Origin of the sequence: Microcoleus sp., assembly GCF_041354475.1 — a bacterium.
Classification (GTDB): Bacteria; Cyanobacteriota; Cyanobacteriia; order Cyanobacteriales; family Microcoleaceae; genus Microcoleus.
Genome location: NZ_JBGJZU010000058.1, coordinates 1 through 41,101, shown reverse-complemented (window position 1 = coordinate 41,101; position 41,101 = coordinate 1). Strand labels below are relative to the sequence as shown.

General features: G+C 44.1%; 51 protein-coding genes. 26 read left to right on the top strand and 25 right to left on the bottom strand.

Features of this window, described 5'->3' with window-relative positions:
• Positions 1–131 precede the first annotated feature (131 nt).
• Positions 132–221, bottom strand: coding sequence for a cytochrome b6-f complex subunit PetN (petN, locus tag ACBR23_RS20115; protein WP_071883976.1), 90 nt, complete (start codon positions 219–221; stop codon positions 132–134).
• A gap of 78 nt (positions 222–299) precedes the next feature.
• On the opposite strand from petN, the gene ACBR23_RS20110 reads away from it, so the two are divergent.
• On the top strand, positions 300–779 hold the full coding sequence (locus tag ACBR23_RS20110) for a hypothetical protein (protein ID WP_371120291.1): 480 nt from the start codon (positions 300–302) through the stop codon (positions 777–779).
• A gap of 105 nt (positions 780–884) precedes the next feature.
• On the opposite strand, the gene ACBR23_RS20105 is transcribed toward ACBR23_RS20110, so the two are convergent.
• From ACBR23_RS20105 to ACBR23_RS20095, 3 genes are all read right to left on the bottom strand, one after another.
• Positions 885–1,559, bottom strand: a complete 675-nt coding sequence (locus tag ACBR23_RS20105; protein ID WP_371120292.1) for an SDR family oxidoreductase — start codon at positions 1,557–1,559, stop codon at positions 885–887.
• Between the two features lie 89 nt (positions 1,560–1,648).
• Positions 1,649–1,798 carry a hypothetical protein gene (locus tag ACBR23_RS20100; protein ID WP_371115352.1) on the bottom strand — a complete coding sequence of 50 codons (150 nt, stop codon included), beginning with the start codon at positions 1,796–1,798 and terminating at the stop codon, positions 1,649–1,651.
• Between the two features lie 69 nt (positions 1,799–1,867).
• On the bottom strand, positions 1,868–3,472 hold the full coding sequence (locus tag ACBR23_RS20095) for a DUF3466 family protein (protein ID WP_371120293.1): 1,605 nt from the start codon (positions 3,470–3,472) through the stop codon (positions 1,868–1,870).
• A 234-nt stretch (positions 3,473–3,706) separates the two neighbouring features.
• Here ACBR23_RS20095 and ACBR23_RS20090 point away from each other — a divergent pair, with 234 nt between their 5' ends.
• Positions 3,707–3,874: a DUF559 domain-containing protein gene (locus tag ACBR23_RS20090; protein WP_371115351.1), complete on the top strand. Its 168-nt coding sequence runs from the start codon at positions 3,707–3,709 to the stop codon at positions 3,872–3,874.
• Positions 3,875–3,897: 23 nt separating this feature from the next.
• Here the strand turns inward: ACBR23_RS20090 and ACBR23_RS20085 are convergent, their stop codons facing one another.
• Complete coding sequence (locus tag ACBR23_RS20085) at positions 3,898–4,035, bottom strand: hypothetical protein (protein ID WP_371120294.1); 138 nt, start codon at positions 4,033–4,035, stop codon at positions 3,898–3,900.
• A gap of 354 nt (positions 4,036–4,389) precedes the next feature.
• Between ACBR23_RS20085 and ACBR23_RS20080 the strand changes: the two genes are divergently transcribed.
• A complete protein-coding gene (locus tag ACBR23_RS20080; RefSeq protein WP_371120295.1) occupies positions 4,390–4,770 on the top strand; it encodes an endonuclease domain-containing protein in 381 nt (126 codons plus the stop codon).
• 89 nt (positions 4,771–4,859) lie between these two features.
• Here ACBR23_RS20080 and ACBR23_RS20075 read toward each other — a convergent pair whose 3' ends face one another.
• A complete protein-coding gene (locus ACBR23_RS20075) occupies positions 4,860–4,994 on the bottom strand; it encodes a hypothetical protein (RefSeq protein WP_341738022.1) in 135 nt (44 codons plus the stop codon).
• A 37-nt stretch (positions 4,995–5,031) separates the two neighbouring features.
• On the opposite strand from ACBR23_RS20075, the gene ACBR23_RS20070 reads away from it, so the two are divergent.
• Positions 5,032–5,376, top strand: coding sequence for a hypothetical protein (locus tag ACBR23_RS20070; RefSeq protein WP_341738023.1), 345 nt, complete (start codon positions 5,032–5,034; stop codon positions 5,374–5,376).
• Positions 5,373–5,555 (top strand): hypothetical protein, encoded by a 183-nt coding sequence (locus ACBR23_RS20065; RefSeq protein WP_340526158.1) that lies wholly within the window; start codon positions 5,373–5,375, stop codon positions 5,553–5,555. Before ACBR23_RS20070 ends, ACBR23_RS20065 begins: the two co-directional genes overlap by 4 nt.
• Positions 5,556–5,698: 143 nt before the next feature.
• Here ACBR23_RS20065 and ACBR23_RS20060 read toward each other — a convergent pair whose 3' ends face one another.
• The gene (locus tag ACBR23_RS20060) at positions 5,699–6,076 is read right to left on the bottom strand and encodes a hypothetical protein (RefSeq protein WP_333103363.1); all 378 of its coding nucleotides are present in this window, start codon (positions 6,074–6,076) and stop codon (positions 5,699–5,701) included.
• A gap of 21 nt (positions 6,077–6,097) precedes the next feature.
• Positions 6,098–6,505: a hypothetical protein gene (locus ACBR23_RS20055; RefSeq protein WP_371115350.1), complete on the bottom strand. Its 408-nt coding sequence runs from the start codon at positions 6,503–6,505 to the stop codon at positions 6,098–6,100.
• Between the two features lie 396 nt (positions 6,506–6,901).
• Between ACBR23_RS20055 and ACBR23_RS20050 the strand changes: the two genes are divergently transcribed.
• From ACBR23_RS20050 to ACBR23_RS20015, 8 genes are all read left to right on the top strand, one after another.
• On the top strand, positions 6,902–7,096 hold the full coding sequence (locus ACBR23_RS20050; protein WP_194012388.1) for a DUF2281 domain-containing protein: 195 nt from the start codon (positions 6,902–6,904) through the stop codon (positions 7,094–7,096).
• On the top strand, positions 7,081–7,413 hold the full coding sequence (locus ACBR23_RS20045) for a type II toxin-antitoxin system PemK/MazF family toxin (RefSeq protein WP_371115349.1): 333 nt from the start codon (positions 7,081–7,083) through the stop codon (positions 7,411–7,413). Before ACBR23_RS20050 ends, ACBR23_RS20045 begins: the two co-directional genes overlap by 16 nt.
• A gap of 563 nt (positions 7,414–7,976) precedes the next feature.
• A complete protein-coding gene (locus ACBR23_RS20040) occupies positions 7,977–8,225 on the top strand; it encodes an endonuclease domain-containing protein (protein WP_371115348.1) in 249 nt (82 codons plus the stop codon).
• A gap of 216 nt (positions 8,226–8,441) precedes the next feature.
• Positions 8,442–8,858 (top strand): element excision factor XisH family protein, encoded by a 417-nt coding sequence (locus ACBR23_RS20035; protein WP_096829196.1) that lies wholly within the window; start codon positions 8,442–8,444, stop codon positions 8,856–8,858.
• A complete protein-coding gene (locus ACBR23_RS20030) occupies positions 8,846–9,181 on the top strand; it encodes a XisI protein (RefSeq protein ID WP_371115346.1) in 336 nt (111 codons plus the stop codon). Before ACBR23_RS20035 ends, ACBR23_RS20030 begins: the two co-directional genes overlap by 13 nt.
• Positions 9,182–9,323: 142 nt before the next feature.
• Positions 9,324–9,572, top strand: coding sequence for a DUF4160 domain-containing protein (locus ACBR23_RS20025; RefSeq protein ID WP_106332426.1), 249 nt, complete (start codon positions 9,324–9,326; stop codon positions 9,570–9,572).
• A 13-nt stretch (positions 9,573–9,585) separates the two neighbouring features.
• Complete coding sequence (locus ACBR23_RS20020) at positions 9,586–9,882, top strand: DUF2442 domain-containing protein (protein ID WP_190743693.1); 297 nt, start codon at positions 9,586–9,588, stop codon at positions 9,880–9,882.
• A gap of 36 nt (positions 9,883–9,918) precedes the next feature.
• A complete protein-coding gene (locus tag ACBR23_RS20015; protein WP_371120296.1) occupies positions 9,919–10,068 on the top strand; it encodes a hypothetical protein in 150 nt (49 codons plus the stop codon).
• Positions 10,069–10,329: 261 nt separating this feature from the next.
• Here the strand turns inward: ACBR23_RS20015 and ACBR23_RS20010 are convergent, their stop codons facing one another.
• On the bottom strand, positions 10,330–10,563 hold the full coding sequence (locus ACBR23_RS20010; RefSeq protein ID WP_371120297.1) for a hypothetical protein: 234 nt from the start codon (positions 10,561–10,563) through the stop codon (positions 10,330–10,332).
• Positions 10,564–10,633: 70 nt separating this feature from the next.
• On the opposite strand from ACBR23_RS20010, the gene ACBR23_RS20005 reads away from it, so the two are divergent.
• The 3 genes from ACBR23_RS20005 (at position 10,634) to ACBR23_RS19995 (ending at position 11,535) form a co-directional block, all read left to right on the top strand.
• On the top strand, positions 10,634–10,810 hold the full coding sequence (locus tag ACBR23_RS20005; RefSeq protein WP_371120298.1) for a hypothetical protein: 177 nt from the start codon (positions 10,634–10,636) through the stop codon (positions 10,808–10,810).
• 213 nt (positions 10,811–11,023) lie between these two features.
• Entirely contained in the window at positions 11,024–11,218 is a 195-nt protein-coding gene (locus tag ACBR23_RS20000) for a hypothetical protein (RefSeq protein ID WP_371120299.1), read from the top strand.
• Positions 11,203–11,535 carry a type II toxin-antitoxin system PemK/MazF family toxin gene (locus ACBR23_RS19995; RefSeq protein WP_341732430.1) on the top strand — a complete coding sequence of 111 codons (333 nt, stop codon included), beginning with the start codon at positions 11,203–11,205 and terminating at the stop codon, positions 11,533–11,535. The genes ACBR23_RS20000 and ACBR23_RS19995 overlap by 16 nt, the downstream gene beginning before the upstream one ends.
• 127 nt (positions 11,536–11,662) lie before the next feature.
• On the opposite strand, the gene tumE is transcribed toward ACBR23_RS19995, so the two are convergent.
• The 3 genes from tumE to ACBR23_RS19980 are packed head-to-tail and all read right to left on the bottom strand — an operon-like array spanning position 11,663 to position 12,642.
• Positions 11,663–12,046, bottom strand: a complete 384-nt coding sequence (gene tumE, locus ACBR23_RS19990; RefSeq protein WP_371120300.1) for a toxin TumE — start codon at positions 12,044–12,046, stop codon at positions 11,663–11,665.
• A complete protein-coding gene (tumA, locus tag ACBR23_RS19985; RefSeq protein WP_193976723.1) occupies positions 12,036–12,266 on the bottom strand; it encodes an antitoxin TumA in 231 nt (76 codons plus the stop codon). Before tumA ends, tumE begins: the two co-directional genes overlap by 11 nt.
• Positions 12,267–12,273: 7 nt before the next feature.
• Positions 12,274–12,642, bottom strand: coding sequence for a hypothetical protein (locus ACBR23_RS19980; protein ID WP_371120301.1), 369 nt, complete (start codon positions 12,640–12,642; stop codon positions 12,274–12,276).
• A 35-nt stretch (positions 12,643–12,677) separates the two neighbouring features.
• On the opposite strand from ACBR23_RS19980, the gene ACBR23_RS19975 reads away from it, so the two are divergent.
• Positions 12,678–12,932, top strand: coding sequence for a hypothetical protein (locus ACBR23_RS19975; protein ID WP_371120302.1), 255 nt, complete (start codon positions 12,678–12,680; stop codon positions 12,930–12,932).
• Here the strand turns inward: ACBR23_RS19975 and ACBR23_RS19970 are convergent.
• Positions 12,929–14,518 (bottom strand): transglycosylase SLT domain-containing protein, encoded by a 1,590-nt coding sequence (locus ACBR23_RS19970; protein WP_371120316.1) that lies wholly within the window; start codon positions 14,516–14,518, stop codon positions 12,929–12,931. The two genes, ACBR23_RS19975 and ACBR23_RS19970, sit on opposite strands and share 4 nt — an antisense overlap.
• Positions 14,519–15,003: 485 nt before the next feature.
• Between ACBR23_RS19970 and ACBR23_RS19965 the strand changes: the two genes are divergently transcribed.
• The 4 genes from ACBR23_RS19965 to ruvC all read left to right on the top strand — a co-directional run bounded on the left by ACBR23_RS19965 (position 15,004) and on the right by ruvC (position 19,044).
• Entirely contained in the window at positions 15,004–16,032 is a 1,029-nt protein-coding gene (locus ACBR23_RS19965) for a site-2 protease family protein (RefSeq protein ID WP_371120303.1), read from the top strand.
• Between the two features lie 51 nt (positions 16,033–16,083).
• Positions 16,084–16,776, top strand: coding sequence for a PEP-CTERM sorting domain-containing protein (locus tag ACBR23_RS19960; protein WP_371120304.1), 693 nt, complete (start codon positions 16,084–16,086; stop codon positions 16,774–16,776).
• Between the two features lie 334 nt (positions 16,777–17,110).
• Positions 17,111–18,241 carry a magnesium chelatase ATPase subunit I gene (bchI, locus tag ACBR23_RS19955; protein ID WP_371120305.1) on the top strand — a complete coding sequence of 377 codons (1,131 nt, stop codon included), beginning with the start codon at positions 17,111–17,113 and terminating at the stop codon, positions 18,239–18,241.
• Between the two features lie 269 nt (positions 18,242–18,510).
• The gene (ruvC, locus tag ACBR23_RS19950) at positions 18,511–19,044 is read left to right on the top strand and encodes a crossover junction endodeoxyribonuclease RuvC (protein WP_371115337.1); all 534 of its coding nucleotides are present in this window, start codon (positions 18,511–18,513) and stop codon (positions 19,042–19,044) included.
• A 70-nt stretch (positions 19,045–19,114) separates the two neighbouring features.
• On the opposite strand, the gene panB is transcribed toward ruvC, so the two are convergent.
• From panB to ACBR23_RS19925, 5 genes are all read right to left on the bottom strand, one after another.
• On the bottom strand, positions 19,115–19,891 hold the full coding sequence (panB, locus tag ACBR23_RS19945; protein ID WP_341738040.1) for a 3-methyl-2-oxobutanoate hydroxymethyltransferase: 777 nt from the start codon (positions 19,889–19,891) through the stop codon (positions 19,115–19,117).
• Positions 19,892–20,443: 552 nt separating this feature from the next.
• On the bottom strand, positions 20,444–21,106 hold the full coding sequence (locus ACBR23_RS19940; protein ID WP_371115336.1) for a hypothetical protein: 663 nt from the start codon (positions 21,104–21,106) through the stop codon (positions 20,444–20,446).
• A 270-nt stretch (positions 21,107–21,376) separates the two neighbouring features.
• Complete coding sequence (locus ACBR23_RS19935; protein WP_371120306.1) at positions 21,377–21,811, bottom strand: hypothetical protein; 435 nt, start codon at positions 21,809–21,811, stop codon at positions 21,377–21,379.
• Between the two features lie 218 nt (positions 21,812–22,029).
• On the bottom strand, positions 22,030–22,200 hold the full coding sequence (locus ACBR23_RS19930; RefSeq protein WP_341739738.1) for a YqaE/Pmp3 family membrane protein: 171 nt from the start codon (positions 22,198–22,200) through the stop codon (positions 22,030–22,032).
• 39 nt (positions 22,201–22,239) lie between these two features.
• On the bottom strand, positions 22,240–23,184 hold the full coding sequence (locus tag ACBR23_RS19925) for a fused MFS/spermidine synthase (protein WP_371115334.1): 945 nt from the start codon (positions 23,182–23,184) through the stop codon (positions 22,240–22,242).
• A 497-nt stretch (positions 23,185–23,681) separates the two neighbouring features.
• Between ACBR23_RS19925 and priA the strand changes: the two genes are divergently transcribed.
• A complete protein-coding gene (gene priA, locus ACBR23_RS19920; RefSeq protein WP_371120317.1) occupies positions 23,682–26,249 on the top strand; it encodes a primosomal protein N' in 2,568 nt (855 codons plus the stop codon).
• A 340-nt stretch (positions 26,250–26,589) separates the two neighbouring features.
• Positions 26,590–27,564 (top strand): phosphate/phosphite/phosphonate ABC transporter substrate-binding protein, encoded by a 975-nt coding sequence (locus ACBR23_RS19915; RefSeq protein WP_371120307.1) that lies wholly within the window; start codon positions 26,590–26,592, stop codon positions 27,562–27,564.
• 35 nt (positions 27,565–27,599) lie between these two features.
• Here ACBR23_RS19915 and ACBR23_RS19910 read toward each other — a convergent pair whose 3' ends face one another.
• Positions 27,600–27,821 carry a hypothetical protein gene (locus tag ACBR23_RS19910; RefSeq protein ID WP_371120308.1) on the bottom strand — a complete coding sequence of 74 codons (222 nt, stop codon included), beginning with the start codon at positions 27,819–27,821 and terminating at the stop codon, positions 27,600–27,602.
• Positions 27,822–27,991: 170 nt separating this feature from the next.
• Between ACBR23_RS19910 and ACBR23_RS19905 the strand changes: the two genes are divergently transcribed.
• The gene (locus ACBR23_RS19905) at positions 27,992–28,732 is read left to right on the top strand and encodes a phosphonate ABC transporter ATP-binding protein (RefSeq protein ID WP_371120309.1); all 741 of its coding nucleotides are present in this window, start codon (positions 27,992–27,994) and stop codon (positions 28,730–28,732) included.
• A 110-nt stretch (positions 28,733–28,842) separates the two neighbouring features.
• Positions 28,843–29,637, top strand: coding sequence for a phosphonate ABC transporter, permease protein PhnE (gene phnE, locus ACBR23_RS19900; protein WP_371120310.1), 795 nt, complete (start codon positions 28,843–28,845; stop codon positions 29,635–29,637).
• 287 nt (positions 29,638–29,924) lie between these two features.
• On the opposite strand, the gene ACBR23_RS19895 is transcribed toward phnE, so the two are convergent.
• The 3 genes from ACBR23_RS19895 to ACBR23_RS19885 form a co-directional block, all read right to left on the bottom strand.
• The gene (locus ACBR23_RS19895) at positions 29,925–30,617 is read right to left on the bottom strand and encodes a response regulator transcription factor (RefSeq protein WP_340518945.1); all 693 of its coding nucleotides are present in this window, start codon (positions 30,615–30,617) and stop codon (positions 29,925–29,927) included.
• Positions 30,618–30,895: 278 nt separating this feature from the next.
• Entirely contained in the window at positions 30,896–31,723 is an 828-nt protein-coding gene (gene map / locus ACBR23_RS19890) for a type I methionyl aminopeptidase (RefSeq protein ID WP_341739732.1), read from the bottom strand.
• A gap of 465 nt (positions 31,724–32,188) precedes the next feature.
• Complete coding sequence (locus ACBR23_RS19885; protein ID WP_371120311.1) at positions 32,189–34,558, bottom strand: FAD-dependent oxidoreductase; 2,370 nt, start codon at positions 34,556–34,558, stop codon at positions 32,189–32,191.
• A gap of 133 nt (positions 34,559–34,691) precedes the next feature.
• On the opposite strand from ACBR23_RS19885, the gene ACBR23_RS19880 reads away from it, so the two are divergent.
• On the top strand, positions 34,692–35,204 hold the full coding sequence (locus ACBR23_RS19880) for a hypothetical protein (protein WP_371120312.1): 513 nt from the start codon (positions 34,692–34,694) through the stop codon (positions 35,202–35,204).
• Positions 35,205–35,656: 452 nt separating this feature from the next.
• On the opposite strand, the gene ACBR23_RS19875 is transcribed toward ACBR23_RS19880, so the two are convergent.
• The 3 genes from ACBR23_RS19875 to ACBR23_RS19865 form a co-directional block, all read right to left on the bottom strand.
• Complete coding sequence (locus ACBR23_RS19875; protein WP_371120313.1) at positions 35,657–37,894, bottom strand: Tex family protein; 2,238 nt, start codon at positions 37,892–37,894, stop codon at positions 35,657–35,659.
• A gap of 549 nt (positions 37,895–38,443) precedes the next feature.
• Complete coding sequence (locus tag ACBR23_RS19870; RefSeq protein WP_340519957.1) at positions 38,444–39,322, bottom strand: class II fructose-bisphosphate aldolase; 879 nt, start codon at positions 39,320–39,322, stop codon at positions 38,444–38,446.
• A gap of 192 nt (positions 39,323–39,514) precedes the next feature.
• Positions 39,515–40,153 carry a Tfp pilus assembly protein FimT/FimU gene (locus ACBR23_RS19865; protein ID WP_371120314.1) on the bottom strand — a complete coding sequence of 213 codons (639 nt, stop codon included), beginning with the start codon at positions 40,151–40,153 and terminating at the stop codon, positions 39,515–39,517.
• Positions 40,154–41,101: the final 948 nt, after the last annotated feature.

Genomic DNA, 41,101 nt, shown 5'->3' with positions numbered 1-41,101 from the left:
TTACTTACAATCTATTCTAACTCAACTTTTCAATCAGTTAGAGCGGGAAATATTGAAGGCGGTTGAAACCGCAGCCACTTTCCTCCCCATGTCTAAAGCCAGGGGCTTCTCGCTCGTTTTTTGGTGAAACCTTAGAAACCGTTGCGTCCCCAAATGACCATTGAGATTGAGAAGGAGAACAGAACTAGCACCGAAACCCAACCGAGTGACAAAATATCCATAGCTATTTAACAAACTGTACAAAATGACTCCAAACCTTATGATAAGTCAATTTGAGCCATTTTTGAAATGAGGGGCCTGTGAAGGATTTGTCGAATTTTAGTGCTGCTGAACGGGTGGAATCTTTGAAAGCAGGCGCTGTTGCTGCTTTTGGGATGTTTTGGGGTTTTGGGGCGATCGCCCTGATCAATAGCTTGATTCTAGTCCCTAGGTTTGATTTTCTGGCGGGATTAGAGGTAGGGGCGATCGACCTCAATTTTGCTTTTAAAGGGTCGATCGCCCTTTTGGCTGGTTTTCTATTCGGCGTCACTTACCGCTATGCCCTTCGCACTGATACTAACCCGCAGCTAAAATCCGGTGTGGTTTTGGCTTTTGGGCTGGTGCGGGCTTTTGGACAGTTGGATGCGGGATGGTTTTTTGAGGCGGGGAAATTGCCTGTGGTACAGGAGTTATTGCCCTTTGTGGTTGCGAGTGTTGAGAGTGTGGTATTATTTGCGATCGCCGGTTTTGTGTTAGATTGGTCGATCGGGCGATCGTACATTAAGCCTTTTGATTCTTAAATGCGATCGAATTTTACTCACATCTTGCACCATTTTTATGAACAGGCTCTCCGGCCTGTTCCACAAGAGTTTAATCTTTTGGTGAGGTGGGCTTCTGGCCGGCCCTTACAGACTTAACACTTCAAATTCTGGACTACCATAAACCATTTGTTTATCTACAGCCGACAAAACCTGATTATTAGCAACATCAGACACCAAGCATTGGCAAACTAACTGCGCTACATCAGCGCGATGAATTGTGCCAGCAACTCGACAATCTTCTGTTAAAACACCATTGCCCGTGGCAGGTTCCGATTTCAGTCCGCCCGGACGAATCACAGTATAAATCATCCCACTTGCTATCAAGTGATTTTCGGCTTTTTCCTTCTCAATTAACACTGGGGCCAAGGTTTCTAAAGCTTGGGGTGGCAAAGCACCGGCACTGTTACCGCTACCGATGGAAGAAACTAAAATAAACTTTTTTACTCCTGCTTTGACAGCCGCATCAATCAAGTTTTTGTTTCCTAAATAATCGGCTCTTTCTCCATCTTTTGGCAAGCCGCCGATGGTGCTGATTACGGCATCAATTGGTGCGCTACCAGTCATGGCTGCATCCACAGCCTCCGCGTCTAAAGCATCGCCCCTAGTGATTTTGATGCCCATTGCTGCTAATTCTGGGCGGGTTTCGGGCGATCGCAAAAATGCAGTTACTTCAATATTTTGTGCTGTCAAACATTTGGCAATTTCTTTACCGACACCCCGGCTAGCACCGGCTAAAAAAATGTGGAGTGGATCTGTCATAGGAATTTTGTTTTAATTTGTTGTGGGCGATCGACTGTTGTGGGCGATCGACTGTTGTGGGCGATCGACCTCAAGATCTCAACTGAGTTCTATAAAGCATACCTTAAAAAAGGCGGGAAAAGAAGGGACGAGAGTTGAATGGGTGGCCCGATGCGATCGCCCTTTGTGACTGATTCCCAAAAGGCGATCGGCATTTCAATTACTGCCCAAACTGGATAGTTGATTGTTTTAGCCAGCATCGACAGTAATTTACGAATAGTTTCGGGCAGTAATTATAGAAAAAATTTCCTAAGCTAATTCCGGTGAAATTAGCCTAATGATTTAGATTTGCGTTTAAGCAACACGCCAACTAAAAAAGCAGCGGAAGTTACTATACCAGCAATTTCTGAAGGTTCGGGAACCGCTTCAGCACCATCAATCCCCCGCATCTTAAAAGAGAATATATCCCGATTAGATTCTAACTTAATCGGGAATGCTACAGGGTTTGTTGGGTCGATGGCTGCATCGATACCAGTGACGCTAAACTCAGAGACACCGTAACCGAGTAAAGCCACAAAATCTACTACTTCATTAGGCTTGAATTTGCCAATTTCTTTGCCTCCAACTAAGACGGAAAAAAGTTCGTCAGCATCAATACCGCTAGGCAAACCCAGAATTTTGGTAAATAATGAAGATTCCTGCGGGTAGGGAGTAACAGAGATTGGACTACCGCCGGCTACACCTCCACCACCGCTATCAGCCACATTATCGCCTATTTTGAAAGTAAAACCAGCAGAGGTTGGCGGATCGAACCAGAGACGATTTGCCACATTATTAAAACTATGCCAACCATCCTCAAAACTATCAGGTAACAAGGGATTTCGTTGAGAAGTACCGGAAATCGGATTCAGCAGAAAACCATGCTGTTTCCCGGTCGCACTGTTAATACCTTGACCTACCATTTGTCCGAGATCGTTAATGCCGTTTATTTGTTGTAAAAACCAGCCAGAATCTTTAGCAATCAGGCTATTTACATCAGCCATATTGCCATCTTCCCAGATAAAACCATGAGCAAGTCCACCATTGCCAGTAGTGTTACCAAAACCGACTACTTGACCTTTATTGTTAATATCAACCGCAGCAGTTTTATTGCCACCGAGAGTGCCCAAATCTGTAACTTGACCGTTAGACCACAAAGTAGCGCGCTCTTGCTGAGTGATATTATTTGACGAATAGCCGATCGCCTGTCCAACATCATTGATATCATAAGCTGTACTGCCGTTATATCCTGGAAGAGTTCCCAGGTCAATCATGTTGCCATTTTTCCACTGGAAAGCATGAGTTATACCTAAAGCAAGGCCCGAATAACCAACTACTTGCCCTCGGTTATTGATACCCTGAGCTCCTCCATTGAAACCAAGAGTACCGAGATCGATCATCTTGCCGTTTTGCCACAAAAAGGGATTAAATTTCTCTGGTGTAGTCCTAAACCAACCAACTATTTGTCCAGCCTCATTGATGTCACTAGCCAGACTGCTGATACCACCAAGATAACCGAGGTCAGTCCTTTGACCGTTTTCCCAGACGTAGGCATTATCTATCCAATTTTCACCCAGATAACGACCTACAACTTGACCAGAATTATTGATTTGGTAAGCCCAAGTGCTATCTTTAACCTCAGTCAACTGACCCTGGTCCCATATCCAACCAACACCTTTCTGACCAACTACGACTTGTCCGAAATTGTTGATACCACTGGCATTACCTTCACCGAGGTCGGTAATGGTATAGGAAGCGAAACCAGTATGCAAACTGGCGGCATTTACAGGTTTAATAGCGGTAAATCCCAATATCGTGAAAGCAGCCAGCGACAGAGAACTTTGAACAAATTTGCTCAAGGGAGCTTGTTGAAACATTTTGTTGATTTTTTTCATGTGCACCTCTGTATTCCAATCTCTAATTTACCTTGGAACCGTGTAATTACAAGGTATTGCCGTGTCCTACCATTGATTTATGTGCCAAGGGCGATCGCCATTTCTTGAGAAAAAGGAGGAAAGGGCGATCGCCCGTCGCACTGAAAAACCAACCGTCACTTATCTATCTGGAAGGAGGCGCTAGTTTTATGCAGAATGTAGCCTAATCTTCACAAAACTTTACAAATCGGAGATTTGAGTCGGGAGAAATTGACTCAGGAAGCCAAACAATATGATGCAGAAAGAAGCGGAATTTTAGAGGGGTATGGATTGAGGGTTGTCAGGTTTACGAATGTTGAGGTGTTGCAGAGTTTTGAGGGGGTTTGTGGGGAGTTGTTGGGTTGGATTGAGGGTGATTTTTGAGGCCTGATCCCCCCTAACCCCCCTTAAGAAGGGGGGGACATGAGGGGAGGGGAGTTGAATGGGTGGCCCGATGCGATCGCGCCATCTTCCCGCAGCCAAAAATGTTGAATAACAAAAAAGGCATCTAAGGGTGATGTATATTGAATGGTCTGTTTACGCATGGGCTTCTTTCCTGTGCAATGGATTTATTTTGGTACTGATATTTGTAATTGTTGACATTTTAGCAAATCTATCTGCGTAATGGGATTTGATGATTGATGAGAACAGAAAGGGCGATCGCACGTTTTGACTTATTCCAAAAGGGCGATCGACCTAGTTGTCAAGTAGACATGATTGGGGATAAACTAATTCTGAAACTATTCCCTAAATATCGCCCCTTCCCCCAAAATTTCAATGCACATCCAGTCCCCCCCTTCTTAAGGGGGGCTAGGGGGGATCAATCCGAGACTAAACGACCCAACCATAAACTTCAACCAACATCCAGTCCCCCCTTAATAAGGAGCACCAGGAAAACCATGCCTTTATTAAAAGACTCCAACTTCCACCTACCATACAACCCAAAACTCATCCCCATCGCCAAACAACTGCGAAAAAATCCAACTCCATCCGAAAAAAAACTGTGGCAAAATTTTCTGATAAATTTCCCTTCGCGAGTTCTGAGACAGCGCCCCATCGACAATTTTATCGTAGATTTTTATTGTGCGGCATTACTGTTAGTAATTGAGATTGATGGCGAGAGTCATTTTACGGAACACGGGAAACTATATGATGCAGAAAGAACCGGGATTTTAGAGAGGTATGGATTGAAAGTTGTTAGGTTTACGAATGTTGAGGTGTTGCAGAGTTTTGAAGGGGTTTGTGGGGAGTTGTTGGGTTTGATTGAGCGTGATTGTTGAGGCCAGATCCCCCCTAGCCCCCCTTAAGAAGGGGGGGACATGAGGGGAGGGGAGTTGAATGGGTGGCCCGATGCGATCGCACTTTTCGACTAATTCCAAAAGGGCGATCGCACTGATTGAGTAAAATCTAGCTGGTAAAAGGCGATGCGGATGTCTGTGGCTTTCAATCCTTCAATGAATGCCCAAAGTAAAGCTTTGTGACCACCGCGAAAGCGATCGTACATGATAAAATCAATCCGAGCATCTCAATTAACGTAAATTATGGCAAAGTTTCCCCCCGATATTACGGAAATAGTGAATAGACTTAAACAACAGTCTTTGGGTATTGTTGACGGAGTGACAGCCGCAGAATTAGCTTTATTTGAGCTTTTTGGCGAAACAGAACAGACGTTGCCATTTTTTGATGAATTAATGACGGTATTGGAAGATGCTGAGGCTTCTTATATGCAGTTATCCAGATTGGGGCTAAATATTGCTCGCTCTCAACCTGATGCGCCGCCAGATATGCTAGAGTTGATGAATCGAGCCATAGTCCGTACCCAAACCAGGATTCCGGCGTGGGAGCGAAGTTTAGAAGAAGTTAAGTTAGAGTGGAATTTACCATGAGCAAGCAGCCGCGAATTCCCGATCCAGAAACGGCTAAGAGACTTTTGGCTAATCTGCGTCGGACTCATTTAGAAATGGAACAGTTCAATTTAGAACTAGCAGAAATTAATGCCAGATTGGAAGAAGTTAACCGACACAAACGGCTGTCACGGTTAGATAAATTACTGAATAATTATTAGTCGATTGCGTTTCTTCCCAAAAACCTTTTCACAAAAACGATGGCCATTCCTATCTCCCGAAAGCGATCGCACTTTTTGACTAATTCCAAAAGGGCGATTCCCTACGGGATAGCTCCGCTTCACGACCTTGTAGTTTATCAAGGCTAAGCAGCCATCGGGCAAAGGCTCAGAGTTGAACAATCAACTTTAATTCTCGGTCGCAGTTCAACTTGAACTAAAGTTTTGAATTCTTCATTTTTGGGGGCAACTAAAAATTCTAATTTACCGTTAATATAATCATTAATTTCAATAAAGTTCACGAGTTCAAAACACATAATACCTACAGTGGCATCGGCTATCTTTAATTCAATTTGAACTGATTTTTGAATGATATTCATTCCAAATTTGAGGGTGACACCTAATGAATCTGTCACTTCATAACACCAATAGCCATCGGAGGGTTGGGAATCTTTTGGTTCTTCACAAAATAATTCTAGAAAAGCTAGTTCATCAAATCCCTCATGTAAATTGATTTTTGCCATTTTCTTACCTAAGATATTGAGTTATTTTCCATAGATTATAGCACTGAGAAAGCGGCGAGTTCCATCGGGCAAGACTTCCCATGAACTTTGGACTTGGGCGAATTTTCCGGTTATGCCCGGTAACAGCGAATCTCTAAGCTCTGTATCTATTGTACCCTCTTCTCCTGTAGTGTGGTTTGTATAAATATTAATAAATCGCTCAACAATATTACTTTCTTCTTGGACTGCTTGTTCTAGATGAGTTTGAATAAATTGACGAGATTCTGAATCGTCATCAAATCCCAAGCGATTTAGTTGTTGTCTATTTTGTACCGCTCTTTTTGAGTTATGAGCGTCTGGCTTTATGTTGACATTGAATAAGTAATTGAGCTTGCGATCGTTAATGATGCAGGGTGTTTTTGCGTCGGTGGGTCGATCGGATTGTGTCAATGGCTGATTTTTAAAATATAGATTTTGGGAATTGTAGGATTATATCATTTTGGCAGTTTTTTCATCCTACAGCACGATCGCACTCACAGCCCCAAAAAGCGATATCCCTTTCCATATCCCCAAAAAGTGAGCACCATTTTTAACTAATGCTAAAGGGGCGATCGCCCTTTTTGACTTATTCCAAAGGGAAGATCCCCTCCATCGAGAAGAAGGAGTAAAGGGCGATCGCTAATCTGCGCTTACAAGCAAGGCGATCGTGCTATAGTTGGCTAAAGTTCCTGATGTTGAGCCAGAGGAGGCAGAGGAATCTGCGCGATGATCTGCTAATCTCAACGATGCTATAATAGATAGGAGTTACGCATGACCTCAATTAGTATGTTTTTATAGGTAAATGAGATGAACGCTAAAGAATTACTCCTTAAGGAAGTAGAGAATATTCCAGAATTTATATTAGAAGAAGTTTGGAATTTCCTGCAATTCCTCAAATTAAAATACAATAAAGATAAGTTAGAAGCAAGCCTGCTCAGTGAATCTTCTTTGGAAAAAGACTGGTTAAAGTTAGAGGAGGATGAAGCATGGCAGAATTTGTAAAAGGTGATGTAGTAGTTGTTCCATTCCCATTTTCAGATTTAACACAAGCCAAGCGCCGACCCGCTTTAGTAATAGCAACTTTGGCAGGAGACGATCTAATTCTTTGTCAAATTACTAGCCAGAATATCGCCGATCGCTATGCTATTACCCTTCAAAGTAGTGATTTTAGCGAGGGTGGACTTAACCAAACTAGCAACATTAGACCTAATAGGTTGTTTACTGCCGATCGAGGAATTATACTTTATAAAGCCGGTCAGCTTAAAACTGAGAAGTTAAACGAGGCGATCGCTAAGATTGTTGAAATTATTCAGCAGTAATTCTCTATTTTCAAGCCTTCCCTCTGCTTAAAATGCTGTTTGACTAGGTTGTGTAGTACGATCGCCCTTTTGGTCTGGAAAGGGCGATCGACCATCTGTAATCGCAAGCATCGCCCTTTTTGACTAATTCCAAAAGAGCGATCGACCTAATTGTCAAGTAAACATGATGTGAGATAAACTAATCCTGAAACTATCCCCTAAAAATATCGCCCCTCCACCAACAATTTCAATGCACATCTTGTCCCCCCCTTAAGAAGGGGGGTTAGGGGGGATCAATCCAAGACTAAACAACCCAACCATAAACTTAAACCAACATCCAGTCCCCCCCTTAAGAAGGGGGGTTAGGGGGGATCAATCCAAGACTAAACGACCCAACCATAAACTTCAACCAACATCCAGTCCCCCCTTAATAAGGATCACCAGGAAAACCATGCCTTTATTAAAAGACTCCAACTTCCACCTACCATACAACCCAAAACTCATCCCCATCGCCAAACAACTGCGAAAAAATCCAACTCCATCCGAAAAAAAAACTGTGGCAAAATTTTCTGATAAATTTCCCTTTGCGAGTTTTGAGACAGCGCCCGATCGACAATTTTATTGTAGACTTTTATTGTGCGGCTTTACTGTTAGTAATTGAGATTGATGGCGAGAGTCATTTTACGGAACAAGGGAAACTATATGATGCAGAAAGAACCGGGATTTTAGAGGGGTATGGATTGAAGGTTGTCAGGTTTACGAATGTTGAGGTGTTGCAGAGTTTTGAGGGGGTTTGTGGGGAGTTGTTGGGTTTGATTGAGCGTGATTGTTGAGGCCAGATCCCCCCTAGCCCCCCTTAAGAAGGGGGGGACATGAAGGGAGGGGAGTTGAATGGGTTGATTGATGCGATCGCACTTTTTGACTAATTCCAAAGGGGCGATCGCCTTTTATTTCCGCTTCCGAAATAAAGGGCGATGGCGAGATATTCAGTTTGTATTGCACTATTGCACCAGTGTATACTAGATTAGAGGGGTGTTTTGAGCTAGTTTATGCCACGCCTAGATATCTACCATAATGTCGTTAAAGCCGCTCTCATTAAAGACGGCTGGACAATTACTCACGATCCTTTCACTATTAGATTTGAAGACTTGACTGTTTACGCGGATCTAGGAGCCGAAAAATTAATTGCCGCCGAGAGGAGTGAGCGAAAAATTGCTGTTGAGGTGAAGGTATTTATCAGTCCTTCCCCAGTGACCGATCTCGAACGAGCCGTTGGACAATACTATCTGTATTCTAGTTTTATGGCGCGGCTGGAGCCCGATCGTACTCTATACCTTGCCATTCCGAAACGCACTTATGAAAACTTTTTTCAGCGTCCGTCGATTCAGGAATTTGTTAAAGAACGACAATTCCCTTTGATTGTTTTCAATCCTGACTTAGAGGAGATTGTACTATGGAAAAGTTGACTCAGTATCGATCGATCGCGCGAGAAGTAATCGACGAATATGCCCGCTACAAACCTAGTTCCGAGCAGAGCGATATGTCGGCGGTTTATGATCTGGATCGCGATCATTATTTACTGGTTAGTTTTGGATGGAATGGCGATCGGCGAGTTTACAGCACTATCCTGCATCTGCGAATTTTTGAGGGTAAACTCTGGATAGAACGAGATGAAACTGAGGAGGGCGTGACTCAGGATTTGCTGGATCGAGGGGTTTTTCAAAAAGATATTGTGCTGGCTTTTTACCATTATGAAGACCGGAAGTTGACTGATTTTGCAATTGCTTGAAATAAAAGGGCGATCGACCTTGGTTGAGAAAAAGGGGTAAAGGGCGATCGCCCTTTTTGACTTATTCCAAAAGGGCGATCGACTGTCATTGTGTCATTAGCTCGGCTATAATAGTCCTCGTATCATTGTTTAAAGAAGCTTTATGCCAGAAGTTGCACGATTTTACGGAATAATCATCAAAATTTTCTTTGGGGATCACCCACCTCCTCATTTTCACGCAGTTTACGGTGAGTACAATGCTTTGATCGGCATTGAGTCTTTAGAAATTATTGAAGGAGATTTACCGAATCGGGCTCAAAAGTTGGTAATTGAATGGGCTACGTTGTACCAGAAAGAACTGCTGGATATGTGGAATAGCCAAGAATTTAGTAAACTGCCACCATTAAAATAACTGGGATTTTTTTATGAAACCTGAGCGCATTGTTTCTGCTAAAGCTATGGACGATCGCACCTTGATGGTAAAGTTTACCAATCTAGAAGTTAAAAAATACCACATCTCTAAGTTATTGGACAATCCGATGTATGCGACATTACGCAATCCTGGGTTTTTCAGAAGTTTTACAATTGAACCTGGTGGTTATGCACTGGTTTGGAATGACGAGATAGATATCAGTGAATATGAACTTTGGCAGAATGGAATCAGTTGCACGGATGAGGAAATTGAGCGATATATTGAATCTATTCATCAGGTTGTTCACTGAGAAATAATACTTGACTATTCTGATCGCTCGCACTTTTTGACTAATTCCAAAAGGGCGATCGACCTTTCGATGAAAAAAAGAGCGATCAACCTTTCCATGAAAAAAAGGGCGATCGCCCTTCTCCCTAATTCACAAGATAATCACTCAGAGTTTTTAGTAAGCGTTGATGTCGCTCTGATGAAATAGCTCCAATAGAACCGATAATTTGATTGCGAGGCAATACAGCAAGGAAACCTAACCGAATCAACGATTGAGACCGCACCGCCGCTGGTAGCAAAGTCTGAGTCAGAGGGGGAAATAATATCGTCAAAACCTGGAACCTGTTGATTTAGTTGGGTACTAACACCACACACTAAAAAATCTCTATAAGGTGGGAGTTCCCTCAGAAGGATGGCTGGACGATTTTTAGTTGTCCCGTCAGCTTGAGGAATTGGGGTGAGAACAACATCAGCTTCCTGCATAGTCAGGATTTAGTGTTTTAATTGCATTGGTCGGGTAATAATCGTCCTGACTGTAAGCATTGTTTAGTTGATGCCTTGACAACCACAACCAGGCTTCGCGTTCTGCTAATTGTTCCGGGAGGACTGTGACAATTAGTTTTATGTTTGGTTCAAGCTTATAGGGTTCATCTAGCTGAATAGATTGCCCATCAAAATGTGCTGACAAAGAAATAAGCTTCATGGCTTGGATATCTTGAAGGCGAGTGCTTTTACTAAGTTTATCATATTTTGACGTTCTAGGGACACAGGCTTTGACCCGTTTCTCTACGATTAATTTGCTCCATTCCTTAGAAAAACGATCGCCCCTCCTCGAACCAAAAAGCGAGATTCCTCGATCGAGAAAAGCGATCGACCTTTCCATCCCACTCATAGCGATCGCCCCTGTCCATCGACAAGACCGATCGCCCTTGCCATATAGCCAAAAATAGCCAAAAAGCGATCGCCCTTTGTGACTTATTCCAAAAGGGCGATCGCTTATCTGCGCTTACAAGTAAGGCGATCCTGCTATAATTGGCTAAAGTTCCTGATTTTCAGCCACAGAAGGCAGAGGAATCTGTGCGATGAGCTGCTAATCTCAACGATGCTATAATAGATAGGAGTTACGGATGACATCAATTAGTATGTTTTTATAGGTAAATGAGATGAACGCTAAAGAATTACTCATTAAGGAAGTAGAAAATATTCCAGAATTTATCTTAGAAGAAGTTTGGACTTTTCTGCAATTTCTCAAATTGAAATACAATAAAGATAAGTTAGAAGCAAGCCTGCTCAGTGAATCTTCTTTAGAAAAAGACTGGTTAAAGTTAGAAGAGGATGAAGCGTGGCAGAATTTGTAAAAGGTGATGTGGTAGTTGTTCCATTCCCATTTTCCGATTTAACACAAGCCAAGCGCCGACCCGCTCTAGTAGTAGCAACTTTGGCAGGAGACGATCTAATTCTTTGTCAGATTACTAGCCAGAGAATTGCCGATCGCTATGCTATCACCCTTCAAAGTAGTGATTTTCGTGAGGGTGGACTTAACCAAACTAGCAACATTAGACCTAATCGCTTGTTTACCGCAGATCGAGAAATTATACTTTATAAAGCCGGTCAGATTAAAACTGAGAAGTTAAACGAGGCGATCGCTAAGATTGTTGAAATTATTCAGCAGTAATTCTCTATTGTCAAGCTTTCCCTCTGCTCAAAATGCTGTTTAACTAGATTGTGTTGTGCGATCGACCTTTCCATACCAAAAAGGCGATCGCACATTTTGACTCCTTCCAAAAGGGCGATCGCAGCTCTTACCTCAGTATCTCTATTACTTCTCTCAGAACTTGAGTGATTTCAGGTTTATCAGAAGCAATTACGTCATCTGGTAAGTGTTTGTGATAGGGGAAGTTAGGTAGATTGGGAAAATGAGGTGTGCTGTCATAGCGAAAAATAAGTTGATTTTGTTCATTCTGAAAGTGATAGCGGTAATCAAGAAATTCTAATTGATTATCTGTAACTACGACCGCTTCATTGATTTCTAGCAGGTATGTTTGATTAAAACGTAATCGAATTCGTAGATTAGCCCGTTTTGGGGTTAAAATTTCTTCCTCATAGCGTTCGACATAAACATTGCTGCATTGTTGAATGGCTTGCTCGACTCGATCGAGGTAATCAGATAAAATATTAGGCAGCATAATTCAGTCGTTGCGCTAGTTCCTGATGCAAAACCAGGTAATGTCGATAGTCATTTGCCCATTCTATAAATAGGGCGTCATCTGATAATAATCCCTGATTGTATTGGTTGAAAAATTCTTCTGAGTCAATTTTTTGCTGCTTCTCATACAAGCTGAGTCGCTTGGCAACGGCAACTAATGCATCTAAGGGTGATGTATATTGAATGGTCTGTTTACGCATCGGCTTCTTAGCTCTGTAATGGATTTATTTTGGTACTGATATTTGTAATTGTTGACATTTTAGCAAATCTATCTGTGTAATGGCATTTATTTGATGATTGATGAGAACAGAAAAAGCGATCGCACATTTTGACTAATTCCAAAAGGGCGATCGCAGGTTTGGCATTTGGTATAGATGAAGGGCGATCGCGCTTCCCTGCAAAAACATTCGTAACCAAAAGGGCGATCGGGCCGACGTTGAGTTGAGGAGATAGAGCGCCGTTTTTTGAGAAAGAGAAGGAAAGGGCGATCGCGATTTGCTGTTTAGTTTTCGCTGGCATGGCGATCGCAACAACATCGCAAGCATGATGTAGTTGCACCCTGGTCAACCAAAACATGATCTGAGATGATGGAACGTATTTGCTCAGTTGAAATGAATCCTCGTGCAGCAGCAGACTGGTTGGCACGGTTGGTAACGGTCAGCGTTGTTAAAACTTTACCGATTGATTTGTCGGAAGTTGCGTACATCGCGATCGAGCATCCGAGTCCGCCTGGGGGTTCAGAAACCGGGTTTTTGCACAAGATATCGGTTGAGAGGCAAAGGTTATCTAAAAAACCCGGTTTCTTTTGTTTGGGCAAAGGGCGATCGATCTTCTCCATCCCCAAAAAGCGATCAAACTATATCTAGCTCCAACCGTTTGATTGAAACCAACTGGCATAATTTAGTACATCCTTGGAGTAGTGCCCGTCGCCCGGTACATTAGAGTCTATATCCTTAATATCAAATCCAGCTTTAATAGCTTTTAACACATTACCCTCCCCTGCGTTATAAGCTGATATTGCAGCTCGTAAAAGGTCTGCGCCTTTAAGGGTTGTGTATTGTTCAATAGAGTTCATTTTTTGTTTAAGAACCTTAGCACCCTCTAATATATTCGCTTCTGCATCTCGCCAATTTCCCGTTTTGGCAAAAGGGCTGGATTCATAATCAATTTGCATTAACCCTCGACCAAAACCAAGACCGTCTGGAGGCAAGTATATGCGCGGTGGTTTTCGTGGTGTATAATCACCCGTTCCTCCGGGTCCTGGCTTATCTAATAGTGTAGATGTTCCCCATGCACTTTCTTTCGAGCCAAATCCTGCAATTATGGAAGGTGAAAAACCATATTCTTTTGCTGCTTTTTCAATAAAAGAACGATATTTTTCTGCCTCGCTGGCTCCTGGAGGTGCTTGGTCAGAAGACTTAGAAGGAGGCTGAACTTTGAAACTTTCTAGCAGAGCACCATTCAAGTCAATATTCTTTTCCCAAATCCATCGTTCTTCTGAATCTACAATTCTAAACCATTTTCTACCTGTGTTATCAACAGTCCAACCACCAAAAGTGAGCTTTTCTCCATTTTTAAACACAACATTTAAGGGACTATTACCTACGTCAGTAGGCATATTTCTGACTCGAGGAGCGTCATTATTTACCGTGCCAGTGAAAGTTAATTTTTGTAACTCTGTCTCTTTCTGTTGTAATGCCGTGCGCTTTTGATTTGCCTGTACCTCCGCATCTGTTTTTTGCGAATTCCAATAATCAATGTTTTCCTGATCCCACTTTTGCTGACCTTTTGCTTGTTTAATAATTTCGTCTAGTTGAGATATTTCTTGTCTATTATCAGAGTTAAACCACCAGAACCAGTCTTCCTTAATTTTCTTAATCCTGTCTTCTTTGGTTGTAATCAAACTAGAAAGGTCTGTTTTTTCTTTTCCCAATACATCAATAAAATTCTTGCTTTCAGTGATTCTCGCAGTTTGTTTTTTGATTTCTTTTTGAATGTCTGAAATCTCCTTTTGAAGTTGCTGTATGTAGTTAGGATCAGCAGCACCAGTGCGAATTGTATTGCCTTTTCCACTAACAGGTGTAGGCGTAGAAGACGGGGAAGTTGGCGAAACCGATCGCCCTTTTGTCTCATAAACAGTCACTTGCTGACCATTCCAGATCATAATCGCCCGTTCAAACTCCTGACGGAAAACACCACCCCCCTGATCCTGCATACCAGTAATAGCAGCCCCCACTTGCGGATACAAACTAGCAGCATACAAGAACTTCTGACGCACATCATCTGTAGGACTCGATGCAGTTGCAGGCTTTGTTGCCGCTCCCCAGATCAGACCGTTGCTAGAGACTGTACCGACAACAGTTGCTTTAGCCGTGTTCGGGTCAATTGCTAGTTTCCGGCGATCGGAAGTATAAGCTGTCAGTTGCCCATTCTCCCAGCTCAAACCATACACTTCCAGCAAACCCAAATCGCCTACATAGCGCGAATTACCCGTCGCCAAATTGAAAGCAACCAGGCGATCGAAATACTCAAAAACCTAGCGGAGAAAACTGAAAAATATAAATTTGCGATCGATTCAAGACAACTCAATAAAAACACCCACTTTGACTGACTTCTCTTGTCCCCCCCTTCTTAAGGGGGGCTAGGGGGGATCTAGTTTCAGCCTGAAACCCACGGTCTCTCTGCTTGATCCGAAAGTCTAGATCCCCCTAAATCCCCCTTAAGAAGGGGGACTTTGAGTGAACTCTGTTGTTCTCCCAGATGTTTTAGGAGACGAGTGAAACTCTTGTCCCCCCCTTCTTAAGGGGGGCTAGGGGGGATCGAGTTTCCGCCTAAAATGGGTAATTTCTAAATTGGGCCGATGACTTTTTCCAGCTTCAGTCCATCCGTTACATCCGTTACAAAATCCGTTGCCGAACTTCTTCCTTCTTCCAAACCATGCAACTCAAATCAGCGGTGCAGTGGATATCTCATCCCGACGGTCATTGGATACTTCGCAATCCCGAAGACATTACCTGTCTGCAAATTGACAACTTTGATAAACAGGTAATTTTGCTACTAAATCAACAGCCACTAACTAACATTCTAGCCGAATACGACCTAGATTTAGAAGATGTGCAAAATCTCTTAAAAGACTTAGCACAAGCAGGAATGCTAGAAGGAACCAAGCCACCAAAAGCCAAATTCAACCTGCTATCCTTCACAATTCCCCTAGTCAATCCCGATGTTTGGTTATCGCGGCACATCGACAAAATCCGCTGGATTTGGACGTGGCAATTTGGCTTTTTTCTATGCGCTTTCATCTCTTCCTCCGTAGCAGTATGGTTAGCTTCCGCTGGGGAAGTCGCCACCTCGCACCAGCAGTTATTGGCAGCCGGAAAAATTGAAAATATAATCCAAGTTGTCTTGCTGACAATGCTAGTAATAGCTTTGCACGAACTCGGTCACGCTTTCACGCTCAAACACTACGGCGGTATAGTTAAAGAAATCGGATTGTTGTTTATGTGTCTCATCCCCGGATGCTATACAGATACAACCGACCAATACAGTTTAATCCGGCGGAAACAGCGAGTTTTAGTAGTAGGGGCAGGAGTATTAATTCAAGTAACAATTTGGGCAATTGCTGTTTGGATGTGGCTGTTTTCTCAGTCCAATCCAGTTTGGCATCAAATTAGTTATTTGTTGATGGTGGCGGCATTGCTGACAGTGGCAATTAACTTGAATCCCTTGAATAGATTTGACGGTTATTATTTGTTAGTGGCTGCAACAGGGATTAACAATCTGCGACAAAGGTCTTTTGATTTTTATGTAGATTTGTTGCGGAGGCAGGAGATTGAAGAAGCAGTAGAAACACGATGGGTTTTGGCGGCTTATGCGCCTTTGAGTATACTTTATACTGTTTGGGCTTTTAGTTACTTAATGACTTTGATGGGAAATTGGGCTTTGTTAAATGTTCCGAGTTTTTAACCGCAGATTAACGCGGATGAAATGCAACTTGATTATTAGGGGTTTACTGAAATGAATGTTTATCAAAAGTTGGGAATTGTTGGCGGAAGTGTGAGTTTTGCAGTTGTCAGTCAATGTTTTTCTGTACAAGCTGCTACTCTTACTCAAACTTATACTGTGGATCTGGGTTCGCAGCCGTTAAATAGCAGCACGAATGTGGTTTTGCCCAAGTTTAATTCAATGTTGGGAACGCTATTAAAAGCTTATGTTACGGTTAAGTCTACTGTTAATAATAGTGTGACTATTACTCCTTTGACTGGAGATTTTACAGGGACGGCGACGACGAATGCAAGCATTGCTGTGAATATTCCGCTGCTCAAAGTTGACCCTATTTTGACTTTGAGTGTGTTAGCAAGTCCGCCGGAAACTAAGATTGCTAATGGGGGTACGGGAACTGTTAGTGGTTCGGCTTCAGGTTCGGTGTTGAAAAGTTATGATTCCCAGCAGTCTTTGAGTGCTTTAAGTGGATGTGATGGTGATACTTTTATCGCTGGTTTGATGACTACGGGTTTGACTAAGATTCAGGGGAATCCTGTTATAGGTAGTTTTGGAGGTTTAGTGTCGGCTAATACTACACTCACTGGAGTTTATGAGTATGAACCTCATGCTAATGCTGCTGTACCGGAACCGATGACTGCTGTTGGTACGTTTCTGGCGGCTGGCATGGGTTTGTGGTGGAAGAGAAGGGCTTCAAAAAATATATAACATCGTGTCTGGCATACTTGTTCTTGGTGACGCACCCTACAGCTTGTTGAGCTTTTTATGCAGATTCTGGGGTATTGTTACATAAGTTTATATTGGAGTTGCCCGATCGCCCTTCCTGTGCCATCTACACCCAGTTAACAGAGGTGGTAATTTTCCTGAAAACAGTTGTGGGGTGCGCACTTCTAGCCCGCCCACAGATGCTATGTAAATACAAAAAATCTTAGTGGCGCTTCGGTATTTAAGAGGCTGCAACCCCGATCGCCACAATCCATCGCCCCAGACAATCCCTTATCCCTTACAATAAACAGGCAATGATTATATTTTGAGTTATCCTGTGAGTCCTACTGCCGAAGTCAGCAATAACCTGAATGCGGGTGCTCTGCCAACTGTTACCGCCCCCCGCCGCGCTGTTTTTCCCTTTACCGCCATTGTGGGCCAAGAGGAGATGAAACTGGCACTGCTGTTGAATGTCATCGATCCGAAAATTGGTGGGGTGATGATCATGGGCGATCGCGGTACTGGCAAATCTACCACAATCCGCGCCCTCGCGGACTTGCTGCCGGAAATTGAGGTGGTAGCAGACGATCCTTTTAATAGTCATCCCAGCGATCCAGATTTGATGAGTGATGAGGTGCGCGATTCCCTATGGGATAGCTCCGCTTCACGCACTTTAGCTCAAACTGACATCAAAATCGCCCACAAAAAAGTCCAAATGGTAGATTTACCCTTGGGCGCGACCGAAGACCGAGTTTGCGGTACGATCGACATTGAAAAAGCTTTGTCCGAAGGTGTAAAAGCTTTTGAACCAGGCCTTTTAGCTAAAGCCAATCGTGGCATTCTTTACGTCGATGAAGTCAATTTGCTCGACGATCATTTAGTCGATGTTTTGCTTGACTCCGCCGCCAGCGGTTGGAATACTGTGGAAAGAGAAGGCATTTCGATCCGCCACCCAGCTAAGTTTATTCTAATTGGTTCCGGCAACCCAGAAGAAGGAGAATTGCGGCCGCAATTGCTGGATAGATTCGGGATGCACGCCGAAATTCGGACTGTCAAAGACCCGAATTTAAGAGTAGAAATTGTCGAACAGCGATCGAGTTTTGACCAAAATCCAGCGGAGTTTCTCTCTCAATATCAACACCAACAAGATGATATGCAACAGAAGTTGGTGGAAGCCCAAGAAAGGTTGAAGTCGGTAAAGCTCGATCGCGATTTGCGAGTAAAAATCTCCCAGGTTTGCGCGGAATTGGACGTAGACGGACTACGCGGCGATTTGGTCACAAACCGGGCCGCCAAAGCTTTGACCGCCTTAGAATGCCGCACAGAGGTCACAGTGGACGATATTCGGCGGGTGATGACCTTGTGTTTGCGCCACCGATTGCGGAAAGATCCACTAGAATCAATTGATTCGGGTTCTAAAGTGACCAAAGTGTTCGATCGAGTATTCGGCCTAGAAACCAACTCATAATCAAGACTTCAGCCCTAAAATTAGAACAACATCTTAGTCCGCGCAGGCGGACTTTGTTTGTGTAGCCCCGAATTATATTCGGTGGGGTCAATCGATTTTAGATTGTAGATTTTATATAAAATCCGTTGACATCGGAATTATTAATCTCTCTCTTCTCTTCCTTCGCGTCCTTTGCGCCTTCGTGGTTAAATCATTCCGATACAACCGGAATTGATATTAAATTCCAGAATACGACCCCACTGATAAATACGGGAGTTTATGATGAGGATATGGAAACACGAATTTTAGGATTAGATCCGGGCTTAGCAAACCTCGGCTACGGCGCAATTTCTTGTCACATAGTCCCCGGAAAACAAGATGAAAACATCGTTTCCCTGATTGACTGTGGCGTAATTCAAACAACACCAAAACAAGAAATGGGACAGCGCCTCAAAACAATTTACGAAGATTTGCACTCCGTAATAGAACAGGTAAAACCCGATGTAGCCATAGCCGAAAAACTCTTCTTTTACAAAATGGGAAATACCATACTTGTAGCCCAAGCGCGGGGAGTTTTGACCCTAGTATTAGCCCAGTGTGGAGTACCATTGTTCGAGTTTACCCCAGCCCAAATTAAAAAAGCCTTAACTGGGCGCGGGAATGCTGATAAATCGGAAGTGCAAGAAGCCGTAGCGCGGGAGTTAGAATTAGGTTATATTCCGAAACCGGATGATGCTGCTGATGCTTTAGCCGTAGCTTTAACAGGTTGGTATGATGATGATATTTGTCCGAAAAAAATAGCATTACAAACTGCCAAAAGTTAATCTTATCTTCCTTCTGTACTGACTCTGACAGGAATTACCCACTTTTCAGACTAAATTCCTGACTAAGCAGTTATTGGGGAAATTTGCCTTCTCTAACTTCTAGGGAATAATCTTTCACAGCTTGAGTAATTGTCGATCGCAAATTGGCATAAGCTTTAGCAAAAGGCGGTTGTTTTTCCGAAAGCCCTAACAAATCGGAAGTAACTAACACTTGTCCGTCGCAGTGCGGGCCCGCCCCGATACCAATGGTGGGAATAGTTAATTTTTGAGTAATGCGATCGCCTAAATCAGCGGGAATATGCTCTAATACTATGGCAAATGCACCCGCTTCTTGAAGCGCGATCGACTCTTGCACAATTCTCTCTCCTGCTTCCACAGTTTTTCCCTGTTTTTTGTAGCCTAGTTGGTGTACAGACTGCGGGGTTAAACCGACGTGTCCCATCACCGGAATTCCGGCAGATGTCAGTTGCAAAATAGTTGCTATCATGGCTGGATACCCACCTTCTAATTTTACAGCTTGAGCGCCAGTTTCTTTCAAAACTCTGCCCGCTGAGTGCATGGCTTGCTGGACACTTTCTTGATAAGTTAAAAATGGCAAATCCACCACAATTAATGCTTCTTTCACACCGCGACGCACAGCTTTTGCGTGGTGTAGCATTTCATCAAGAGTTAGTGGTAGGGTTGTCTCATAGCCCAATATAGGCATTGCGAGGGAATCGCCGACGAGGATGATATCTACGCCGGCTAGATCTATGAGTTGGGCGATCGCATAATCATAGGCTGTCAGCGCCACAATTGGCCGCCTTTGTTGTTTCCATTGAATTAATTGATGAGTAGTGACTGACATTTTAGTGCAAAAATATAAAATCGCCGATGATTACTTATAATATCAAATCACTGTTATTTAACTTCTCTAGCAACTCTAAATCATTTGTAAAATTTCTCTGTTACCCCCTTAGTAGGGGCTGTGCCCCCGTGCCCGCCCTCTCGGTTAAGGGGGATCAGATTCTATGCAGCCTCATAAAAAATTGCTATAAGCTTAAAAATATTACCGATTAATAGCAAAAATGCTCTCTAAATATTGATTGTCGAAGCTTCTTCCATTCTTGTTTAGAAACATCGGCACGAGTTTTGTCACCCGATGGATCGCGGATAGTCCAAATGGTATCTGCAACCCGATCCTCTTCGAGGGCTCCGCTAACAAGCGATCGCCCATGATAACGATAGTCGAAATCCCAGAAAGCATCACCGGCACAATCTCCATATACACACCGCTGACAACTTCGATACCGACTTAATTGAGGGCAATTTAATTAGCATGATGAAACTTCATAAATGTTTATATGTTCGCGACAACCAGGCGACAAATCTTGTCTCACCCTTGGTTTTACCCTTTGTCTCACCATCCGTTTTTAGAACAAGAAGCTATTTGTCCTTTAGGTAACATTGTAGACAAACACCAATAATTTTTACCATCAAACACAACCCCTTTTTTGATATATTGTAACTCAGCGATGGGTTGCCAAGGTCGATCGATATCAGACTCGTCATAATATCGATAGCGTCCTCCCTTCACTTCCAAACCCTCATCTGTACCACCTAGCCAATAACGACCCTCTTCAATTATATTTGATGACGCTCTTTGTGGATTAGTATCCGTCTTTTTCTCAATCCACCAATTCCTAACGAAACGTTTTGTATTTTCCGCTCCCATAGTCGTAGCAACTACAACTAACAGTTCTTGTTTTTTATTAATAAACTCAAACCGACAAGGCCCCTCGCCAGTGCCAGAGCAATCCTTAATCTCTTCATATCCCAAATCAAATAGCTCCTTCACCGAAGGATTTCTCAGGTTACGGGGTGTACCCTGTAAGTATGGTTGCCACCCTTTTTTGATGAGGTTTTGACGGGCATTTTCGTAGGGCATACCTTTTTTTAGAGCTAATTCTTCAGGGGCGTTGGCATAATTTTCAAGACTGAATTGCTGTGGTATTTTGCTAGTTTCTAAAGCTTTCGCAGCAGATTCAGTACAGATTCCGAGTAAGGTTAGTAGTAATACCATTTGTCTAAAATTGTGCAACACTCTTCGACCCCCCCTAGCCCCCCCTTGCCAAGGGGGGGGACAAGAATACTGTTGCATTCTTTTTTTAAATTGGTATAACATTGCTATACTTTTTTTATTCATACAAATTTATCCTACCTAAGTGCTTTGCTGCGATTTAGTAATGCTAAATTATTTGGGAACTTCTTACTCCCTCCCCGCGAGTTCGGGGAGGGTTGGGGTGGGGTAAAAATATTTACGACTCATTAAGGATTTGTATAGCAGCGCATTTCAAATTCCACAATTAGAAATATACATATAGTATCGAATTGCTGACCATTCACTGATACTGATTTTATCGTTTTTGGGAATTGGCTGTCCAGTCCGTTGAGGATGGCGACTATAAAAAATTGTATCTGCAAGTAAATCGTAAGTTAGTTCGTAGGTTTCGCCGTTAATTGTGGTGAATTCCCATCCGATGTCTCCTGGGCCCGGAGTGTTGCAGACTTCTTGGGCGGGCTTAACTCGCGGATCGATCGCCTCGCGTAATTTTTGCCATTGACGGATATATTCGCGATCGCCCGTTTGCAGTTTCCGATTGTTTAACTGAGGATTAACCTTGTAGAATAGGAAATCTGTTAGTCGATCGACTGCTTGCTCTCGCGATTCAGCTTTGGCTAAAGTGGGGCTGATTAGGAGAAGGGCGATCGCCAGAGCACAAACCATGGAAAATCTGGACACAGGTTTAATCGACAGCAACTTGATTAGCATAGTTATAGCATGGGCCAGGGCGGGTTTACGAGATAGTTAGTTTTGCACAGAGATGGCTGGTAAAACCCGCCCCTACCACATCTAAAATCAGACAATAACGAAATTTCTTAATTTCAACCCCCGTTTCAACTGTAGATACTGTCTTAACCTGTCCAGACAGTATCTACGGGAACTTAACCTCGATCGTTCTTGGCAATTATCCAAATGGCGTGGATCATACCCGGAAACCAGAAAAAACAGGTGAGAACCAGGTTAATCCAAAAATCTATGCCAATCCCAACCGTCAGAAATACGCCCAGGGGGGGAAGAAAAATGGCAGCTAGTATGCGAATTAAATTGCCCATCTGAGTTACTCCAAACGACTTTTCTCTTTCAATTTAGCTTCACTGGCCGACAGAACCTTTCCCGAAAAATTTAGGCGGTGCTGCCATAGTGTAAACTTCGGTTTCCTCGGCGATTACTTTTCGTAAGTGACCGGCAACCTGCATTAATCCCAACAGTGTAATTCCGTCGAACATTCGGAACCCACCGATGGTTTTTTCGGCGAGTAATTTGTCCGTAACTTCGGGTTCGGGACGGGTGTTGATTTCCTGAGTTGAAGCTACAGCAAAACCCCAAGGAGCTCCGTAGGTAGAAATAAAGCTGGTGCAAGATTGAACGTTGGGGAAAACTGATTTCAGCGTATTCACAATCCGGGCGTGCATTTTCATTTCTGCTGGAGAAACAGGGCCTGCTTGTACTACAAAATATCCCGTAGGTGACAGGACGCGGCGAACTTTCTCGAAGTATTCTTTTGTAAACAACTGGAAAGAAGGGCCTTCTTCAATGGGATCGGACAAGTCAGAAATGACAACATCCCAATCGCTGTCACTGTTATCTAAATAGTCTAAAGCATCGCCGATTACTACTTCGCAACGAGGGTCATCAAAGGCATTTTGGTGCATTTCTGGTAGGTGTTCGCGACAAGCATCTACTACTTCGCCGTCGATATCAACCATCACTACTTTTTCAACACTTTTCCAGCGCAGCACTTCTCTAATAGTAGCTCCTTCACCGCCACCGAGAACCAGGACTTTTTTTGGTGAACCGTGCATAGTCATGGCTGGGTGGACTAGGGGTTCGTGGTACAAAAACTCGTCGCCTGTACAAGATTGCCATTTGCCATCCAAAACTAAGCCTTTGCCGTAGGTACCGGTTTCAACGACGTACATTTCTTGAAAGGCTGTTTTCTTGTAAGCAAGCACCCGCGTGATGCCGTGAACGTAGATATCCCAAGGGGTAATGTACTCGCTCATCCAAAAATCTGCACGAACTTCGCTACCTGACATCCAATACTCTCCCAGTGTAAATTACTTAAGTAGTAATTCATAGCACAAAATGGCGATCGGATGTAAGTGCGATCGACACAAACAGGTTATGTTGACAGTTGACAGTTGACAGTTGACGGTTGACAGTTGACAGTTGACAGTTGACAGTTGACAGTTGACAGTTGACGGTTAACTCTAATTTACTATTCCGATGCTAACGGATTTGATATCACTTGCTTGAAAACTGCTATATTAGCTAAATTTAATAGTTAATATTAATAGAAATTATGCACAAATAAGCTTAGAAAAAATGCCCAACTTCTTTAAAAAGTCGGGTATAAAACAGCGAAGTATTTTATGTTTTATTTTGAAAAATTGAGCGATAATGAAAACTCTCTTTGATCGAAAGCTATTTGGTCGGGGGCCCCAGATTCATTCCGAAACCAGGCTGACTGACGGGGCAATCTAAAATCTAAAATAGCATGACTGTGGCTCTTTCTAGTTTGGTGTGTAACGCTATGTCTACTGTCACTTTTGCTTTATCAACGCCCTCCGCTGCTGAGGCTGGGGCATTTTACGGCAGCAATCAACCGCCAAGTCGCCCCACCGTGCGGGCACAGTGGATCGAAGTTTTGGTAGACTTTCCTTTCAGGGGCGCGGGGGACCCCCCAGGGGAGGAAAACAAGTTATTTACCTATCGGTTGCCGGCGGAACTGACGGTGCAACCAGGAGATATTCTGAGTGTACCATTTGGCAGTCAACAGGTGGGGGCGATCGCCATTCGTTTTGTTTCTCAACTACCGCTAAACTTAGACCCCGCCAAGGTTAAAGATGTTGAAGATGTGGTCAGCACTGGATTTTTTGTTCCTACTTACTGGGAATTGCTCGAACGCACTTCTATCTATTATTGCACGCCTTTAATTCAAGTAATTAGAGCTTCCTTACCACCGGGATTGTTAAGCCGTTCTGTGCGTCGCATTCGGTTAGTTAAGGATGCTATTTCTCCAAATGCCGAAGTATTTCTAAATCCCGCAGCTAGTCAAATTTTACAATTATTGCAAGCTCAAAAAAACGGCGATTATACTTGGCAATACCTTCAGCGGCAAGTTAAGGGTGCTGGTGCTTATAGGGGATTGCGAGATTTATTAAAACGGGGTTGGGTAGAAAGTTATTTAGAACCTCCCAATCCTCCCAAACCCAAACTCAAACCCGCAGTCACATTAATTGTCAATGCTTTTGTGACGGATTTGACCCAGCGTCAACAAGAAGTCTTGGAGGTTTTGCGACGCGGTGGCGGTGAAATGTGGGTGAATGATTTATTAAAAATTTGCAGTGCTAGTTCCTCGGTTGTCAAAGCTTTGGAACAAAAAGGTAGCGTGGTAATTGACCAAAGAGAAGTGCTCAGGGGCGATCGCCCAATTCCCCAAATTCCCGACTCACCCAAAACTTTAACTGATTTTCAGGCTGAAGCTTTAGCATTTATTAACAGTTTTTCGGGATTTCGTCAAGTGCTGCTACATGGTGTGACAGGTTCTGGGAAAACTGAAGTGTACTTACAGGCGATCGCCCCAATCTTAGCTAGTGGCAAATCCGCTCTCGTACTCGTCCCAGAAATCGGCCTGACACCACAACTTACAGACAGATTCCGCGCCCGTTTTGGCGAGCAAATTTGCGTATATCACAGTGCCCTCTCCGACGGAGAACGTTACGATACATGGCGTCAGATGCTCACTGGAACCCCACAAATTGTCATCGGCACGCGATCGGCTATTTTTGCACCTTTACCTCAATTAGGCTTAATTATCCTCGATGAAGAACATGACACCAGCTTCAAACAAGAACAACCAGCCCCTTGCTACCACGCCCGCACCGTAGCCAAATGGCGGGCAGAATTAGAAAATTGTCCCCTAATTTTAGGTTCTGCTACCCCTGCTTTAGAGACTTTTTTCGCCACTCAAATTAATAATTACTCCTTGCCAACTATTCATTATTTATCATTGCCTGAACGTATTTATTCGCGCCCGATGCCACCGATTGAAATCGTTGATATGCGCCAAGAATTGCGGCAAGGAAATCGCTCAATTTTTAGTGTTTCTCTGCAAAATGCTCTGGAAGAATTGCAAGAAAGACAACAGCAAGGTATTCTGTTTATTCACAGAAGAGGACATAGTACCTTTGTCTCTTGTCGGAGTTGTGGCTATGTGATGGAATGCCCCAATTGTGATGTTTCGCTTTCTTATCACCAAATCGGTGAAGGGACATCAGAAATGTTGCGCTGTCACTACTGTAACCATACAGAAAGACACCCTCAAAATTGTCCAGAATGCAGGTCTCCTTACTTCAAAAATTTTGGCAGTGGTACTCAGCGAGTTGAACAGGAATTAACCAGATTGTTTCCCCAATTGCGGGCAATTCGGTTTGATAGTGATACGACTCGAAATAAGGGCGACCACCGGAGATTATTAACCCAATTTGCCCAGGGGGAAGCTGATATTTTGTTGGGAACACAAATGCTAACTAAAGGGTTGGATTTAGCTGGGGTAACATTGGTAGGGGTTGTTTCGGCTGATGGGTTGCTAAATTTGTCTGATTATCGGGCCAGCGAACGGGCATTTCAAACTTTAACTCAAGTGGCGGGGCGTGCTGGTAGAGGTGACGATCCGGGAAGGGTAATTATGCAAACTTATACTCCCGAACATCGGGTAATTCAAGCAGTTAGACGGCACGAATATGCAAGTTTTGTAGAAACAGAATTAGCAGCAAGGGCGGCCATGAATTATCCTCCTTCGGGGCGGCTGGTTTTGTTGCGATTAAGTAGTTTGGAGGCGGCGGAAGTTGCGGTGACGGCGGTACAATTGGCGTCTGTTTGTCAGGAGTATATTGAGGGATTGTCTTTACCGGGTTGTGAGTTGTTGGGGCCCGCACCGGCGGCGATTATGCGGGTGGCAAATCGTTATCGGTGGCAGATTTTGCTGAAGTTACCTTTGGATGAGTCGGTGGATTTGTCGGATTTGATCGGATTGCGCGATCGCATTCCTCGTTCTGTTAGTTTAACTATTGATGTCGATCCGTTGAATTTTGGTTGATTGCTTGGATGGGGGCGGGTTGATTTAGATTGTTTGTCAGTTTCCCCTATTTTTGGTAAAACCCGCCCCTACAAACAATCCTAGGCAAATATTGCAGGGTGGGGGCGGGTTGATTTAGATTGTTTGTCAGTTTCCCCTATTTTTGGTAAAACCCGCCCCTACAGCCAATCCTAGGCAGATATTGGACTGTCAACTGATAACTTTTTATTATAAGTCATATAAACAATATCTATCGTTCATTGTTGCACTTAATTGTCAAAAAACCTTTAAGATGATTTAGTTATTGCAATTAATTATCAAAAGCTAAACTAGCATTGGGGCTAAAACAGGAGAGAGATTAATGAATTTAAGTTTAAAAGTGCTGGCTGGTGCTAGCGCAGGATTGTTGCTGCTAGGGAGTTTGGCTGCGAATACCATGGGAATTGGGCAAAAGGCGATCGCCCAACAGACTCCCAAAGGCGATCGAGATTTGAGAGCACAAGCTCCAATAAATCGCATTAGAATTGTGTTTGCCAATCGTAGAGATGCCACAGATTTGCAAAACAAAGCTAATCAAGTAGCAGCCATACTCTCAAAAGCGATGGGAATTCCCGTCGAAGCAGTCATCGGCGACGAAACCGCAGCCGTCGAAGCTTTGAGAGCAAATAGAGCTGATGTAGCTTTTGTCGCAGGGCGCGCCGCCTTGAAAGCTGAGCAATTAGCCAAAGCACGGATGTATTTAGCCGAAGTTCGCAGCGATTATTCCGGCGGAAATACCTACGATTCTGTATTTGTCGTGCGTCAAGACAGCCCCCTACGCCCGAAAGGTAGTGCAAAGCAAACCCTAGAACAATTGAAAGGTAAAAAAATTGCTTTCACCTCTCGGACTTCCGGTTCGGGATTTATTTTTCCAGTGGGAGAGTTGGTTGGTCAAGGATTAGTATCAGGACCAGATAGATTAGAAAGTTTCTTCGGAAATGTCACCTATGGTGATGGTTACGGTAGCGCTTTACAAGCAGTTTTAAAAGGTCAAGCAGAAGTTGCTGCGGTATCAGAATATGCTTTGCTACCACCTTGGATTACAGCAGCAGAAGGTAAACAATTGCGAGTGTTGCAACAAGTTCCGGGAGTTCCCGCCCATGGAATTGTGATTGACGATCGCATTCCTGCGCCAATGCGAGAAAAGCTAATTAATGCTTTCTTGACTATGAATGAGCCGACAAACAATTCATTGTTCCGCAGTTTATACAATTCCCAGAAATTAGTAAAAGTCGATCACAACACCCATTTAGCAACGTTAAGTCAAGCTTTGAAACGGGCTCAATTAGACCCGTAATTTGATGAGGTTTATTGTTTACTGTTGACTGTGAGTCATTGCTCTCTTCGACCACGCTCAGAGAGCAATACCTCGTTCCCAGGCTCTGCCTCAGCATAAAAATTGCCTTCAGGGAGCAATACCTCGTTCCCAGGCTCTGCCTGGGAATGCAGTTCCAGAGGCTCCGCCTCGGAAGCATCCCGATTTACCTCGTTCCCAGGCTCTGCCTGGGAATGCAGTTCCAGAGGCTCCGCCTCGGAAGCATCCCGATTTTGCATAGGCGAAGCATGACCTCCGTAAATCTCTGATTATAACTAATAAATTGTCTGCGGTCATGCTTCGCCCCTACGAATATATTTACAAAACACAGATGCACCCTCTACCTCAGCCTAAAAATTGCCTTAAACTGGTAATTTGCTGTTCCAAAATCTATCAATAAATACTGACGATGACCATCGAATGTTCTCAAATAAAAACAGCTTATTCTCCCTCGCTAAATCGGTCAATTCTCAACGGAATTGATTGTAAGATCGAACAAGGAGAATTTGTCGCCTTACTGGGTTTGAACGGTGCGGGAAAATCCACCCTATTGCGCTCCTTTGTTGGCTTAGTCCCCGTCCAAACCGGAGAGATGCGGATTAATGAGATGGTGATGAATACGCGCACGATCGCCCGAATTCGTCGGGATATCGGCTTGATTTTTCAAGGTGGCGGTTTGGTGAAGCAGTCCATGGCAATCGAGAATGTGTTGTGCGGTTGTTTAGGAAGCTTAAATACTTGGCAGACACTGTGGGGTTTTCCGAAACCAAAGCGCGATCGAGCTTTGGAATTACTCGCAGATTTCGGACTCCAAGACCTAGCATATCAAAAAACTGGACTACTCAGTGGCGGACAACAGCAAAAAGTAGCCATAGCCCGCGCCTTAATTGAATCTCCACGGATTTTATTAGCCGACGAACCTACCACCGGATTAGATGTCATCGCCGCCCGACAAGTCATGGAAATTCTGGCCAAACTCCACAAAGAACAGGGGATGACAGTAGTGGTAGTATTGCACGACTTAGCCATGGCGAGCAATTATCCAGAAAGGGCGATCGTCCTCGATGCCGGTCAAATAATCTATGATGGCAAATGTCAAAACTTGTCAGAAAAATTCAGCAGATTAAAACATTCCAAAATTGCAGTCTAAACTCTACCCTTCTCCACTCTTCCTCTGCGCCCTCTGCGCCCTCTGCGGTTAATAAAAAAAAATCACCAAACACAAAATATCACTGTAAATAAAAATATAAACAAATACAAATGAACGAAAAAAGACTAAATAATTTATCAAAAAACTATAGTTGGGTAAAAAACCTAGGGATTATAGCAGGTTTAATTATAATTTATGGTTGGGCGCTCAGGGGATTAGAAATTGACGCGGAAACCTTGGTTAGCAGTTGGCCTTACATGACCGATTTTATTTCCCGTTTGTGGCCTCCGAATCTGGAAATTATAGATGTAGCAATCAAGGCTTTGATTGAGACTATTCAAATGTCTTTATGGGGAACCACTATGGGGGCAGTTTTTTCTGTACCGATCGCTATTTGTAGCGCCCATAATATAGCACCAACGTGGTTGCAATTGCCGGCTAATTTTATCCAAAATGCGGTGCGAGCCGTGCCTTCGATTGTGTTAGGATTGTTGTTTGTATCGGCTACTGGTTTGGGGGCACCGGCGGGTACTTTGGCTTTGGGCATTTATACGATCGGCTATTTGGCTAAATTTTACCAGGAGGCGATCGAATCTGTAGAAGTGCGATCGATCGAATCTTTGCAGGTAGGAGGTGCATCTTGGCTGCAAGTTGCCCAATATGGAATTTTCCCCCAAGTATTGCCCCTAGGGTTGGGTTATACCCTGTGGATGTTTGAATATAACATCCGCGCTGCTTCCGTTTTGGGAGTAGTTGGTGCTGGTGGTATTGGTTTTGAATTAGTTAATTATATTCGAGCTTTTGAATACAATAAAGCTACAACTATGATGTTAGTTTTGTTAGTTGTGGTGACGGTTATAGATGTGATTAGTAGTAAATGGCGGCAGCGTTTAGAAGCTAAGTAAGATTAATTGAACCGCGAAGGTGCAAAGAACCCCCCCCTGCCCCCCCCAAGGGGGGAATGATATCGTTTCCGGCTGCATCGGAATGATTTAACCGCAGAGAACACAGAGGACACAGAGGGAGAGAATAGAGATCTGAATCATTCAGATGCTACCGGATTTGATATTACTTGTTTTCACTGGTGGCCCAAAACCAAAGCCATATCATTCCGGTGCAACCGGAATTGATATGAAACAGCCCTGCGGCTGCCAGCGGGTTAAAAATTTACTGGGCTTATGCCCAGTTATTCTTACTTGGTTAAACCGTGTTCGAGGGCGTAACGAACTAATTCTGTGCGACTGTTAGTACCTGTTTTGCTAAACAAACGACTGACATATTTTTCCACATTACGCACGCTAGTTTCTAAGCGGCGGGCAATTTCTTTGTTCATCAAACCTTGGGCAACTAAGTCTAAAACACTTTGTTCTCGCGGAGTCAAATCTATTTTAATCAGGGAAGGACTTTGGGTTATCGAACTCCGTCCGCTCAGCAAAGACTCAATTCTCGCCATCTGATTGGCCAAAGCTGCAATATCGGGATTTTCCCCATTCTCGCTCATCTCCTTAGCCGCCGCGCGACGAGCTAGCAAATTGGTGACAATGGCCACTAATTCATCGGGATCGAAGGGCTTAGAAAGATAGGCGTCGCAACCTGCTGTATAGCCTTGAATACGATCGCTCGTCATGCCCTTAGCCGTCAAAAACACTACGGGTAAAGCCTTATAGCGAGGATCTTCCCGCACTTGTTTGAGAAACTGATAGCCGTCCACCTGGGGCATCATAATGTCGGAAATGAGCAAATCAGGATTTTGCTTTTGCAAGATTTCCCAGCCGTCGCGAGCATTACTGGCAACCTCAACCACAAAATTACTATCTTCTAAATAAGCTTGTACTGCTTCCCGCAAGCCCGGTTCATCATCTACCAGTAATAATCGTGCTGACATTTCTCTTACCTTTGTCCTTTATTACTATTATGTTAAAATTTTGCCAAATTTAACTATTATTATCTTGACTAATGAAGGCAAATATTGTATGTTGAGCTCTTCGACTCCGCGGCGGTTGGTATCTGTGCTGCCCAAGGACTGCTAATATTACCCCCCCAACCCCCCCTTACTAAGGGGGGGCTAAGACTTCATCAATAGCACATCTTTAGAAAAATGGTATAAGTCGAAGAGTCAACCAATCTCGACCATCAAAACTTGAGGTCAAAACTCCAAACTGTTTAAACTTTAGAGCGATCGGTCAAAATTTCATAGCCGGTGTCCGTCACCAACACAGTATGCTCAAACTGAGCAGACATGGCATTGTCCACCGTGACAGCAGTCCATTTATCAGCGAGTGTCCGAGTATACTTAGAACCTGCATTCAAAATTGGTTCGATCGCCAATGTCATACCCGATCGCAATTTTACATTCGGCATTTCGCGAGTACGGAAATTGAAAACCGACGGTTCCTCGTGCAAATTGCGCCCAACGCCGTGGCCTGTAAACTCCTCAACGATGCTAAAACCATTACTTTTAACATGATCTTCGATCGCACCAGCCAGATCGAGCAAATAAGCACCAGCCCTTACTTGTTCAATGCCTTTATAGAGAGCTTCCTCAGCAACTCTAATTAACTTAGCCGATTCCGGTGTCACCTCCACAACGGGAATCGTAATACAAGAATCGCCGTGAAAACCTTGATAATACGCTCCCGTATCCACCTTGAGAACATCTCCGGCCCGAATCACTTTTTTCTTACTAGGAATACCGTGAACTACTTCATTATTAATACTAGAGCAAATGGAGCCTGTGAAGCCGTGATAGCCTTTAAAACTCGGAGTTGCACCCATAGAACGAATGCGTTTTTCCGCATAAGCATCTAAATCTGCCGTAGTCATTCCCGGCTGCACCATTTGGGAAATTTCCTTTAGGACAGTAGCGACAATTTTGGCTGCTTGCCGCATAATTTCGATTTCGCGTTCCGATTTAATTTCAATGCCTCGGCGCTGTTTTTTGACTTGGGGTTGTTGAGTTGGGCTAGAAAGGAGACCGCTAAAAATATTCATGTATTAATCGAGTAATTTTCTACTTTGACACTCTCAGACTTGCAAACTAAATTGTACCAAATATGGACAGGGATTGAAATCGTTTCCGGTTGCTGACCTGGGAGATGGAAAAACACGATCGCTCGTACTCTAACCCATATTCCGCACCCCCAACTGGCACCTACGCGGAATGTGGGTTAAAATATAGTCCCCAAACCTATTCACAGCAATCAAAGCAGCTTATTCAACTATCAATAAAATTGATAGTTGAATTTTGAGTTTCCGATGAGGATGTGAATTTTTTCATTCAGAATTTTAGCTGTGCTAAAATTCGAGAATGAAACAGCCCTGGGATGCGAGGGGGATCTAGACTTGGCTACGAACGATAGATACCAAGGGTTTCAGGCTTAAGTTGACACCAATGGTAGGGGGGCCCCAATTCCCAATTCCCAATTCCCAATTCCCAATTCCCAATAACCACTAAGATTACTTCCAGTTTTGCCAGGAACTATTAAAAATAGAAGTACCCGGAAATGCGATGGGATTGGCATTCTGTTGCAGCCGCAACTGTAACACCTCCAAATTGGGCTCGCGGGACGGCAATTCGTCCACCAATTGATAAGGTATAATCCCATTTTCTAGGGAAAAAGCAGCCGTAATTCCGGCCGCCGCACCAGCGGACCATTCAAAAGAATGCACCCGATAAGCAGCCGCCGCTGTGTGGCTGACAGCAATACTTTTACCCGCCACCAACATATTATCAATTTTCTGAGGAATCATTGCCCGCAGCGGAATTTGGAAGGGATAAGCTTGACCTTGACCTTTGCGAGTTCCTTCACGTTCGGTGTTTCCTGGTGCTTCTGGGGGACTGTTGGTCATGCAGGGGTGAAAGTCGATCGCATAATGACCAATACCCACAGCATCTGGATAAATAGTAGCGCGCGATCGCGATTTTGTATTCTCAACCGATTGACTACCCACAGCCAAAGCCGGCGCATTCAAACCACCCAAATTCAGCCACAAATTCCGGTAATCTTCCGCCGACAAATTCTGACGGTAAAAACTATCCTTAAAATTAGTGCGAGACATATCAACTTCCCACACCGTAAAACCTTGAGGCTGACTCAAACTTGGTCTCCCAATAATTCGTCTGCCCTCCCGCATATAAGGATATTTAGAAAGTCCGTGAACGGTCCCCATCGGCGAATCTAGTCCGCTCAAAAATCGATTATTTGGATAAGGCTTTTTCACACCATTACCCAGTTGCGAGTCAGTGGTTCCTGCTACCAACCAGTAGAAAAAGCCTTTAGCATTTTCTTCCCCACGCCGCAAAGTTTCTGTTCGCAAACCACCCATCCAGCCACCGGGTTGTAGTTGACCGTTCGCTGCGAGTTGCGCGCGAGAATAAATTAAATTATCCTGGGAAGAACCAGGGCGATAGTCATTACCCCAAGTCCAGTTTTGCATGGAAATATCCCCAGGGTAAATTGGGAATTGCTTGGGGTCGGCAGGGCGCGGTTCATCGGGTTTCATACTCCTGATTTGGCGGTAGCTGAAAACCAAAGGAAAACTAGCTAATCTCTGCAATTCGTAACTGTAATAAGGAGCATATTGCTGATAGAAAGATGGCTGTTGCTGCTGTTGGGGTTCCTTCGTTGCCTCCATGGCAAAGGTGTAGGTAAAACCTTGAGTACAATAAGCATCACCCGTAGGACTTGCAGAGGAAGGTTCTAGGGGGGAACGGGGGTCAATCCCCAGGCGGTAGGGTACGTCGGCTAGTCCGATTAATTCGCCGGTTTCTGTGGCATCGACAACGTACCAATCAGCACCCCCCCTAGCCCCCCCTTGTAAAGGGGGGGAACTTGTGGCCTTCTCGCCCCTGACTAAAGGGGGGGAACTTGTGGCCTTCTCGCCCCTGACTAAAGGGGGGGAACTTGTAGCCTTCTCGCCCCCTTGTAAAGGGGGGGAACTTGTAGCCTTCTCGCCCCTGACTAAAGGGGGGGAACTTGTGGCCTTGTCGCCCCCTTGTAAAGGGGGGGAACTTGTGGCCTTCTCGCCCCTGACTAAAGGGGGGGAACTTGTAGCATTCCCCCCCCTTGGTAAGGGGGGGTTAGGGGGGGTCTGACGTGGTTTGGGAATAAACCGGATAATGGTTTTGTTAAATCGCGCCGAATTTTCGTAGCGGTAGGCATCTTCGATGGTTTTAGAAAGGGTTTCGGTGTTGATTGGTGGGGTATTGGGGGCTGGTTGGTGCGAAATGGCGATCGCACTTTTAATTTGTTGACCACCCACCGCATTTCCCGCCACAGCAGGAGTAATTTCTAGTTCTTTAATTACCGTATTGGGAAACCATTTCAGCTTACCATTTCCTGTTTTAGCAGCATCCTGTAACACTTCAAATAAAATTTTGTTACCGTCGTAGGGCATGAAACAGGAATAACTAACCCAACAGCCTCCGGGATTAAGACGGCCGTAATGTTCCTTGATGCGCCGTCGCAATTCTAGGTAGCCGCGGGGGTAAAATAAGAGCGATCGCTGAGTCTCTCTTTCATCCAGTGCAGAGGTTCCCTGGGAGGAGATTTGGCCACCTACCCAGTCCGTAATTTCCGTCATACAAACCGTGCGACCAGCCCGCAAACCTTCGTAGGCGGTAGCAGCACCAGCCAGTCCGCCACCTGCTACCAGAATATCACAAGTTTCCTCGCGATCTAGATTGCGATTCGGCGCGGAAAATACGGGTGAAATAGTGGATATTACCGAAATTAGACCGAGAGATAGGCTCAAGAGCGATCGACTTTTGAGCCAGAATAAATAGCTTGGCAGTTTCATCGCAGATTGTTGGTTAAATTTTGACATAACTCCAGATAGTTATTGCGTCCAAATCTTTATTTTGCACTATACTGACATTTAAGTGTACAGTCAGAGCAACTTTTTTATTTTTCTGGCGCATTAGTAAGTATAACAACTATTTAATATTCCCATGAACCCGATGAGCAACCTTCTCAGATTTTTTCGATTATTGCTCCCTTTTGAAAAATTTAAAATTACCACAACTTTAAGTTTTTCTAAGGTTCTACAAAGATTAGATGAAGTTGTCGATACTCCCAAAATTTTTAGAATCGTGATACCTTTTGGGCCACCACCTCCCAAACCTTATGAGGGAACCATAAATGGCAAGACTTTTAAAATTAGTCGGATTATCAGCGGTCGCAATTCTTTCCTGCCATTTATTCAAGGAGAAATACATCCTCAACCCTTCGGTTGTGTAATCGATATTAACATGAGTTTGCATAAACTTGTGATGATATTTATGATTTTTTGGTTGTGGTTCACAGGTAGTATTGGCATTTTTGCTTTATTTGCTTGGTTGGCAGAACCGTCTGTGGGACCTATATTTCTTCCCTTGTTAGGAATGTTTATATTTGGGTTGATTTTGTTTATAGTTCCGTTTAAGATAGAAGCAAAAATCGCTACTAAGTTTTTATCTACATTGTTTAATTAAGTAGAAGGGATAAGAACCCCCCCCTGCCCCCCCCAAGGGGGGAAATGCTGGGAGAAGTCACCCCCCCAAGGGGGGAAATTCTGGGAGAAGAACCCCCCCTGCCCCCCCAAGGGGGGAAATGCTGGGAGAAGTCATATCAAATCCGGTAACATCGGAATTATTCATCTCTCTTATCTCCCTCTGTGTTCTCTGCGTTCTCTGTGGTTAAATCATTCCGATGCAGCCGGAAACGATATCACCCCCCAAGGGGGGAAATTCTGGGAGAAGAACCCCCCCCTGCCCCCCCCAAGGGGGGAAATTCTGGGAGAAGTCACCCCCCCCCAAGGGGGGAAATGCTGGGAGAAGTCACCCCCCCAAGGGGGGAAATTCTGGGAGAAGAACCCCCCCTGCCCAGGGCTGTTTCATTCTCTTGTAGGGGTAGTGCCCCCGTGCCTACCCCCGCCGTCTTGAAATCACCTTTTGTTAAACTTTACTTTCAAATCGTTAACGGTGGCCGCTCTTTGCGGTAAAGTGATTTTGCGATCGATCTTTGCTTCCTCTGGCGATCGCATTGTTAAACTAATTCGCTTCAACTTCTCATTCACCTCCAAAACTCGGACTTTCACCACTTGTCCGACTTTCACAATCTGTTTGGGATCTTCGACAAATCTGTCTGCTAATTGAGAAATATGCACTAAACCATCTTGGTGTACTCCCACATCGACAAAAGCCCCGAAGTTAGCTACATTCGTGATTATTCCTTCCAATTCCATGCCCGCTGTCAAGTCAGACATTCCTTTGATTCCTTCTTTAAAAGTAGCGTATTTGAACTCAGCTCGCGGGTCTCGGCCTGGCTTTTCTAGTTCGGAAATAATGTCTCGCAGGGTTGGTTCGCCCACTTTTTCTGTGACATATTTCTTAATATTTACACCCTTGAGTTTTTCGGCTATTTGTGTTACTTGGGTTAGCGGTATGTTCAAATCCTTGGCGATCGCCTGAACTACTGCATAACTTTCGGGATGGACTGCGGTATTATCTAACAGGTTCTCGCCGTTGCGAATGCGGAGAAATCCGGCTGCTTGTTCAAAGGCTTTGGGACCTAGTTTGGGGACTTTCAGGAGTTGGCGACGATTTTTAAATGCGCCGTTTTCGTTGCGGTAATTGACAATATTTTTGGCTACTGTTGGACTCATTCCTGACACAAAAGTTAGCAACTCTTTGGAGGCTGTGTTTAAATCTACTCCTACATAGTTGACACAGCTTTCGACTGTTTCATCTAGTTTCTTTTTCAGCAGTTTTTGGTCAACATCGTGCTGATATTGTCCAACTCCAATGGATTTGGGGTCGATTTTGACCAGTTCGGCTAAGGGATCTTGTAAACGTCTTCCAATGCTGACTGCGCCCCTGACGGTGATGTCGAGATCGGGAAATTCGGCGATCGCCACTTCACTGGCTGAATAAACCGATGCGCCGGATTCATTCACCATCACTTTAATTGGCTTGGTGTCTAATTCTGCCAAAACTTCGGCCACAAATTCATCGGTTTCGCGGGAAGCGGTACCATTGCCGATCGCAATTAATTCAATTTTATATTTTTCAATTAAATGCTTGACAATTTTAGCAGCTTGCTGTCTCTGACTGGCTGCTTGGTGTGGAAAAATCGCTTGATATTCCAAAAATTGTCCAGTTTCATCCAGGGCGGAAACTTTGCAGCCGGTGCGAAATCCCGGATCGATCGCCAATGTGGGCTTCATTCCCGCCGGCGCAGACAGCAGCAACTCCCGGAAATTGGTTTCAAAAGTGGCGATCGACTCAATATCCGCAGCAGTTTTATTGTGCGATCGCACTTCCGTCATCAAAGAATTCTTCATCAGTCGGTTAAACGCATCCTTCAACATCGATCGATAAAACTCCTTAACAAAGGGTATCTTAGTTTTAATTTCCTGAAATTCCAGATAAGCCATCACCGCTGCTTCATCAAAAGTCAAGTCTAAATCCAATATTCCTTCACTTTCCCCCCGAAACAGTGCTAACATATTGTGTGAATTAACACTTCTGGCAGCCACTTGGTAATTGCGGTACATTTCAAACTTGGTACTTCCTTCAGGAAAATCCTCTTTAATCTTCGAGACAAACAATGCTGTTTCCATCAAAAACTCTCGCAAGTATGCCCGCAACTCTGCTTTTTCCGAAACACCTTCTGCTAAAATATCCCCAGCACCTTTGAGAGCATCTTCTGCTGTTTTCACTCCCTTTTCTTCCGAAATGTATTTAGCTGCTTCTGCTTCCACATCTGCTGGTTGAGCTTCGGGTTGATTCAAAGACTGGATAAACTCTGCTAGGGCTTCTAAACCTTTTTCTCTGGCAATTGTTGCTCGCGTCCGCCGCTTTTGTTTATAAGGTAAATAAAGGTCTTCTAATTCATTTTTTTGCAAACAAGATTGAATTTTGGCTTCCAGTTCTTCCGTGAGTTTTCCTTGGGCAGAAATAGTCGCTAAAATAGATTTTTTGCGGTCTTCGATTTCCGTCAGATAGGTAAAGCGATCGGAGATATCGCGTAACTGAATTTCATTAAGAGAATCGGTTTTTTCTTTCCGGTAGCGGGCTATAAATGGAATTGTTGCTCCCTCAGAGAAGAGTTCCAGAGCATTGTTTACTTGAGCAAGATTGATGGACAGTTCTTGAGCTATTAGTTGAGGAATGTTGAGCATAGTGCAGATTTTCTGGTCAATTGCTGGCGATTAAGTAATTATTTAGGAGTGGCGGGGATTAATCACAAAAATTAACCCCAGAGGAGAAGAGATTAAGAAGAGTTGGGTGCATCTGTGTTTGGCAAATATATTCCTAGGGGCTGTAGCATGACGGCTGTAAATCTCTGGTTATTACTAATAAATTGTCTGCGGTCATGCTTCGCCTATGCGAAATTGGGATGCTCCCGAAGAACCCCCCCCTGCCCCCCCCCAAGGGGGGAATTTTAGGAATAAGAACCGGGTGCATCTGTGTTTGGCAAATATATTCCTAGGGGCTGTAGCATGACGGCTGTAAATCTCTGGTTATTACTAATAAATTGTCTGCGGTCATGCTTCGCCCTTACAACATCGGGATGCTCCCGAAGAACCCCCCCCCTGCCCCCCCCAAGGGGGGAATTTTAGGAATAAGAACCGGGTGCATCTGTGTTTGGCAAATATATTCCTAGGGGCTAGGAGTATTATAGTGATTTTAGCATAAATGCAGTCATTTCTCAAATTCCGACTCTTCGGTCATTTGAATGTTTCTGCATAGGGAGATTGGTGCAAGTAGGCTTTGTTTGCGGAACCGAAAAGCTTGAGTTTGCCTGCCACCACCGATCGCATGGCATCGATCGCCTTTGTCATCACTTCCAGCAAATCAGGATCTGACAAAGAACTGCTAGTTTTCAACACCTCCATATAAGCTTCCCGAACTTCGGTGTTGACATTGAATTTAGAGACACCTAATTTAATAGATTCACTAATCATTGATTCGGGTAAACCGCTAGCACCATGCAGCACTAAGGGCACTGAAACCAAAGCCCGGATTTTTGCCAGCCGGGGAAAATCGAGTTTTGGTTCACTCAAATATTGACCATGAACATTGCCAATTGTTACCGCCAAAAAATCCACTTTAGTTGCTTGAATAAACTCAACTGCTTGTAAGGGGTCGGTCATTTTTGCAGCTTTTGCTTCAATAGTCAAACCATCTTCCGTGCCGCTAATTCTGCCAATTTCTGCCTCAACTACCGCGCCGTTAGCGTGGGATAATAGAGTCATTTCACGGGTAAAACTCAAGTTTTTTTCGTAGGGTAAAGGAGAACCATCTGCCATAATTGATTTGATACCGGTGGCTAGGGCTAGATGGATGTCTTTTTCTGAGGTACTGTGATCTAAATGTACGGCGATGGGTACTAAGGATTTGCGGGCTGCTTCCATGCAAAGGGCGACTAAAGGCGATTTTCCGTATTTAAGGGCGCTGGGGTGAAGTTGAAGCATGGCTGGACTTTGAAGCGCTTCGGCTGCATCAATCACGGCTTTAACTCCTTCGAGGTTATAAACATTAAAAGCCCCGATCGCATAAGCATTTCTCCGGGCTGTTTCCAGCAATTCGCTAGTTGATGTCAGCATAAGTACCAGGCTCAAAACGGTTCTGAATACTTACAATTTTATCGGTGAATGTACAAAATGTATAAAATGTACGGAATTGTGGCAAAAGATCGCCTAAAAACTCCAGTGTTTTGAGCTTTCAGACACCGGAGTTCCTATCCCCAAATTTTCCATCGCGCTTTCAGGATTCAACCGTCAGCCTCAGTAACAGTCTCAGTAACAATATCTGCCATCTTGAGCTTTTTTTTGTCTTTGGGCGATGCGTTTATGTCCTAAAATTGTGGAGATAATCACACATCGATCGCCCTTTGGGAGATGAGGATGAGATAGTGTGAGCCTGCCTTTGGCTTCTAAACTGGTTAATCCACACTGATTTTCACTGTTATAAACTGGGCAACCTTGGAAATTGAACATAGCTCGTCGGAAGGTTCCTTTGTCTGTGGGTTTGTTATTTCCATCAATTTTGAGCAGTGTTGTTTCCGATTCTCCTTTGTCGTTAATTGCTGTATGTATTTGAATATCTGGCTCTAAGCTTTTCCATTCACCGGCTGGTACTGTGGCTGGGGGAGTATCGGATTTGTGAATGGCTACTTGTACGATGTTTCCTACTTGTTTGAAGCTGGCTTGCCATGCAATTTTATCACGTTTGGCGTTGCTGCGGGCTGTTACCATGGCCTGATAAGCGCGATCGACTGATGTTTTGATGCGGTAGTTGTTGATGAACATTTGCCAAGCGGGAGCGCTAACTGCGCTGACAATGCCTAAAATTAATACTATGGTTAGTAGTTCAACCACTGTAAAACCCGCAGCAGAGGCTGTTGCTCTGCTTGTGAAACTTTTATGAATTGACATTTAGATGCACTCCTAAATGGCGTTAAGAAAAGTTATCTAATTGAATTAGGTTTATATTAATTGCTGAATTTTGTGTATGTGTAGATCGGTATTTACGGAATTTTAAGGAAAGGTACGATCGCACTTTGGATGTGGAGCGTGTTTGTGAAATATCGATCGCATTTGGCATCCTCCGCGATTTATCGAAGCTGAGCAGAGCTGTTTCATTCTCTTGTAGGGGCGGTGCCAAGAGTGCCCGCCCCCATCTCTGAGACTAATACCATTTTCATAAAGTCATACTACAGATGTAGTTCAAAGCCCCCCCTTGGCAAGGGGGGGTTGGGGGGGTAGATATGTAGCGCTACTTTATGAAATTGGTATAAGAGGGTAGGCACGGGGGCACTACCCCTACAAAACGATGATTTGTCACCAGAATGAAACAGCCCTGCCCCATTGGTGTCAACTTAAGCAGATCATCTGCGAGTCCGCGAGTCCTAAGCGGGGTTGAAACCCCTGGCTAATAGCGAAAGTCCTCTCAAAGAGGACTGAAGAGAAGAATCTCAACTCATTAGTCCTCTTTTAGAGGACTTTAGCTTTGAGACAGGGGTTTAAACCCCTGTCGGACTATCGGTTTGACGTTAAGTTGACACCAATGGCCCTGCCCCTGCCCCCCCTAGGGGGGATGGGGGGATGGGAGAAGAGGGACGAAAAATCGTACTCTTATCCCCCCCTTCTGTAGGGGCGGTGCCCCCGTGCCCGCCCTCTCGGCTCGTTCAGATCTAGATTTAATAGTCAAATTTTTAATTGGTATTGTAAATATCGTGCAACATTCTTCGACCCCCCCTAGGGCGTGTTTTCAAACTCGTTGTATACTGGAAAATAGGCGATCGCAACCACTTAACGCTCATGAACCGAGGAGACTTAAGTAACGAACAGTGGGAGAGGTTACAACCGCTACTTCCCCCTCTC

Coding starts and splice junctions, on each gene's coding strand:
- tumE (WP_371120300.1), bottom strand. CDS start 12,046: ATGCTGCCTAATATTTTATCTGATTACCTCGATCGAGTCGAGCAAGCC.
- ACBR23_RS19875 (WP_371120313.1), bottom strand. CDS start 37,894: ATGCTCAACATTCCTCAACTAATAGCTCAAGAACTGTCCATCAATCTT.
- priA (WP_371120317.1), top strand. CDS start 23,682: ATGTCTACTGTCACTTTTGCTTTATCAACGCCCTCCGCTGCTGAGGCT.
- ACBR23_RS19975 (WP_371120302.1), top strand. CDS start 12,678: ATGAATCCTCGTGCAGCAGCAGACTGGTTGGCACGGTTGGTAACGGTC.
- phnE (WP_371120310.1), top strand. CDS start 28,843: ATGAACGAAAAAAGACTAAATAATTTATCAAAAAACTATAGTTGGGTA.
- ACBR23_RS19880 (WP_371120312.1), top strand. CDS start 34,692: ATGAGCAACCTTCTCAGATTTTTTCGATTATTGCTCCCTTTTGAAAAA.
- ACBR23_RS19925 (WP_371115334.1), bottom strand. CDS start 23,184: ATGTCAGGTAGCGAAGTTCGTGCAGATTTTTGGATGAGCGAGTACATT.
- ACBR23_RS19940 (WP_371115336.1), bottom strand. CDS start 21,106: ATGGTATTACTACTAACCTTACTCGGAATCTGTACTGAATCTGCTGCG.
- ACBR23_RS20105 (WP_371120292.1), bottom strand. CDS start 1,559: ATGACAGATCCACTCCACATTTTTTTAGCCGGTGCTAGCCGGGGTGTC.
- ACBR23_RS20030 (WP_371115346.1), top strand. CDS start 8,846: ATGGAAAAGTTGACTCAGTATCGATCGATCGCGCGAGAAGTAATCGAC.
- ACBR23_RS19960 (WP_371120304.1), top strand. CDS start 16,084: ATGAATGTTTATCAAAAGTTGGGAATTGTTGGCGGAAGTGTGAGTTTT.
- ACBR23_RS20025 (WP_106332426.1), top strand. CDS start 9,324: ATGCCAGAAGTTGCACGATTTTACGGAATAATCATCAAAATTTTCTTT.
- ACBR23_RS20075 (WP_341738022.1), bottom strand. CDS start 4,994: ATGTACGATCGCTTTCGCGGTGGTCACAAAGCTTTACTTTGGGCATTC.
- ACBR23_RS20000 (WP_371120299.1), top strand. CDS start 11,024: ATGAACGCTAAAGAATTACTCATTAAGGAAGTAGAAAATATTCCAGAA.
- ACBR23_RS19885 (WP_371120311.1), bottom strand. CDS start 34,558: ATGTCAAAATTTAACCAACAATCTGCGATGAAACTGCCAAGCTATTTA.
- tumA (WP_193976723.1), bottom strand. CDS start 12,266: ATGCGTAAACAGACCATTCAATATACATCACCCTTAGATGCATTAGTT.
- ACBR23_RS20070 (WP_341738023.1), top strand. CDS start 5,032: ATGGCAAAGTTTCCCCCCGATATTACGGAAATAGTGAATAGACTTAAA.
- ACBR23_RS20045 (WP_371115349.1), top strand. CDS start 7,081: ATGGCAGAATTTGTAAAAGGTGATGTAGTAGTTGTTCCATTCCCATTT.
- ACBR23_RS19895 (WP_340518945.1), bottom strand. CDS start 30,617: ATGTCAGCACGATTATTACTGGTAGATGATGAACCGGGCTTGCGGGAA.
- ACBR23_RS19865 (WP_371120314.1), bottom strand. CDS start 40,153: ATGTCAATTCATAAAAGTTTCACAAGCAGAGCAACAGCCTCTGCTGCG.
- ACBR23_RS20060 (WP_333103363.1), bottom strand. CDS start 6,076: ATGGCAAAAATCAATTTACATGAGGGATTTGATGAACTAGCTTTTCTA.
- ACBR23_RS20020 (WP_190743693.1), top strand. CDS start 9,586: ATGAAACCTGAGCGCATTGTTTCTGCTAAAGCTATGGACGATCGCACC.
- ACBR23_RS20080 (WP_371120295.1), top strand. CDS start 4,390: ATGCCTTTATTAAAAGACTCCAACTTCCACCTACCATACAACCCAAAA.
- ACBR23_RS20065 (WP_340526158.1), top strand. CDS start 5,373: ATGAGCAAGCAGCCGCGAATTCCCGATCCAGAAACGGCTAAGAGACTT.
- ACBR23_RS20085 (WP_371120294.1), bottom strand. CDS start 4,035: ATGCGTAAACAGACCATTCAATATACATCACCCTTAGATGCCTTTTTT.
- ACBR23_RS20095 (WP_371120293.1), bottom strand. CDS start 3,472: ATGAAAAAAATCAACAAAATGTTTCAACAAGCTCCCTTGAGCAAATTT.
- ACBR23_RS19930 (WP_341739738.1), bottom strand. CDS start 22,200: ATGGGCAATTTAATTCGCATACTAGCTGCCATTTTTCTTCCCCCCCTG.
- petN (WP_071883976.1), bottom strand. CDS start 221: ATGGATATTTTGTCACTCGGTTGGGTTTCGGTGCTAGTTCTGTTCTCC.
- ACBR23_RS19980 (WP_371120301.1), bottom strand. CDS start 12,642: ATGTTTTGGTTGACCAGGGTGCAACTACATCATGCTTGCGATGTTGTT.
- ruvC (WP_371115337.1), top strand. CDS start 18,511: ATGGAAACACGAATTTTAGGATTAGATCCGGGCTTAGCAAACCTCGGC.
- ACBR23_RS20035 (WP_096829196.1), top strand. CDS start 8,442: ATGCCACGCCTAGATATCTACCATAATGTCGTTAAAGCCGCTCTCATT.
- ACBR23_RS20010 (WP_371120297.1), bottom strand. CDS start 10,563: ATGAAGCTTATTTCTTTGTCAGCACATTTTGATGGGCAATCTATTCAG.
- ACBR23_RS19915 (WP_371120307.1), top strand. CDS start 26,590: ATGAATTTAAGTTTAAAAGTGCTGGCTGGTGCTAGCGCAGGATTGTTG.
- panB (WP_341738040.1), bottom strand. CDS start 19,891: ATGTCAGTCACTACTCATCAATTAATTCAATGGAAACAACAAAGGCGG.
- ACBR23_RS19910 (WP_371120308.1), bottom strand. CDS start 27,821: ATGCAAAATCGGGATGCTTCCGAGGCGGAGCCTCTGGAACTGCATTCC.
- ACBR23_RS19965 (WP_371120303.1), top strand. CDS start 15,004: ATGCAACTCAAATCAGCGGTGCAGTGGATATCTCATCCCGACGGTCAT.
- ACBR23_RS19870 (WP_340519957.1), bottom strand. CDS start 39,322: ATGCTGACATCAACTAGCGAATTGCTGGAAACAGCCCGGAGAAATGCT.
- ACBR23_RS20050 (WP_194012388.1), top strand. CDS start 6,902: ATGAACGCTAAAGAATTACTCCTTAAGGAAGTAGAGAATATTCCAGAA.
- ACBR23_RS19935 (WP_371120306.1), bottom strand. CDS start 21,811: ATGGTTTGTGCTCTGGCGATCGCCCTTCTCCTAATCAGCCCCACTTTA.
- ACBR23_RS20100 (WP_371115352.1), bottom strand. CDS start 1,798: ATGCTGGCTAAAACAATCAACTATCCAGTTTGGGCAGTAATTGAAATG.
- ACBR23_RS19905 (WP_371120309.1), top strand. CDS start 27,992: ATGACCATCGAATGTTCTCAAATAAAAACAGCTTATTCTCCCTCGCTA.
- map (WP_341739732.1), bottom strand. CDS start 31,723: ATGAATATTTTTAGCGGTCTCCTTTCTAGCCCAACTCAACAACCCCAA.